61 protein-coding genes (2 of these 61 running past the window's edge) are annotated in these 57,671 nt (G+C 29.8%); 58 read left to right on the top strand and 3 right to left on the bottom strand.

The window, feature by feature from the left end; all coding sequences use genetic code 11:
* From CLHOM_RS18115 to CLHOM_RS02845, 48 genes are all read left to right on the top strand, one after another.
* Positions 1-173: the 3' portion of a hypothetical protein gene (locus CLHOM_RS18115; protein ID WP_161803193.1), read on the top strand. It extends 31 nt beyond the left edge of the window; only the last 173 of its 204 coding nucleotides appear in the window; its start codon lies beyond the left edge, outside the window; its stop codon occupies positions 171-173.
* Entirely contained in the window at positions 122-331 is a 210-nt protein-coding gene (locus tag CLHOM_RS03070) for a hypothetical protein (RefSeq protein WP_052220217.1), read from the top strand. Before CLHOM_RS18115 ends, CLHOM_RS03070 begins: the two co-directional genes overlap by 52 nt.
* A gap of 170 nt (positions 332-501) precedes the next feature.
* On the top strand, positions 502-894 hold the full coding sequence (locus tag CLHOM_RS03065; protein ID WP_052220216.1) for a hypothetical protein: 393 nt from the start codon (positions 502-504) through the stop codon (positions 892-894).
* Positions 895-935: 41 nt separating this feature from the next.
* Complete coding sequence (locus CLHOM_RS03060; protein ID WP_052220215.1) at positions 936-1,805, top strand: NAD-dependent epimerase/dehydratase family protein; 870 nt, start codon at positions 936-938, stop codon at positions 1,803-1,805.
* Between the two features lie 16 nt (positions 1,806-1,821).
* Positions 1,822-2,376 carry an acyltransferase gene (locus CLHOM_RS03055; protein ID WP_052220214.1) on the top strand — a complete coding sequence of 185 codons (555 nt, stop codon included), beginning with the start codon at positions 1,822-1,824 and terminating at the stop codon, positions 2,374-2,376.
* Between the two features lie 70 nt (positions 2,377-2,446).
* The gene (asnB, locus tag CLHOM_RS03050; RefSeq protein ID WP_052220213.1) at positions 2,447-4,324 is read left to right on the top strand and encodes an asparagine synthase (glutamine-hydrolyzing); all 1,878 of its coding nucleotides are present in this window, start codon (positions 2,447-2,449) and stop codon (positions 4,322-4,324) included.
* Positions 4,325-4,354: 30 nt separating this feature from the next.
* Entirely contained in the window at positions 4,355-5,080 is a 726-nt protein-coding gene (locus CLHOM_RS03045; protein ID WP_052220212.1) for a polysaccharide deacetylase WbmS family protein, read from the top strand.
* Between the two features lie 82 nt (positions 5,081-5,162).
* Complete coding sequence (locus CLHOM_RS03040; protein ID WP_052220211.1) at positions 5,163-6,323, top strand: sulfotransferase; 1,161 nt, start codon at positions 5,163-5,165, stop codon at positions 6,321-6,323.
* An 84-nt stretch (positions 6,324-6,407) separates the two neighbouring features.
* Positions 6,408-7,325, top strand: coding sequence for a radical SAM/SPASM domain-containing protein (locus CLHOM_RS03035; RefSeq protein ID WP_052220210.1), 918 nt, complete (start codon positions 6,408-6,410; stop codon positions 7,323-7,325).
* Positions 7,326-7,362: 37 nt separating this feature from the next.
* Positions 7,363-7,881, top strand: a complete 519-nt coding sequence (cysC, locus tag CLHOM_RS03030; protein ID WP_052220311.1) for an adenylyl-sulfate kinase — start codon at positions 7,363-7,365, stop codon at positions 7,879-7,881.
* A gap of 1 nt (position 7,882) precedes the next feature.
* Complete coding sequence (locus tag CLHOM_RS03025) at positions 7,883-8,650, top strand: class I SAM-dependent methyltransferase (RefSeq protein WP_052220209.1); 768 nt, start codon at positions 7,883-7,885, stop codon at positions 8,648-8,650.
* 12 nt (positions 8,651-8,662) lie between these two features.
* Complete coding sequence (locus CLHOM_RS03020) at positions 8,663-11,008, top strand: PEP/pyruvate-binding domain-containing protein (protein ID WP_052220208.1); 2,346 nt, start codon at positions 8,663-8,665, stop codon at positions 11,006-11,008.
* Positions 11,005-11,601 (top strand): gamma-glutamyl-gamma-aminobutyrate hydrolase family protein, encoded by a 597-nt coding sequence (locus CLHOM_RS03015; protein ID WP_052220207.1) that lies wholly within the window; start codon positions 11,005-11,007, stop codon positions 11,599-11,601. The genes CLHOM_RS03020 and CLHOM_RS03015 overlap by 4 nt, the downstream gene beginning before the upstream one ends.
* A gap of 29 nt (positions 11,602-11,630) precedes the next feature.
* Positions 11,631-12,359 carry a phosphocholine cytidylyltransferase family protein gene (locus CLHOM_RS03010; RefSeq protein ID WP_052220206.1) on the top strand — a complete coding sequence of 243 codons (729 nt, stop codon included), beginning with the start codon at positions 11,631-11,633 and terminating at the stop codon, positions 12,357-12,359.
* Between the two features lie 11 nt (positions 12,360-12,370).
* Positions 12,371-12,598 carry an LbetaH domain-containing protein gene (locus CLHOM_RS03005; RefSeq protein WP_052220205.1) on the top strand — a complete coding sequence of 76 codons (228 nt, stop codon included), beginning with the start codon at positions 12,371-12,373 and terminating at the stop codon, positions 12,596-12,598.
* A gap of 145 nt (positions 12,599-12,743) precedes the next feature.
* Positions 12,744-12,920: a hypothetical protein gene (locus tag CLHOM_RS18265; RefSeq protein ID WP_161803192.1), complete on the top strand. Its 177-nt coding sequence runs from the start codon at positions 12,744-12,746 to the stop codon at positions 12,918-12,920.
* Positions 12,921-13,151: 231 nt separating this feature from the next.
* On the top strand, positions 13,152-13,844 hold the full coding sequence (locus CLHOM_RS02995; protein WP_052220203.1) for a Fic family protein: 693 nt from the start codon (positions 13,152-13,154) through the stop codon (positions 13,842-13,844).
* A 135-nt stretch (positions 13,845-13,979) separates the two neighbouring features.
* Entirely contained in the window at positions 13,980-14,312 is a 333-nt protein-coding gene (locus tag CLHOM_RS02990) for a hypothetical protein (RefSeq protein ID WP_052220202.1), read from the top strand.
* Positions 14,313-14,382: 70 nt separating this feature from the next.
* A complete protein-coding gene (locus tag CLHOM_RS02985) occupies positions 14,383-15,258 on the top strand; it encodes a flagellin N-terminal helical domain-containing protein (protein WP_052220201.1) in 876 nt (291 codons plus the stop codon).
* Between the two features lie 434 nt (positions 15,259-15,692).
* Positions 15,693-16,097, top strand: a complete 405-nt coding sequence (gene flgB / locus CLHOM_RS02980; RefSeq protein WP_052220200.1) for a flagellar basal body rod protein FlgB — start codon at positions 15,693-15,695, stop codon at positions 16,095-16,097.
* A gap of 1 nt (position 16,098) precedes the next feature.
* Complete coding sequence (gene flgC, locus CLHOM_RS02975) at positions 16,099-16,524, top strand: flagellar basal body rod protein FlgC (RefSeq protein ID WP_052220199.1); 426 nt, start codon at positions 16,099-16,101, stop codon at positions 16,522-16,524.
* An 11-nt stretch (positions 16,525-16,535) separates the two neighbouring features.
* Positions 16,536-16,847: a flagellar hook-basal body complex protein FliE gene (gene fliE, locus CLHOM_RS02970; protein WP_052220198.1), complete on the top strand. Its 312-nt coding sequence runs from the start codon at positions 16,536-16,538 to the stop codon at positions 16,845-16,847.
* 17 nt (positions 16,848-16,864) lie between these two features.
* A complete protein-coding gene (fliF, locus tag CLHOM_RS02965) occupies positions 16,865-18,430 on the top strand; it encodes a flagellar basal-body MS-ring/collar protein FliF (protein ID WP_052220197.1) in 1,566 nt (521 codons plus the stop codon).
* Between the two features lie 5 nt (positions 18,431-18,435).
* Positions 18,436-19,449 carry a flagellar motor switch protein FliG gene (fliG, locus tag CLHOM_RS02960; protein ID WP_052220196.1) on the top strand — a complete coding sequence of 338 codons (1,014 nt, stop codon included), beginning with the start codon at positions 18,436-18,438 and terminating at the stop codon, positions 19,447-19,449.
* On the top strand, positions 19,433-20,203 hold the full coding sequence (locus CLHOM_RS02955; protein ID WP_052220195.1) for a FliH/SctL family protein: 771 nt from the start codon (positions 19,433-19,435) through the stop codon (positions 20,201-20,203). Before fliG ends, CLHOM_RS02955 begins: the two co-directional genes overlap by 17 nt.
* Before the next feature lie 40 nt (positions 20,204-20,243).
* Positions 20,244-21,554 carry a flagellar protein export ATPase FliI gene (fliI, locus tag CLHOM_RS02950; protein WP_052220194.1) on the top strand — a complete coding sequence of 437 codons (1,311 nt, stop codon included), beginning with the start codon at positions 20,244-20,246 and terminating at the stop codon, positions 21,552-21,554.
* A 16-nt stretch (positions 21,555-21,570) separates the two neighbouring features.
* Positions 21,571-22,008, top strand: a complete 438-nt coding sequence (fliJ, locus tag CLHOM_RS02945) for a flagellar export protein FliJ (RefSeq protein ID WP_052220193.1) — start codon at positions 21,571-21,573, stop codon at positions 22,006-22,008.
* An 18-nt stretch (positions 22,009-22,026) separates the two neighbouring features.
* Positions 22,027-23,454, top strand: coding sequence for a flagellar hook-length control protein FliK (locus CLHOM_RS18110; RefSeq protein WP_074782777.1), 1,428 nt, complete (start codon positions 22,027-22,029; stop codon positions 23,452-23,454).
* Between the two features lie 11 nt (positions 23,455-23,465).
* Positions 23,466-24,152, top strand: a complete 687-nt coding sequence (locus tag CLHOM_RS02940; RefSeq protein ID WP_242846727.1) for a flagellar hook assembly protein FlgD — start codon at positions 23,466-23,468, stop codon at positions 24,150-24,152.
* Between the two features lie 15 nt (positions 24,153-24,167).
* A complete protein-coding gene (locus CLHOM_RS02935; protein WP_052220192.1) occupies positions 24,168-24,554 on the top strand; it encodes a TIGR02530 family flagellar biosynthesis protein in 387 nt (128 codons plus the stop codon).
* Positions 24,555-24,735: 181 nt separating this feature from the next.
* Positions 24,736-26,226: a flagellar hook protein FlgE gene (locus tag CLHOM_RS02930; protein ID WP_052220191.1), complete on the top strand. Its 1,491-nt coding sequence runs from the start codon at positions 24,736-24,738 to the stop codon at positions 26,224-26,226.
* A 132-nt stretch (positions 26,227-26,358) separates the two neighbouring features.
* Complete coding sequence (locus CLHOM_RS02925; protein ID WP_052220190.1) at positions 26,359-26,550, top strand: flagellar FlbD family protein; 192 nt, start codon at positions 26,359-26,361, stop codon at positions 26,548-26,550.
* Positions 26,551-26,563: 13 nt separating this feature from the next.
* Positions 26,564-27,373: a motility protein A gene (locus tag CLHOM_RS02920; protein ID WP_052220189.1), complete on the top strand. Its 810-nt coding sequence runs from the start codon at positions 26,564-26,566 to the stop codon at positions 27,371-27,373.
* Positions 27,366-28,094 carry an OmpA family protein gene (locus CLHOM_RS02915; protein WP_052220188.1) on the top strand — a complete coding sequence of 243 codons (729 nt, stop codon included), beginning with the start codon at positions 27,366-27,368 and terminating at the stop codon, positions 28,092-28,094. The genes CLHOM_RS02920 and CLHOM_RS02915 overlap by 8 nt, the downstream gene beginning before the upstream one ends.
* Position 28,095: 1 nt before the next feature.
* Positions 28,096-28,593, top strand: coding sequence for a flagellar basal body-associated FliL family protein (locus CLHOM_RS02910; protein WP_052220187.1), 498 nt, complete (start codon positions 28,096-28,098; stop codon positions 28,591-28,593).
* Between the two features lie 12 nt (positions 28,594-28,605).
* Positions 28,606-28,953 carry a flagellar biosynthetic protein FliO gene (fliO, locus tag CLHOM_RS02905; protein ID WP_052220186.1) on the top strand — a complete coding sequence of 116 codons (348 nt, stop codon included), beginning with the start codon at positions 28,606-28,608 and terminating at the stop codon, positions 28,951-28,953.
* Positions 28,950-29,720: a flagellar type III secretion system pore protein FliP gene (gene fliP / locus CLHOM_RS02900; RefSeq protein WP_052220185.1), complete on the top strand. Its 771-nt coding sequence runs from the start codon at positions 28,950-28,952 to the stop codon at positions 29,718-29,720. Before fliO ends, fliP begins: the two co-directional genes overlap by 4 nt.
* 11 nt (positions 29,721-29,731) lie before the next feature.
* Complete coding sequence (gene fliQ, locus CLHOM_RS02895; protein WP_052220184.1) at positions 29,732-30,001, top strand: flagellar biosynthesis protein FliQ; 270 nt, start codon at positions 29,732-29,734, stop codon at positions 29,999-30,001.
* A 12-nt stretch (positions 30,002-30,013) separates the two neighbouring features.
* Positions 30,014-31,846, top strand: a complete 1,833-nt coding sequence (locus CLHOM_RS02890; protein WP_052220183.1) for a fused FliR family export protein/FlhB family type III secretion system protein — start codon at positions 30,014-30,016, stop codon at positions 31,844-31,846.
* Positions 31,847-31,859: 13 nt separating this feature from the next.
* Positions 31,860-33,932 (top strand): flagellar biosynthesis protein FlhA, encoded by a 2,073-nt coding sequence (flhA, locus tag CLHOM_RS02885; RefSeq protein WP_052220182.1) that lies wholly within the window; start codon positions 31,860-31,862, stop codon positions 33,930-33,932.
* Positions 33,929-35,068 carry a flagellar biosynthesis GTPase FlhF gene (gene flhF / locus CLHOM_RS02880; protein WP_052220181.1) on the top strand — a complete coding sequence of 380 codons (1,140 nt, stop codon included), beginning with the start codon at positions 33,929-33,931 and terminating at the stop codon, positions 35,066-35,068. The genes flhA and flhF overlap by 4 nt, the downstream gene beginning before the upstream one ends.
* A complete protein-coding gene (locus CLHOM_RS02875; protein WP_052220180.1) occupies positions 35,062-35,937 on the top strand; it encodes a MinD/ParA family protein in 876 nt (291 codons plus the stop codon). The genes flhF and CLHOM_RS02875 overlap by 7 nt, the downstream gene beginning before the upstream one ends.
* A 12-nt stretch (positions 35,938-35,949) precedes the next feature.
* Entirely contained in the window at positions 35,950-36,609 is a 660-nt protein-coding gene (locus tag CLHOM_RS02870) for a flagellar brake protein (protein WP_052220179.1), read from the top strand.
* A complete protein-coding gene (locus tag CLHOM_RS02865) occupies positions 36,609-37,340 on the top strand; it encodes a FliA/WhiG family RNA polymerase sigma factor (RefSeq protein WP_052220178.1) in 732 nt (243 codons plus the stop codon). The genes CLHOM_RS02870 and CLHOM_RS02865 overlap by 1 nt, the downstream gene beginning before the upstream one ends.
* A 29-nt stretch (positions 37,341-37,369) precedes the next feature.
* Positions 37,370-37,936 carry a hypothetical protein gene (locus CLHOM_RS02860; RefSeq protein ID WP_052220177.1) on the top strand — a complete coding sequence of 189 codons (567 nt, stop codon included), beginning with the start codon at positions 37,370-37,372 and terminating at the stop codon, positions 37,934-37,936.
* Entirely contained in the window at positions 37,936-38,157 is a 222-nt protein-coding gene (locus tag CLHOM_RS02855) for a hypothetical protein (protein ID WP_052220176.1), read from the top strand. Before CLHOM_RS02860 ends, CLHOM_RS02855 begins: the two co-directional genes overlap by 1 nt.
* Positions 38,154-38,942 carry a flagellar hook-basal body complex protein gene (locus tag CLHOM_RS02850; protein WP_052220175.1) on the top strand — a complete coding sequence of 263 codons (789 nt, stop codon included), beginning with the start codon at positions 38,154-38,156 and terminating at the stop codon, positions 38,940-38,942. The genes CLHOM_RS02855 and CLHOM_RS02850 overlap by 4 nt, the downstream gene beginning before the upstream one ends.
* A gap of 28 nt (positions 38,943-38,970) precedes the next feature.
* Positions 38,971-39,783 carry a flagellar hook-basal body complex protein gene (locus CLHOM_RS02845; protein WP_052220174.1) on the top strand — a complete coding sequence of 271 codons (813 nt, stop codon included), beginning with the start codon at positions 38,971-38,973 and terminating at the stop codon, positions 39,781-39,783.
* A 43-nt stretch (positions 39,784-39,826) separates the two neighbouring features.
* On the opposite strand, the gene CLHOM_RS02840 is transcribed toward CLHOM_RS02845, so the two are convergent.
* On the bottom strand, positions 39,827-41,470 hold the full coding sequence (locus CLHOM_RS02840; RefSeq protein ID WP_052220173.1) for a putative manganese-dependent inorganic diphosphatase: 1,644 nt from the start codon (positions 41,468-41,470) through the stop codon (positions 39,827-39,829).
* A 179-nt stretch (positions 41,471-41,649) separates the two neighbouring features.
* Between CLHOM_RS02840 and CLHOM_RS02835 the strand changes: the two genes are divergently transcribed.
* Positions 41,650-44,193 carry a calcium-translocating P-type ATPase, PMCA-type gene (locus CLHOM_RS02835; protein WP_052220172.1) on the top strand — a complete coding sequence of 848 codons (2,544 nt, stop codon included), beginning with the start codon at positions 41,650-41,652 and terminating at the stop codon, positions 44,191-44,193.
* Positions 44,194-44,216: 23 nt separating this feature from the next.
* Here the strand turns inward: CLHOM_RS02835 and CLHOM_RS02830 are convergent, their stop codons facing one another.
* A complete protein-coding gene (locus CLHOM_RS02830) occupies positions 44,217-44,630 on the bottom strand; it encodes a hypothetical protein (protein ID WP_052220171.1) in 414 nt (137 codons plus the stop codon).
* A 222-nt stretch (positions 44,631-44,852) separates the two neighbouring features.
* Between CLHOM_RS02830 and CLHOM_RS02825 the strand changes: the two genes are divergently transcribed.
* Entirely contained in the window at positions 44,853-47,135 is a 2,283-nt protein-coding gene (locus CLHOM_RS02825; protein ID WP_052220170.1) for an AAA family ATPase, read from the top strand.
* A gap of 87 nt (positions 47,136-47,222) precedes the next feature.
* Here CLHOM_RS02825 and ychF read toward each other — a convergent pair whose 3' ends face one another.
* On the bottom strand, positions 47,223-48,320 hold the full coding sequence (gene ychF, locus CLHOM_RS02820; RefSeq protein ID WP_052220169.1) for a redox-regulated ATPase YchF: 1,098 nt from the start codon (positions 48,318-48,320) through the stop codon (positions 47,223-47,225).
* 349 nt (positions 48,321-48,669) lie between these two features.
* On the opposite strand from ychF, the gene mraZ reads away from it, so the two are divergent.
* The 8 genes from mraZ to spoVE all read left to right on the top strand — a co-directional run.
* A complete protein-coding gene (gene mraZ / locus CLHOM_RS02815) occupies positions 48,670-49,098 on the top strand; it encodes a division/cell wall cluster transcriptional repressor MraZ (RefSeq protein ID WP_052220168.1) in 429 nt (142 codons plus the stop codon).
* Between the two features lie 12 nt (positions 49,099-49,110).
* Positions 49,111-50,040 (top strand): 16S rRNA (cytosine(1402)-N(4))-methyltransferase RsmH, encoded by a 930-nt coding sequence (gene rsmH / locus CLHOM_RS02810; RefSeq protein WP_052220167.1) that lies wholly within the window; start codon positions 49,111-49,113, stop codon positions 50,038-50,040.
* Between the two features lie 27 nt (positions 50,041-50,067).
* Positions 50,068-50,562 carry a hypothetical protein gene (locus tag CLHOM_RS02805; RefSeq protein ID WP_052220166.1) on the top strand — a complete coding sequence of 165 codons (495 nt, stop codon included), beginning with the start codon at positions 50,068-50,070 and terminating at the stop codon, positions 50,560-50,562.
* 15 nt (positions 50,563-50,577) lie between these two features.
* The gene (locus CLHOM_RS02800) at positions 50,578-52,767 is read left to right on the top strand and encodes a stage V sporulation protein D (protein ID WP_052220165.1); all 2,190 of its coding nucleotides are present in this window, start codon (positions 50,578-50,580) and stop codon (positions 52,765-52,767) included.
* Positions 52,768-52,830: 63 nt separating this feature from the next.
* The gene (locus tag CLHOM_RS02795) at positions 52,831-54,279 is read left to right on the top strand and encodes a UDP-N-acetylmuramoyl-L-alanyl-D-glutamate--2,6-diaminopimelate ligase (protein ID WP_052220164.1); all 1,449 of its coding nucleotides are present in this window, start codon (positions 52,831-52,833) and stop codon (positions 54,277-54,279) included.
* Positions 54,280-55,653, top strand: coding sequence for a UDP-N-acetylmuramoyl-tripeptide--D-alanyl-D-alanine ligase (locus tag CLHOM_RS02790; RefSeq protein ID WP_052220163.1), 1,374 nt, complete (start codon positions 54,280-54,282; stop codon positions 55,651-55,653). It abuts the gene before it with no gap.
* A 14-nt stretch (positions 55,654-55,667) separates the two neighbouring features.
* Positions 55,668-56,645 (top strand): phospho-N-acetylmuramoyl-pentapeptide-transferase, encoded by a 978-nt coding sequence (gene mraY, locus CLHOM_RS02785; RefSeq protein ID WP_052220162.1) that lies wholly within the window; start codon positions 55,668-55,670, stop codon positions 56,643-56,645.
* A gap of 24 nt (positions 56,646-56,669) precedes the next feature.
* On the top strand, positions 56,670-57,671 hold the 5' portion of the coding sequence (gene spoVE, locus CLHOM_RS02780) for a stage V sporulation protein E (protein WP_052220161.1). 108 nt of this gene lie beyond the right edge of the window; the window shows 1,002 of its 1,110 coding nt (coding positions 1-1,002); its start codon is at positions 56,670-56,672; the stop codon falls past the right edge of the window.

Below are 57,671 nucleotides of genomic sequence, written 5' to 3'. Positions count from 1 at the left end.
TTAATAAATTTTTAGCAACAATCAATAAAGATAAATATTCTGATGAAAATTTAAAGTATCTAGTTGAAGATATGTTACCTAAACAAATTATTATAGAAACTATAAGAGGATGCAATCTGAAATGCCCAATATGTCCACTGCAGTGGATAACAACTATAACAAAAGAGGCTTAATAAATGAAAATACTTTTGATAAGATAGTGAATGAACTTCCTAAAATGAATTCTATAGATTTATATATTATGTACGATGCAGGAGAACCTCTTTTAGATAAAAATCTCACTAATAGGATAAAAAACTTAGAAATAAAACCAATGCAACAATACTCATAGATTTAAATTTATTATTAGATATTGATCCATTTGCAATTGCAAAAAGTGGACTAAGTATTTTAGAAGCTGCTTTTGATGGATTTACAAATGAATCTTATTCTAAATATAGAATAAATGGTAATTTTGATAAAATAGTTTCTAATGTTTCAAGAATAGCAGCGGCAAAAAGAGTGATAAATTATAAGTATCCAATAATTAAAATAAAAACGATATTATTTAAGCATTTAATTAATGAAGTTGAAAATGCAATGAAGTTAGGAATAACTGCAGGCGGTGATGAAGCTGTATATCAACTTACTACAGCTTATAAAGAAAGCGGGGTTGACCCCAAAAAATGGATACCTAAAAAACAAGAATATAGTAGATATGATGTTAAGCAACTTTATAAAAATAATAAACTTGTTTTATATAAGAATAATTTTAAAAGGGAAACGAGGTGTGCAGGAATTTTGGGAACAATACCACCAGCTATAGATTTCGAAGGAAACATTTATCCATGTGGCCACTTGCCTAAAAGTGAAGAGTTTTGTAGTAAATGTTCTAGACCAACAAATGTATATTAAATTTGAAGAATATAATATTAAACCTTGGAGGATGAATTTATTTGAAAAGATATTTAATAACTGGGGCTACTGGTCTAATAGGAAGATATATTCTTAAATTAATTAATATAGATAGTGAAATTTATATTTTAAACAGAAATTCAAATGAAATAAATCAAAATATTAAAACAATACAAATTGATTTGGAAAAAGATTGGGATGAAAATCTCCTTCCTAAAAATATTGATACAGTTATTCATTTAGCTCAATCAGAGCATTATAGAGATTTTCCTGATTATTCTGAGAAAATTTTTAGTGTAAATACATTTAGTACATTAAAATTATTAGAATATTCTCGTAGAAATAATGTGAAAAATTTTATTTATGCATCTTCTGGTTCAGTTTATAATAATGTAAAAAGTGAACTAGAATCTATTTATTTTAATAAAGAGATGAGTTTCTATTCTGCTACAAAGATATGTTCTGAAATTCTTTGTGAAAACTATGAGAAGTATATGAATATAAAAACTTTAAGGTTTTTTTATGTATATGGATGTAATCAAAAAGAATCTATGCTTATTGCTAGACTGATATACAATATAAAAAATAGTATACCTATTTTTATTTCAGGTGATGAAGGTATACTAATTAACCCTATATATGCGGAGGATGCAGCAAAAGCTGTTTTATGTGCTGAACTCCTTAATAAAAGTGAAAAAATAAACGTTGGAGGAATGGAAATACTGAGCTTAAAATATGTTGCAGATAAAATTGGTGAAATATTAAATATAAAACCTAAGTATGTGTTTAATAAAGATTTACTAGCAGAAAATTTAACTGGGGATATAAGTAAGATGATTAAAATATTAGGAGAACCTCAAATACCATTTAATGATGGAATACGTTATGTATTGAAAGATGGAAATTTGTAAGCGAGGAGAACATTCTATGGACGAAAAAATAAAATTAGATGAGTATATTTGGAAAAAAAGAAATGAGATGTATAAGGAATGGAATAGAGTTTTACCTACGAACGAATTATTTTTTGATAGATGGGAAAAAGCAAAATGGCTTGATTTTGGTGAAGACACTACAATATATGACAGCAGTGTTGTTATGGGAGATGTTAGGGTAGGAAAGAAAGTATGGATTGGACCGTTTACTATGTTAGAAGCGGTAAGTGGTACGATTACAATAGGCGATTTTTGTAGTATATCAACAGGTGTTCAAATATATACTCATGATGCGGCAATGCACGCTGTAAGTGGAGGAAAAGTGGAATTTAAAAAAGGAGATGTATATATTGGACATAATACGTATATTGGAAGCATGACAATAATTAAGGAAAATGTTAGCGTTGGTAATCATTGTGTTATAGGAGCAAATAGTTTTGTAAATAGAAATATCGAAGATTATTCAATTGCAATTGGAACTCCAGCAAGAGTGGTTGGAAAAGTAGTAATTGAAAAAGATAATGTAAAATTTAAGTATTTTGATAAATAATTACAATAAAAATAAGCATTTATAAATCTTTAATTGGCTAATATAATGGATGCTTAGTTGGGAGGGAAAAATGTGTGGAATAGTTGGTATGTTAAATTTTGATAAAAAACCAATTTTAGAAAAAATGTTAAAAAAAATGACAAATTTATTAGCACATAGAGGACCAGATGATGAAAATATTTATATTAGCAAATATATTGGTTTGGGACATAGAAGATTATCAATTATAGATTTATCTTCATTAGGTAGACAACCAATGACAAGTGATGATGGCAGATATACAATTACATATAATGGGGAAATATATAATTTTAATGAATTAAGGCGTATACTAGAAAAAAAAGGACATAAGTTTAACACTAAAACTGATACAGAAGTTGTACTTAAATGCTATGAAATATGGGGTCACCAATGTGTACAATATTTTAATGGTATGTTTGCTTTTGCTATATGGGATAATTTAAATAAAGAACTTTTTTTAGCTAGGGATAGATATGGAATAAAACCTCTATATTATGCATTTATAAATAATACATTTGTATTTGCTTCAGAGCAAAAAGCTATAATAGGTTATGAAAGCTTTAAAAAAGATTTGGATTTAGAATGTTTATTGGAGTATTTTACTTTTCAAAATATTTTTACCGATAAGACTTTTTTTAAAGGAATTAAATTATTTCCACAGGGCAGTTGGTCTGTTATATCTGTAAATGACAAAATTGACAAATTAAACTTGGTAAAGTACTGGGATTTTAACTTTGTGGAAGAAAATACCAATGGAAAAGATGAAGAATATATTGAGGAATTAAACAGGTTGATTAAACAATCGGTAAAGCGACAATTAGTTGCAGATGTAGGTATAGGTTCATACTTAAGTGGAGGAATAGATTCGGGAGCTATTACATCTATAGCAGCTACCTTACTACCATATATAAAGACATTTACTTGTGGATTTGATTTAACTTCTGCATCTGGACTAGAATTGGGATTTGATGAAAGAGAAAAAGCTGAATATATGTCTTATTTATTTAAAACAGAACATTATGAAATGATTTTAAAAGCTGGTGATATGGAAAGAATTTTAAATAAGCTAGTTTATCATGTTGAGGAACCAAGAGTTGGTCAAAGTTATCCTAATTTTTATGCTGCACAACTGGCCTCTAAATTTGTAAAAGTAGTTCTCTCAGGAACAGGTGGTGATGAACTATTTGGTGGATATCCATGGAGATACTATAAGGCTGCTGTAAATGATAATTTTGAAGATTATATAGATAAATACTATTTATTTTGGCAGAGATTAATTCCAAATAAAGAAATTAGAAATGTATTTTCGCCAATTTGGAATAGTGTAAAACATGTATGGACTAGAGACATATTCAAGGATGTATTTCAAAACAATCAACCGTTATTAATGACACCTAAAGATTATATAAATAGTTCTATGTATTTTGAAGCAAAAACATTTTTGCATGGTCTTTTGGTAATTGAAGATAAAATAAGTATGGCTAATGGTTTAGAAACTAGAGTTCCACTATTAGATAATGATTTAGTAGACTTCGCAATGAAGCTACCAGTAGAACTAAAATTAAAAAACTTTTCAGAAACAATTCGTATTAATGAAAATGAAATTGGTTCTAAAACAGAAAAATATTTTAGTAATACAAAAGATGGAAAATTAATATTTAGAAAAACTATGGACAAGCTTATGCCTCAAGATATTCTAAATGGTAAAAAACAAGGCTTTTCAGCCCCGGATGCAAGTTGGTTTAGGGGTGAAAGCATAGAGTTTGTGAGAAAAAAAATATTAAATAAGTCTGCACGTATATATGAATATTTGGATTTTGGCGCAGTTAGTAAACTGATTTATGAACATTTAGAAGGAAAAAATAATAGGAGATTATTAATTTGGTCTTTGTTAAACTTTGAAATTTGGTGTGATAATTTTTTGTAATTTATAGCTAAAATAAGGAGGCATACACAGTTGGATAAATTCAAAAATACTATTTATATAACATTAGATGTGGATTGGGCATGTGATGAAGTTTTAAAAGAAACTATAAAGCTATTTAATAAAGAAGATGTTTCAGCAACTTTTTTTATTACACATCAAACGGATTTAATTACAGAGCTAAGAAAAAACTCAAAAATAGAATTAGGAATTCATCCTAATTTTAATCAAATAAGTGGAATTACTGATATGGAAAATTCCATAATTTATTTAAAGACAATCGTTCAAGAAGCTAAAAGTGTTAGAACACATTCTTTAATGCAAAGCTCAAACATTTTAGACTTATATCAAAAACAAGGATTAAAGTATGAAACAAATACATACATACCTTTAAGAAGTAATATTTTACTTAAGCCTTATTATCATTGGAATGGAATTTTACGAATCCCCTTTTTTTGGGAAGACGATGTTCATTGCTTAGATATTGAAAATGGAGATGAAAAAGATTGGGACGTTAATAGATTTATTGATTATGATGGAATAAAGGTATTTAATTTTCATCCCATACATTTATTTTTGAATACAGAAAATTTGCAGAGGTACAGAAAAGCTAAAGAATATTACCATGAGTCAGATAAACTAAAAGATTTTATAAATAAAGATTCTAATAATGGAGCAAGGGTATTTTTGGAAAATCTGATTCATGTTTCTAGAGAAAAAAGTATAAAATTTCAATGTATTTATAATATTAGTATGTAAATTGTTCAAGAAAAATAAAGTTAAATGCTAAAAGCTAAAAGCAATTTTAGTTGTTGATTTTAACATGGAAAGGAAATTATATATGAAAAAATCTATTTTTATTAATGCTATGTCTAGAAATGGTTCTAGTTTAATATTTCAACTGCTGGCTGGACATAAATCCATTTTTCTTTACCCACCAAGAGTTGAAGTGGCATGTTCAAAGCCAAGAGGGTGGCCATTTTTTGGATTTGAAAAAGTAAATGCATATGAATTTTGGGAAGTATTATCTAAAAAACATTTCACATTTGTTGGAGATAAATGGTACAATTTGCAACGAAAAAATATTTTAGATGATGAAAACATTGATTATTTTAAATTAAAGAATAATGTTTTAGATTTGTTTCAAAAAATAGGTACTAATGTTACAAAAGATAATCTTTATAAATTTTTCAATGCATATTGTGAAGGGTTTATTAATCTTTATTCTCAAAGCTGTAGCGAGCAATATTGTAATTCAAAATATATTGTTTATCAAGATGATCATCTTTATAATTTTGGACCGCAGAGTTTTTGTAACTGCAAAAATAACGCTTATTTTATTCAGGTTATTAGAAATTACATAGATGTTATTGCATCTAGAAAGAATATGTTGCTTCATCATTTAAAGTATATTGGTGATCCAAAGAATATGACTTTAAAAAAAGAAGTAATTGATGCTGAGTTAACAAGGTGTTTTTGGAATATTATTTGTGCTCATTTGAATTATGAATTTAATGATCAACATTATATTGTATTAAAATTTGAAAACTTACATAATGATAGACTGAATTCTATGTTACATGTATGTAATAAATTAAATATAGAATTTGATGATATACTACTAGAGGAAACGAAAACTAAATCAGACATATTGGTTATGAATGGATTGTTGCTTACCGAGTCATCATTAGCTAAGGTTTCTGATGGTAAATCTAATGATAGAATTAACTCATATAATAAAACTTTGAATGAAGATGAAATTAATAATATTAAGTACATAGAAAAAGGTTTTAATTATATAATGCCATTAGAAGTAGATGAATTAAATTTCTATAATGAAATTGAACGGTTTTATAAATTAAATGTACATGAAATAGAAAATAACCATATTTTATCAAGATGGGTAAGCTTATATAATGAAAATAGGTTTGATATTATAATGGAAGAATATAGTTCTTTAAATTATGGTAGTGCTAATGCTAAAGAGGCTTTTGTAATTTAAAGATTATTTAGAACTAATTAGAACTAAAATGTAAGAAATATTGGTTAGTAAATAATAATTTAAATTTGTAAGGGATGTGAGCAAATGTCAGCGTATTCAATTAATAAATTTCCAAATAGAATTACTATTGAATTGAATAATACATGTAATTTAGAATGTTCATTTTGTCCAAGAAATTTAGTGGATATGGAACTTGGATTTATGGAAGAAAAATTATTTTATAAAATTATAGATGAAGCAGCTAACAATTTACCAGTTGCCATAGTATTGTTTTTTAGGGGAGAATCTTTATTGCATCCTAAATTAGTAAAATTTATAAGTTATGCCAAGAAGAAGGGGATAGGCCCGATTCAATTGGCTTCGAATGGGTTGTTATTAGATAAAAAATTATCAGAAGAATTGATTGAATCAGGCATAGATTTCATTTCTTTTAGTTTAGATACTATAAAAGAGGAAATATATTCAAAAACTAGAAAAAATGGAAATTTAAATAAAAGCATAGAAAATATCGTATATTTTTGTGAAAAATGTAAAAACGCTAAAAAAAACAGTAGAGATATTCCAGAAATTCAGATTTCAACTGTAGATATTGAAGAATATAAAAAAGATCAAGAAGCATTCATTGAATTTTGGCTAAAACATGTAGATAAGGTAAGAGTATATGTAGAACATAGTAACAATGGAAATCTTGGAAGTATTTCAGAAGAAATATTAAAATATGATAAAAGAATGCCGTGCCGTAAAGTTTATCAAGACATGGTTGTTTATTGGAATGGTGATATAGCATTATGCAATCACGATTGGAATAATAAATTAGATTTGGGAAATGTAAAAGAAAATTCTATTGAGAATATATGGGATTCAATACAGTATAAAAAAGTAAGAAAAATGCACGAAGAAAATGATTATACTGGAGAGATAGTATGCAAAAATTGTGATCACTGGAAAATGTACTATATAGATGAAGGAATGATAGGCAAGATTTATTCAAGAGTAGAATAATCTTGATAAAATTATTATAGAGGATGAAATTTTTGTGATGAAAAACGGATTTGTTTATTGGATTACGGGGCTTTCAGGTGCGGGGAAAACCACTATTGGAAAGTTATTATATGAGAAACTAAAAGAAAACAAGAATAATATAGTTTTCCTGGATGGTGATATTTTAAGGGAAGTATTTGGATGTGATCTCGGATATTCAGCAAATGATAGAAAGAAAAGTGCTATGAGAAATTCAAGGCTTTGTAAGGCTCTTTCTGATCAAGGGATAGATGTGGTTTGTTCTACTATATCAATGTTTAATGAATGTAGAGAGTGGAACAAACAGAATATAAAAAATTATAAAGAGATTTATATTAAAGTACCTATGGATATATTAATTATGAGAGATCAAAAAGGGCTTTATAGCAGGGCAATAAAAGGTGAAATTAAAAATGTTATGGGTATAGATATAGAGTTTGAGGAACCGAAAAACTCAGACATTATAATATTAAATGATGGTAGTGTTGATCCAATAAAAATTGTAAGCAAAATTATAGAACTAGTTAAGGAGTGTTAATATGAAGCATGGAGATTTTACTGAGTTAGCAAAGTTTTATAGTGCAAGACCAGGATATTCGGAAAGAGTATTAAGAGTATTAGGAAGTTATATTGGTTGTTATAAAGAAAATTTTAAATTTGCAGATGTGGGTGCAGGAACAGGTAAGTTAAGCAAAAATCTTCTTGATATTGGATTAAAAGGTATTTGTGTAGAACCTAATGATGCTATGCGCGAAGAAGGAATTAAGGAATTAAGTAATTATGGTGATTCAATTAAATGGATGAGCGGAAGTGCAGAGAATACTAATGTAGAAGATACTTCAGTTGATTGGATATTTATGGCATCTTCATTTCACTGGACAGATCATAAGTTAGCATTAAAAGAATTTCATAGAGTATTAAAGCCAGGAGGCTTTTTTACTGCATTATGGAATCCAAGAGACATTGATAAGAGTACAATAAATAAAGAAGTTGAAGAAATAATATATAAAATTGTACCAAATTTAAAAAGAGTTTCTTCAGGTTCTAAAAAAAATATGGATGATATTGAAGAAAAATTGCTTTCTACCGAATATTTTGATGATTTAATATTTTGTGAAGCATCTCATATAGAAATTATGGATAAAGAAAGATATTTACAAGTTTGGCGTTCGGTTAATGATGTACAAGTTCAGGCTGGACCAGATAAATTTAAAATAATAATGAGTGAAATTGAAAAGCTAGTAGAGAAAATTGACAAAATAGAAATACCATACAAGACAAGAGCATGGACAGTACGAGCAAAGTAAGGTGATTATTATATGTATTTTGGTACTAAATCAGAAACGTTGGAAAATCTTTCAAAAATAATTAAATCAGCAAATGTTTTACCTCAAGTACGACTAAGTGTAAAAGAATGGATGGACAATTCAGGTGAAGTAATAAAAAGAATATTGAAAAACAATTGGAATGAAATTGATTTAATAGTTAGAAGTAGTGCCATAAATGAAGATTCTTCTAGTGAATCTTTAGCAGGACATTTTTTATCAATTACTGATGTTAAAGGTGTTGATAATTTAAAAGAATCAATAAATAAAGTTATTGCTTCTTTTAAAGATAATAATGGAGGCAACCAAGTTTTTGTACAGCCTATGCTTAAAAATGTAATAATAAGTGGTGTAGCATTCAGTAAAGATCCTAATACTGGGGGAAATTATATAGTTATAAATTACGATGATACTACAGGATCTACGTCTTCGGTAACTTCTGGTAGCTCAAATAATACGAAGGTTTGTTATCACTTTAAGGGATATAACAAGGTATACAACGAAAACCTAAGCAAGGTTATAAATATGATCTATGAGTTAGAGAATATTTTTAAAAGTGATAGCTTAGATATTGAATTTGCCATAACAAAAGATAGCAATGTTTATTTATTACAAGTTAGACCATTATGTATAAATAGCGTAAATGAAGAAATTGCTTGTACAGTAGATTGTATGGAAAATGTTACATTAAATAAAGTTTTAGAAAGTATAGAAAAGAAATTCAAAGTACTAAATACAAGGCATCCTTATTTATATGGTAAAAGGACAGTTTTGGGAGTAATGCCTGATTGGAATCCAGCTGAAATAATAGGAATAAGACCTAAAAATTTAGCACTTTCCTTATATAAAGAAGTTGTTACGGATAATATATGGGCATATCAAAGAAATAATTATGGATATAAAAACTTAAGAAGTTTTCCATTAATGATTAATTTTGGAGGATTGCCTTATATAGATGTAAGAGTTAGTTTTAATTCTTTTTTACCAGCAACATTAGAAGATGATTTGAGTGAAAAGCTTGTAAATTATTATATTGATAGATTAGTTGAAAATCCAAGCTTACATGATAAAGTAGAGTTTAGAATAATCTTTTCATGCTATACCTTAGATATTCAGGAACGAATAAAAGTTCTATTGGATTATGAGTTTAAAGAAGAAGAATGTGCGAAGATATGTGATAGCCTGAGATATCTGACTAATAAAATTATAGATGGTAAAGATGGATTATGGAAAAATGATATTGAAAAGATTAAAAGATTAGAAAAACGTAGAGAAGAAATAATAAGTAGTTCGCTAGATAAGGTATCAAAAATTTATTGGTTATTAGAAGATTGTAAAAGATATGGAACACTTCCTTTTGCAGGACTTGCAAGAGCTGGATTCGTAGCTGTTCAAATGTTAAAGTCATTAGTCAGTATTGGTATATTGTCAGAAAAAGACTATGAAAGGTTTATGGGTGACTTAGACACTGTAAGTTCAAATATGTCAAAGGATTTTGAAAACTTAAGTAAAAAAGCATTTATAGAAAAGTACGGACATTTAAGACCAGGAACATATGATATTTTATCCTCTAGATATGATGAAGCACCTAATAAATATTTTGATTGGAATTTTCAAGAAAAGAATAAAAGTGGTGATGATAAGAGATTTGTTTTGTCATTAAAACAATTAAATAAAATAAAAGAACTTTTGGAGAAGCATAATTTAGTACAAGATGTTTTAGGGCTTTTTGATTTCATTAAAATAGCTATAGAGGGCAGAGAGTATTCGAAGTTTATATTTACAAAGAGTTTAAGCGATGCTATTACTTTATTTAAACAACTAGGAGAAGAAAATGGATTTAGCGTTGAGGATTGTGCTTATTCAGATATAAATATTATAAAGACATTATATTCTTCATCAGAAAACGTAAAGAAAATTCTTTATAATAGTATAGCTTATGGAAAGAGTTCTTATGAAACAACAAAACAAATAGTTTTACCTCCTTTAATCATTAAAGAGAAAGATATATGGACTTTTAATCAACCGAGCCTTGAACCTAATTATATAACTTTGAAAAATGTTACAGCAAAAGTAACTTTTTCAGATAAGTCAAAAGATTTAAATGGAGGAATCTTATTTATACCAAGTGCTGATCCGGGATATGATTGGATATTTTCACATGAAATAGCTGGATTTGTAACTATGTATGGAGGAATGAATTCACATATGGCTATAAGAGCAGGTGAACTAGGTATACCAGCAGTAATAGGAGCAGGAGAAGTCCTTTACAATAAATGGAATAAAGCAAAACTGCTATATATAGATTGTGCCAATAAAAAGGTGGAGATTTTGAAATGAAGCTAATTGGTGTAACTCAAAGAGTAGACTTTATAAAAGAATATAATGAAAAAAGAGATTCCATTGATCAAAAGTGGATTGAATTTTTAAATCAGTGTAATTTAACGCCTATTTTACTACCAAATAACTTAGAAGTAGTAAAAAATATCATTTCTTCACTTAAACTTCAAGGAATGTTGTTTACTGGGGGAAATAGTCTTATAAAATATGAAGGAAATTCCCTAGAAAGAGATAATGTAGAAAAATTTTGCATGGATTTTTCTATAGAGAATAATATACCTTTATTAGGGGTTTGTAGAGGTATGCAATTTATACAAGACTATTTTGGTATATCCTTAGAAAAAGTAAATGGTCATATAAGTAATAGTCAGCAAATTATTCTTAATGGCAAGGTAGAAACGGTTAATAGTTTTCATAATTGGGGTAGTAAAAAGTCTAATAATGAATTACTTGTGACAGCTATGGCTACTGACGGTGTAATAAAAGCTATAAAACATGTAAAATACAATGTTTTAGGGATAATGTGGCACCCAGAGAGGATTTATCCATTTTCTAAACGAGATATTAATTTATTTAATGATTTTTATAAATAAACTATTTTTAAGATTGGAGAATTTATTTTATGAAAGCAATAATATTAGCAGCAGGAAGGGGTAGTCGTTTAGGGGATATAACTAATGATCATCCTAAATGTTTAACTGAATTGTTCGGCAAAACTTTATTAGATTGGCAGATAGAAGCACTGAATTGTGCAGGCATTAGCGAAATTGCCATAGTTCGAGGATATAAGAAAGAAAAAATTGATATTTCAAATGTAATTTATTTTGATAATAATAACTGGGATAAAACTAATATGGTTATGTCATTATATGAAGCGGATGAATGGCTGCAGAAATATGAATGTATTGTTAGTTATTCTGATATTATTTATAAATCAAAGGTAATTGATTTGTTAAAAAATAATGATTCAGATATTAGTATAACATATAATACTAATTGGCTTAAGCTTTGGAGAGTGAGATTTGATGATCCTTTATCAGATGCTGAAAGTTTTAAAATTAATTCTAAAGGAATTTTAGTAGAGATAGGTAAAAAGACAAGTGCAGTAAGTGAAATACAAGGTCAATATATGGGAATATTAAAAATTAAACCAGATGGATGGAAAAATATAAAAAAATATATAGATGGCTTATCTGAGCAGGACAAAAATAGTTTAGATATGACAACATTGCTCAATAGGCTTATTGAGAAAGGAATTAATATTTATGCAATACCAAGTGATGAACAATGGCTTGAGGTAGACAGCAAAGAAGATTTAAATTTATATAAAAGATTATTCAAAGTATTTTAGTAAAATCTTATATGAATTCTATGGACATACACATTACTCCAGAGGATGAAACTGTTAACCTACAAATAGGAAATTATTGTTCTATTGCTTATAATATATTAGTATTAATAAATAGAAACCACGATTATAAATCTATAGCAACCTCTTCAGTAGGAGTGTTAAACTTTAAAGATAAAAGAATAAAACAAAAAGGTCAAATAATAATAGGAAACGATGTTTGGATTGGTAATAAGGAATGATTTCAAAAAGATATAGATAAATTTATTAATAAGTTTTATGATAAAAAAACTCTACCTAAAGGTATTATTATAGAAAAGAAGAAAAAATCTATATTATTTATACCAGATTTTTATGAACCATACCCTATATGGAAAAAAGTTATTAGTGAATATGTTTAGTAAGTATACAAATAATGATGATATAACATTGATTTTAAGAATACCACAAGACATAAATTTTGAAAATAATATTAAATTGATAGAAAAATTAATTACAGGTATTAATGATTCACCAGATATATTAATTTTAAACGATATTTTGGATGATAATAGAAGAGAATGATAAAATACTATAATGAGCATCAATGGCTAAATTAGTAGCTGTTTGTGCTCATTTTTACTTTGGATTATAACTCTATTATTTATAAGTTTTAATATTTCTTTTCGTCTGTTTAAAAATAACTGCATATGTTAAAATATATAGTAAGAGGCACGATTAATAGTTTAAATAATATCCCGCAGGAATTACGATGAAGAATTGAATTAATAAAAGAATTTATGGAGAGTGAAGATTATGCTATTTAATAGGAGTAAATCTTATGAAGATATAAATCCAGCATTAAATGCTAAAAAATTAATAAAGCTTGTTAAGAACTTATTACCAGATGTTGTGTTTAATATGGCTAATCTAGAAGGGAATCCATTTACTTATCCTGAAGTACAAACCTTACTTGATGGAATTACTATAGGGGGACATAAGTTAAGTGATGAGCATCAGATTTTAAGGATTAGAAATGGTTGGAATTATTTATTTGAAGTAATAATTCAAGATAGTACATCTATTGATATTAATACATTCAATAAATTTAATGACATAGTTGCAAAAGATGAAGCTTTAATTAGTGGTACATTTAGAACTGGTCAAGTAAGAATAGCAGGTACAGAGTTTATACCACCACAGGCGGAAGAACTAGAAAACATTTTTAAAAGTGAATTACCAATATTAATAGAAAGATGTAAAAGTAAAACCGATTTAGCTTTTGAAATATTTCTATGGGGTGCTTTAAATCAATTTTACTATGATGGAAACAAAAGAACTGCTAGATTAGTGGCTAATATGATTTTAATATCTAATGGTCAAGGAGTATTTAATATAAAAGCAAAACATAAATTACAGTTTAATACATTGATGATTGATTTTTATAACACAAGAGAAGCTGATAATGTATTTGAATTTTTATGTAATAATTGTCTGGAAAGATATTAGTTGACGTATGTGCATATTAATAAATACGATGTGCCAAATATTGTCTTTATTATTTTACAATTTATTGATATACTTAAATTATAAATTAAGTATAAATTAATAGTAAATTAAATTTAAGTATTGGGAGGAATCCTCTTGAAAGACACTAAAATAGAAGTAAAATTAGAACAGATTAATAAAATAATTAATGAACTAACAAAAGTAAAATTTATTTGTTACGATGAAAATATTGTGAAAAGTATAGATAAGCTTATAAAGTATATAGATATGGATATTCTACATAATAGAGATTTAAAGGAAAAAATTCTTGATCAAATATATAGTGAGATGCAAGCAATGAAATCAGTAGATGAAGGATTGAACGCAAGCTTATATATACTATACCAGGAACTTAAAAATGATAGAATAAATATTACTGAGGCCGTAGAAAGATTTGATTTAATTTTAAAGACTATAGAATATATGTAATGTATAAAGTTAAGCAACAATTATTCGATAACTTATTGTATGAAATTATAATCGTGGAGTGAGTGATGAAATGAGATTAATGTATAATTTAGAATCTCTTAACATATATAGAGAACATAATAAAGTTCTTGCAAGACAGAGCAATGCCCTTGAAAGTATATCTTCTGGATATAAAATTAATAGGGCTAAGGATGATCCTAATGCTCTTGCCAGCAGTGAAAAAATGAGAATTCAATTAAGAGGACTTCAAATGGCACAAAGAAATTCACAAGATGGTGTTAGTATGTTGCAAACAGCAGAAGGCGCTTTGGATAGTGTTACTTCTATGTTACAGAGAATAAGGGAGCTAACAGTACAAGTAGGAGGAGCAACAAATCCAGATGATAGAAATATAATTCAACAAGAGATAAATCAGATGATTGAAGGTATTGATACTACTATTAATAATTCAGAATTTAATGGGGTAAAGCTTTTAAATGGCAGCTTAAATGAGAGTATATCAATGCCGGTAGGGGCGAATGTAGGCGAAAATGTTGAAATACCTGTTTATGATTTAACCAGTAGTAGCTTGCCAAGCAATATTGATCCAGAGTTAAGTTTAAGTAAATTATTTGATAAGGCCAGTGATGAGACTGATGGCCTTAATGTACTTGGTATCGATAAGGCATTATCTATTATTGATTTATCTATTGAAAAGATTAATAAAGTGAGAAGTAAATATGGTGCATTAGAAAATAGATTTGAAAGTACATATACAAAAATAGGAGAAATTCACGATTCTATTGTTGGTGCTGAAAGCAAGGTTAGAGATGCAGATATGGCAGAAGAAATGATGAATTACACAAGAGATAATATTTTAATTGAGGCTGGTAATGCAATGATGGTTCAATCAAATAAAATACCTCAAGATGTTTTAAGAATTTTAGAAAATGTTAAAGCAAGATAAAATAAAAAAGAATATAATTGGAACTGTAGAACGAAGGTTTTGCAGTTTTTTTATTTCCTGTAAGTATTGTCAGATTATTTTTTTACCATTTTAGCCATAATAAATCATTATTATCTAGAAAAGTTTTTTGTTCCAATATATAATTAGATTAATATATAATTGAGAAGGATTATAAGATAATATTAACAAAAATGTAATAATTGCTTATTTGGTTAGTAATATTTAATATTATTTTTAATTTAAAATTAAAAAAATATTAAAATTGTTTAAAATATCTAATAAATATAATATAATAATATAAAGGCTAATGGTTGGTAAATTACAAATTTATAGTCTATATACTAATTTTTAAGTAATTTATTGTTTATTTTTGACTTTTTATAGAAGGATTTTTAAGGTCTTATGAATAATATAATTAATTGGGAGAGGATATATTGAAAATTAACGATGTATCATTAAGTGCAAAAAATTATGATTTGTTGAAAAAATCTTTAGATGTATCTGTAGAAAGAGGCAGAGTTATTGCCAATAATATTGCTAATTTTAACACAAAAGGCTATAAAAGGTATTATGTAACCTTTGAAGATAGTTTAAAAGAAAGTCAAGAGGAGCTAGCTCTTGAGGTTACAGATGAAAAACATATTAAAAATTCTGTTGAATACGGGAAAAGTGAAATAAAAAAAGACGAATCTACAAGTATGAGAAAAGATGGGAATAATGTAGATGTAGATAATGAAATGACAAATTTAGCTGCAAATACTTTAAAATACAATGCTCTTATTACAGAATTAAATTCAAGAATTTCCATGAAAAGATACATAATATCAGGAGGAAAATAGAATGAGTGGTGCTTTTAATTCATTAAGAATAAGTTCTAGCGGACTTTCGGCAGAAAGACTTAGAATGGACACTATTGCGTCAAATATTGCAAATGCTACTACAACTAGAGGTGAAGATGGACAACCATATAGAAGAAAAATAGCTGTATTTGAAGAAAATTTAACAAATGAAATTAATAATTCTAAAGAAGTTAATCTAAATGGGGTTAAAGCTATAGGAATAGTAGATGATGACTCAGAACTTAGACGTGTGTACGATCCTACACATCCAGATGCTGATGCAGAAGGATATGTTTTAATGCCAAATGTAAATATTTTAAATGAAATGGCAGATATGATTGCAGCCACAAGAGCTTATGAAGCAAATGTTACTGCAATAAATTCAGAAAAAAGTATGTTTATGAAAGCACTAGAAATAGGTAGATAGGAGTAATTTTTATGAAAATAAATGAATTTATACCAAGTAATTATATATACTCAGGATTAGGAATAGTTAATAGTAAAGAAGAGGCACAAAATCAAAATAATTCTTTAGGCTTTGAAGAAACCCTAAAAACTAAGCTTGATGAAATTAATGATAAACAATTAGAAGCTGAAATGTCCACAGAAAGCTTTATAAAAGGAGAGGATATAGATATCCATGAAGTTATGTTAAAAACTGAAGAAGCTAAACTTTCTCTCGAACTTGCAGTACAAGTAAGGAATAAAATATTGGAGGCTTACCAAGAGATCAATCGAATGCAGGTATAGTTAGGAGTGCTAAATAAATGGACAAAATAAAAGAAACTTTTAGTAAATTGCTAGAAAAGATAAAAAATATGAGTAAGGGGAAAAAAATAGCATTCAGTGTACTTACAATTGGAATAATAATAAGTATTGTATTTACTATTATATTTTTTAATAAAACAAACTATGCTTTGCTTTATGGAAATGCAGATCCTAGCGATACACCAACAATTTTAGCAAAATTAAATGAGAAAAAAATAAAATATAAGATAGAAGATAATAATATAATGGTTCCAGAAGAAAGTGTTTCAGAATTAAGAATGGAACTTGCCCCACAACTTACAGGAGGATCACAGGGATATGAAATACTAGAACAGAGCAATACTTTTGGAATGACTGACAAAGAGAGAAATTTAAAATATAAAATTGCAATGGAAGGCGAGCTCGCAAGAAATATAATGATACTGCCAGAGGTGAAAAAAGCAGTAGTTTTATTAGTTATGCCTGAGGAAGGAAATTTTTTCAAGGAAGCTGAAAAAGCACAAGCTTCTGTTACTTTGGAAATTAACACTGGAAAAAGTATTACCAAGGATCAAGTAAAAGCAATAGTTTCCTTGATTACAGGAAGTGTTAAGAATTTACCAAAAGAAAATGTAAAAGTACTTGGTGTTGTAAATGGCAAAACTGTAGATTTAGCAGAAGGATTGTATAATGATGAAGAAGATAATGTTTCTTCTGCCATTGAAAAGCAACAGCAATATAAAAGTAGCTTAGAAAAGGCATATGAAAAGAAGATATTAAATTTACTATCTCCTAAGTATGGTGATGGGGTTAAGGTAGCAGTTGATCTTGACCTTGATTTTGATGCAAATGAAAAAACTACTATAACTGTAGATCCTAATCATGTAATTAAAAGTCAAGAGATATCTAAAAGTAGCTCAAATACAGCTCCAGGTACTACAAGCAGTGGACCAGTGGACAATAATATGACTAGTACATATAATACTTCAGGAACTAATACTCAATCTTCTGATGAAAAACAAATTACAAATTGGGACAATGGTACAACAAATGAGAAAACAGTTTCTGCACCTGGAAAGGTAAAAAGAATTTCAGCTTCAGTGGTAGTGAATAATGAAGAAATAACTGAAGAAGAAAGAGCAAGCATTAATAATTTAGTTGTGGCAGCAATAAGCTACAATCAAAGCAGAGGGGATATTATTAGCATAGAGGGTGCTAAATTTAATAACACTAGCGAAAGTGCTGCAGCAGAGGAAGCAGCAAAGCTTGCGGAAGAAGAGGCTGCTAATAAAAAGATGCTAATGTATAAATATATTGGAGCAGGAGTTGCAGGATTTATTCTATTACTCATTATTTTAATTTCAATGAGAAAGGCTAAGAAGACAAAAGAAGTGAAAGAAGAATTGGAAGGAATTGATGTATTGATAGATGAAAAAGTAGAACCAAAAGAAACACTTAAACCAATTGATTTTGAAGAAGAAAGTGAAAGTAGTCATATTGAAAAGGAAATTAAAAAATATGCTACTCAAAAACCAGATCAAGTTGCTGACATTATAAAATCATGGATGGCCGAAGATGAGAGGTGATGCGAATGGCAAAGGAAAATAAGTTAACTGGGGTTCAAAAAGCTGCCATTCTGTTCATAACCCTTGGACCAGAAGTAGCTTCAGGTATTATTAAGAGATTAGGTGATGCGGAAATACAAAAAATTACCTATGAAATAGCAAACATTACATCTGTAAAACAGAATCAAAGAGGAGAGATTCTGCAAGAATTCATAGAAATGAATAAGGCGAAGGACTATATTTTAGAGGGTGGCTTTGAATATGCAAGAAATCTTTTAGGAAAGGCACTGGGAAGTCAAAGAGCAAAAGAAATCTTAGAAAAGGTTTCAGAAGCAACCCAACAGTATAGACCTTTTGCCATTGCAAGAAAAGCTGATGCTCATCAACTATTAAATGTTATTTCCAATGAACATCCTCAAACTATAGCACTTATTTTATGCTATCTTCAAGCAGACAAGGCTGCTCAGATAATATCAGAATTATCAGAAGATGTACAAACAGAGGTTGCTTATAGAATAGCATCTATGGATAATACTTCTCCTATAGTTATAAAAGAAATAGAAAAAGTTTTAAATAGTAAGTTATCTTCTGTAGTAAGGACAGATATGACTATAATTGGTGGAGTTGAAACCCTTGTTGACATTCTGAACCAAGTTGATAGGACCACTGAAAAAAATATTACAGAAGGTTTGGAAAGAGAAGATCCAGAACTTGCAGAAAAAATCAAACAATCTATGTTTGTATTTGAAGATGTTATATCTCTTGATGATGTTTCTATTCAAAGAGTTCTTAGAGAGGTTGAAACAAAGGATCTTGCCCTTGCCCTTAAGGGTTGCTCTGAAGAAGTTGCTAATGCAATATTTAGAAATCAATCTAAGAGAGCAGCTGCTTCATTAAAGGAAGATATAGAATTCTTAGGACCTGTTAGACTTATGGATGTAGAAAAAGCTCAGCAGAAGATTGTTAGTATCATAAGAAGACTTGAAGATGCTGGAGAAATAATTGTTTCAAGAGGTGGAGAGGATGCTATCATCGTATAAAGTAATCAAAAGCAATAGTGTCATTGAGAATGGCAATGTGAAGATTAATACTGAGTACTCAATAAATAATAGTAATAATTCTACAAATAAAAAAGAACTTGGAGAAAAAAATGCTAAGGACTTTATAGAAAGCTATGAAGTCCTTGCTAGAACAATGCTTGAAAATGCAAGAAGAGAGAGCGATCAAGTTTTAGCAGTGGCCTATGAAGAAGCTAATAGACTTGAGCATCAGGCTTATGAAAAAGGAAGCTCAGAAGGCTATAAGACTGGATATGATAAGGGAGTCTCTGAAGGCAAAAAAATATTAGAAAAACAGATTAATGATGCAAAAATTAAAGAAAATAAGATTATTGCAAGTGCTGAAGAGATTTTATTGAAAGCAAATAAAGAGTATATAAAATATCTTGAGGAAAAGCAAGAAGAAATTAAAGGATTAATAATATCTATTGTTGAACATATATTAAAAAAAGAAATACAAGATAAAGAGGGCATAACTAATTTGGTACTTGATGCAATAGAATTGGCATATAAATCAAAGACAATAATTGTTAGATGTAATAATAAGTATACAGAAGATTTGAAAGATAAGATTGGAAACTGGAAAAATCAATCCATTTATAGAGGAGAAGCTTTTGTAGTAGGTGATGATACTATTGAAGAAGGTACAGCAATTATCCTAAGAGAAAATGGTAAAATAGTTGTAAGTGTAAATGATGCACTAGAAAAGGTTAGAGAAATATTTGCATTAGGTTAATAGTCATTTTTATATAAAGCAGTAGAAGGTTGGTGTAACATTGGCAATTTCACTAGACTTTAAGGGCATATGTAATAAAATTATAGAAATTGATTTTAAATATGTAGAGGGAATTGTAAAACAAGTAATTGGCTTAACTATAGAAGTAGAAGGAATAAAGGCCTTCGTTGGAGAAGTTTGTACTATATATAACGAAAAGGAACAGCCAATAACTTGTGAAGTTGTAGGTTTCAAAGAAGACAATGTAATTTTGATGCCTTTAGGTGAGATTATAGGTATATCTCCTGGATGTAAAGTGGTGCCAACTAAAAAACCTCTAAGTGTTAAGTGCTCAGAAGAATTGTTTGGAATGGTATTAGATGGACTAGGAAAACCCTTAAAGGGTCAAGAAATTAGAAGTTTTACTGAATATCCATTAGATACTTCACCACCAGATCCTCTTAAAAGAAGAAGAATTAAAGAGTGCTTACCAACTGGAGTGAGAGCCATTGATGGATTCTTAACCTGCGGGGAAGGTCAAAGAATAGGAATTTTCGCTGGTAGTGGAGTTGGTAAAAGTACTACTTTAGGTATGATAGCTAGAGAAGCTAAGGCTGATGTAAATGTAATAGCTCTTATTGGAGAAAGAGGAAGAGAAGTTCTTGACTTTATTGAAAAGGACTTAGGAGAAGAAGGACTAAAGAAATCAATAATAATATGCGCTACTTCTGATCAACCTGCTTTAGTAAGGCTCAAAGGGTCCTTTACTGCTACAGCAATTGCAGAATATTTTAGAGATAAAGGGAAAAAAGTTATATTAATGATGGATTCTGTAACCAGATTTGCCATGGCACAAAGAGAAGTAGGACTAGCTATTGGTGAACCACCAGCAACAAAAGGATATACTCCTTCAGTTTTTGCCATGCTACCAAGGCTAATGGAGAGGTCAGGTATGTCTGATAAGGGTTCAATAACTGCTTTTTACACAGTACTTGTAGATGGCGATGATTTTAATGAACCAATTGCAGATGCTGTAAGAGGTATATTAGATGGACATATTATTCTCTCAAGAAGCTTAGCTGCAAAAAATCATTATCCTGCTATTGATGTTCTTAATAGTGTAAGCAGATTAATGTCAGAAATAGCAGATGAAGATCATAAAAAATCCGCTTCAATTGGGAGAGATTTACTAGCTACCTATAATAATTCTGAAGACTTGATTAATATAGGAGCATATGTAAAAGGCAGCAATAAAAAAGTTGATTTAGCTATAAATTATATAGATGAAATAAATAATTATTTAAAACAAAAGGTTGATGAACACAGCAGCTTTAATGAGAGTATTTCTAGACTTAAAAATATGTTTAAGTAAATGAGGAATGTATAATATGTCAGGATTTAATTTTAGGCTCCAAAAAATTCTTGATATTCGATACCAAAAAGAAGAAGAAAGTAAAAGACATTTCAAAGAGGCTCAAGATAAAAAAAATAGAGTTCAGCAAAAATTAAATGAACTTAAAGAAAATTATAATAAATACTCTAAAGTTCAAACAGATGGAACTATGGTAGAAAGAAAAATAAGACAGAACTACTGTAATGTCCTGCACTTTAACATAAAAGAAACTACAGTAGAGCTAGATAAAAAAAATAAAGAATTAGAGTTAAGAAGAGAAGAGTTAAAAAAGAGTCAAATTGAAAGAAAGACTGTTGAAATTTTAAAAGATAACCAAAAACAAGCTTATCTTAAAGAGCAGCAATTGATAGAACAAAAATCTAATGATGAATTTGCTCTTTATGGATATATAAGAAATTTAAAAAATAAATAAGTGAAAGGAGGCAAGCAAATGAACAATTATTCTATGGATATGTCATTATACCTGAAAAACAACTTAGTAAAAAATACTGGTAGTAAGGTTGATGACAAAAATTATGGAGAAAATAATATTTCTATTGAAAAAAAGTATCCAAACGATAACAGCAAAAAAGACGATTTTAAAAAACTATTAGAAAAAAACTATGAAAGTCAAAATTCATACTCTAATGGAATTAAAAAAGACGATACTACAAACTCAAAAGATGATATAACAAATAATCAGATTTCTTTGAAGGAAGGAGATAATACCTCAAATAATATTGAAGATAATAATTCAATAATTAGCGAGGAAAATGTAAAAGCAGAAACCAATGCTAATAATGAAGAAGAATTAATACTGCTATTACTTCAAAATCTATTGAATGGGAAATTAGATCTTAAAGAGTTAAATGTAGAAAGTATTAAAAATTCTAATATTCTTGAAGGACTCTCAAAGGAACTTTCAGTTAAACTCATTGATATGCTTAAACAACAATTTTCCATACCTGAAAACAAAGCGAACAGTCTTTATGAATCTTTTAATAAGGAAATAATGTCAATACTAAATAACTCATTAAGTGAAGAAAATCTTAATAATTTATCAGTAAAAGATATATTAAGTGTTCTTTCTGAGAAAATATCAAAGGAAGTATATTCAAGTAATATTGGCATGGGTCTTATGAATGTTAGAAATGAACAAAGCTTAAAAGAAAAAGTTCAAGAAATTCTTGAAGCTAAATTGTCAAATAGTAACAGCATCCAAGAGGTAAAAACACAAATTGCAGCAAACACTACTAGCAGTTCTCAAAGTGAAGGTAATGACTTAAATAGTAGCTCTGGAAAAGAGGATAAATTTTTAAAGGAACTAGCTAACCTAGATAAAGGTGAAGTTGATACTAAAATGGACAAGGTGGCAAGCTTTATAAATGGACTTAATAGAACAATAACTACAACAAATACAGCTGAGGTTGCAAAAAATATTACTCTAAGCCGAGAGACTTTTGTTGAAGATGTCATAAAATCTATTAAATTTATGGATCAAAACAACATAAAAGAGATGACTGTAAAAATAGTTCCAAGAGAACTTGGCGAAGTGATAATAAAATTAACTTTAGAAAATGGAGCAATGAAGGCAAATATTACAGCAAACAACAAGGAAGCATATAACTTACTAAACTCTAATCTTCAAGAAATCAGCAGCAAGATTTCTAATACTGAAATAAAGATTCAAAACTTTTCAATGGATCTATATAACGGTGATACTACTTTTTTCAGCAATGAAAATAGTAAAGAGGATAGAAGACAGTATGAAAATAACAGCACTAAGTTAAAATCCAAAGGATCTTCAATTTCAGATGAAATAGAGACAGTTGATTCTACAAACAGATCTGAAAATAGTAGTTTACATGCTTTTGTATAGGAGGGATTAATGTGATAGATACAGTTGCAGCTTCTCAGACCGCTACTGAGAGAGGAACGAAAATTGTGAAGAAGGGTCAAGAAATGGACAAAAATGCCTTTCTTAGAATTCTAACTGCTGAGCTTACTAACCAGGATCCAATGAATGCTAAAGATTCTACAGCTTATGTTTCACAGTTAGCGCAGTTCTCTAGCTTAGAACAAATGGCAAATTTAAATAGCACAATGACTTTTACTTCTGCTAGCAATTTAGTGGGTAAGACAGTAGCTTTAGATGTTTACGATGACTATGGTAAGCAATATGGAGGTATAGTAAACAATGTTTCTAAAGTAGGAGATACTATAACAGTAACTGTAAATGTAGCAAAGTATAAGGGTGATGAAATAGTTGGATATGAAGATAAAGATTTTGACTTTAAAGAGGTTTCAGACATACTTGATGTACCAGATGATAAATCTCAAATCTTAACTTACTTAAGCCAAAACATTAGCTACCTAAATCAAAATATAAACTTTATGACAGCTTCATCTTTGATAAATAAGTCTGTTGATTTAAAATCTTCATCAGACAATGAGGAATATTCTGGTACAGTTAAAGAAGTGTATAAAGCTTCAGATGGTATTAAGATGAAAGTAATAATTGATGAAGAGGGTACAGAAAAAGAATTTAGCTACGGAGAGCTAATAAAAGTAAAATAAAGCTAGGTGATATATATGGGTTATAGAGTTATAAATGGACAAATGTATCCTATGAACGAGTTTTTGCATAGTAGTTCATCAGTACAAAAAAGTAATAAGATAGAATCGTGTTTTGATAAAATATTGGATAGCAAAATTAGTTGTAATTCAGATTTCACCATATCAAGTCATGCTGTTAAGAGGTTACAGGATAGAAATATTAAACTTGATAAAACAGATATGGATAACATAAATAAAGGTTTAAATTTAGCTAAAGAAAAAGGAGCAAAGGATTCTTTAATTCTTTACAAGGATCTTGCTTTAATTGCAAGTGTAAAGAATAGAACCATTATAACGGCCATGGATAAAAATAAAGATAGTGAAAATGTATTTACTAATATTGATAGTGTAGTACTATTATAGGCTGGACCGAAAGGAAGCCGAGCTTCGATGAACGACAGAGTCGAAGCAAATTATTAAGGTACTAGTTTACAGGTACTAGATTCTAGGAAAAGTAGTTTTGCTACAAGCAAAACTAAAAGTTTATTTTCGCCTAGTATCTAGGACCTAGTACCTAGAACCTAAAAAGTGTGGAGGTAATGAGATGTTAAGATCTATGTATTCAGGAATAAGTGGAATGAAAGTAAATCAAACAAAACTAGATGTTGCTGGTAATAATATTGCTAACGTTGGAACTACTGGATTTAAGAGTTCTAGAGTTAGATTTCAAGATATGTTAAGTCAGAATGTAACGGAAGCTCTTGGACCAGGAAGGAACCAAGGTGGTGTAAATCCTAGGCAAGTGGGCCTTGGAGTTCAATTAGCAGGAATAGATACAATTGTAACTCAAGGAATGATGCAGCCAACTAGCAGACCTTTAGATGTAGCTATGGATGGAGAGGGTTACTTTATAGTGGGTAAAGGAGAAATACCTAATTCAAATTATGCTGGAGTATTAGTAGATTCAAGGGAGCACAGTATTACAAATTCAAATGGAATGGAAATAAACTTCACTAGAGATGGTGCATTAACACTAGATTATCAAGGGAATCTGCTTACTTCAGATGGATATAGAGTTTTAGGTTATGATTTAAGTGAAAAGAAAGATCAGTATGGAAGAATAAGTGATATTAAAAGCATTGATTATTCAAGTAATGGAGTTGTAAACTTTGTTGATGTTGATGCAAAATATGGATTAAAGGCATCAGATACTTTAGTTCCTCTTAGAATTCCAGATGTTGTACATGTAGCAGCTTTTAAAAATGAAAAAGCTACAGATGGAACAGAGGTAGCTTCTAACTTTAATTATACAGGTACAGGTAAGATATTAAATGATGATGGAACTTCTGTAGTAGATCCTATTCCTAATATATTAATAACTACACCTTCACCAAATGGAGTATACACTGGGACAACAGATCTTCAAATACAGGTTAAATGGGTAGATAGTCCTAAAACTCAACCAGATGGTACAGACTGGGGTACTACTGCTGTTGAAGGTGGATATAGAGTATTCATCAATGGAAATGAATTTAAGGGCTTAGATGGTAATTTTACAATAAATGTTGATGCTAAAGGAAAAGTTGATTTACTAGATGAAGATTATGATGGAACAGCAGTCACAACTTTAACTCTAGATGGTGAACCAACTGGTATGGAGGACGTAGATAGGCCTAAATATAGTTGGGATTTTAATGTTACTGCAGAGAGAGAGAAGAAGGTTAGAAGCTTTTCAATAGAAAAAGATGGTGTTATCAAAGCAGTGTTAGACGACGGAAGTGTAAGTGCTCTTGGGCAAATAGCAGTGTCTTCTTTCAAAAATCCAGGTGGTCTTAGTAAATTAGGTAGAAACTTATATCAAAATACTGCAAATTCTGGAGAAGCTATAGTAAAAAGTGGGGCAGGAGCAGCTGCAGCTAATGATAATACTGATGGCTTTGGTGATATGCTTCAAGGAAATCTTGAAATGTCAAATGTTGATCTAGCTGAACAATTCACTGATATGATAGTAACCACAAGGGCTTTTCAAGCGGCTGGTAAAATGATTTCAACAGGAGATGAAATTTTACAGGATATTATTAATTTAAAGAGATAATTTTCAGTAACCAGTTTACCAGTAACTAGTTACCAGTAACCAGATATCAGTTTACCAGTAATCCTGGTTACTGAACACTGAACACTGAATACTGGTTACTGGACACTGGATACTAAAAAGGTGGTTTTAACAATGATAAGCTTAATTGGTTTAAATAACAAACAATTTTATTTAAATGCTGAGCACATTGAAAAAATGGAGGAAGTTCCGGAAACTTTAATTACATTAACTAATGGAAAGAAGTATATAGTTCTTGAAACTCCTAAAGAGGTAATAGATAGAATTATAGAGTATAAACGAAAGATTTTTACATTGGGTTTATAGGAGGCTATTTAGGATGAAAAGACAAGACATGCTTACCTTAATAGGATTTTTCTTAGGGTCAGGACTTATGGTTTATGGTATGCTAAGTGGAGGGGGTACTTTTAAAATGTTCTTCGACCCTGCTTCCATAGCAATAACCGTAGGTGGATCAATTAGTGCTTTATTAATAAACTATCCTATAACTGAGTTTAAGAGAATTTCTAAGGTAATAGTCCAATCCTTTAAGGAAACCAGCATGGCTGGCTTAGATATTATTAACGAATTTGGGGAATTATCAAAGAAAGCCAGGAGAGAAGGGTTACTCTCTTTAGAAGAGGATATAGATAAGGTAGAAGATGCTTTTTTAAAAAAGGGACTTCAAATGGTTGTTGATGGAATTGAACCAGAAACTATTAGAGAAATTCTTGAACTAGAAATTGGTGAAATGGAAAAAAGACATAAGGATGGTTCAGATATGCTTAGATCTTGGGCAGCCTATGCACCTGCCTTCGGTATGTTAGGAACATTAATTGGACTTATTCAAATGCTTGCTAATCTAAACGACCCTTCAAGTCTTGGACCTGGTATGGGTAAAGCGCTTATTACAACTTATTATGGTTCATTGATAGCTAGCTTAATTGCAAATCCAACAGCAGCTAACTTAGCCTATAAAAGTGGTCGAGAATCCACAATAAGAGAAATGATGCTAGAGGGAATTCTAGCTATACAGTCAGGAGTAAATCCAAGAATTGTTGAAGAAAAATTAGCGTCATATTTGAATCCTTCAGATAAGAAAAAGTACTTTGAACTCCAAGGGGCTAATGAGGAGGGAGCAGATGTCTAAAAGAAAGAAGGCACCAGAAGGTGAAATAAATACAGAAGCGTGGCTTGCTACTTATGCTGATACCATAACCCTTGTATTAACCTTTTTCGTGCTATTATACTCTTACTCTAGCATAGATTCTATAAAGTTTAAACAACTTACATCATCTCTTCAATCAGTACTTACTGGTAAAAACGATACCTCTATATTAGAGTATAATTTTGAAGGACAAGTACCGATTGTTGGACCACCTCAGGATATGGGACCTCAGCAAGGGGGACAGCAGGATGATTTGTATAATAAAGTAAAAAAATTTGTTGATTCAAACAACTTAAAGGATTCAGTTCAAATAAAAAAAGATACTAGAGGAATAATTATGGTTTTAAAGGACAATATTTTATTTGACATTGGAAAGGCAGATATTAAAACTCAAAGTAAGTCTATATTAGATAAAATAAGTTCTTTACTAAACTCCCTTCCAAATGAAGTAATTATTGAAGGACATACTGATAATGTTCCTATTAGCAATTATGAGTTTGCAAGCAACTGGGAATTATCCACCCAAAGAGCAGTAAATGTCTTGAAATATTTTGTTCAAAATAAAGGAATGAAGCCTGAAAGATTTCAAGCTGCCGGATATGGTGAATATAGGCCAGTTGCACCTAATGATACCTATGCTAATAGGGCACAAAATAGAAGAGTTAACATATTAGTTTCAGCAAGTGAAAAGGAGAAAAGTTAATATGGCAGAGAAAGTAAAAAAAGAAAAAGCAGAAGGATCAAAGGGAAATATTCTAAAAATAATTATAATAATTTTATTAATCGCAGTATTGATAGCTGGTGGAACAGCAGCTGGGTATATTTTTGCTACTAAGATGAAACCAAGTCAAACTACTACTGCCACTAATCAAGCAGCAGTAAATATTAAAACCTTCTCTTTAGATGAATTTTTAGTTAACTTAAAAGCTGACAATACCTCTGGCTATTTAAAAACTAAAATTTATATAGGATACGATGGTGACAACAAGGATTATAAAAATTTACCAACAGAATTAGAAGATAAGAAGCCAATATTAAGAGATGCTGTTAATTCAATTCTTAGAAATAAAAAAACTACTGATTTTAACGAAGCAGGGGTAGAACAAATAAAGAAAGAAATTAAGGATAGAATAAACCCATTATTAAAAGAAGGGCAAATTGAAAATGTATATTTCTATGATATAATCGTTCAAGCTCAGTAAGGAAGTTTTTATATGGATACAGTAATGACTATAGTTAAATTAATATTATTTTTACCCTTTATAATTTTTCTAATATATTTATTCTTTAGATATGGTGGGGGAAAGCTTCAAGAAATGCAGAATGGGAAATATATGAAAATACTAGATAGAATGCCTATTTCCAAGGACAATAGTTTGCTTATTGTAAAGATTGGAGAAGAAGCTCATGTGATATCTTCTTCCCAGAGAGAAATTAAAATTTTAATGACTCTTCCAAAGGATAAAATGGATGAATTAGAAAAATTAAATAATATACCTGAATACACTAATGTTAAAGATGTATTAAACAAACTTAAATTGAAAAAGGACGATAAAAAATGAGAAAATATAAAGGGTTTTTATTTTTCCTGATTTTAATAGGTGCATTTTTATTAATAAATATAACAGCATATGCAGCACCAGAAACCTTGCCAATTCCTAAAATTGATATTTCTATAGATAATGCAGGGACACCTAAAAATTATGTAGATAACATAAAGCTTCTTATTATGCTTACAGTGATTTCATTACTTCCTTCATTTTTAGTAATGATGACTAGCTTTACAAGAATAATAGTTGTATTAGGCTTTGTGAAAAATGCTTTAGGTACCCAACAAGCACCACCAAATCAAGTATTAATTGGACTAGCATTATTTTTAACTGTATTCATTATGGCACCTACTTTTAATTCTATAAACAAGGACGCTGTACAGCCATTTCTAGAAAATAAAATTAATCAACAACAGGCAATGGACAATGCAGCAAAGCCCATAAGGAAATTTATGTTGAAGGAAACAAATGATAAAGATTTGGAGTTGTTTTTAGATATTTCTAAAATTGATAAAACAAACATCAAGGTGGATAATGTTCCCCTTTATATTGTAATTCCAGCCTTTATTATTAGCGAGTTAAAGACCGCTTTTACAATAGGTTTTTTAATTTATATACCATTTATTATAATTGATATTGTTGTTGCTAGCGTATTAATGTCTATGGGTATGTTCATGCTGCCTCCAGTAATGATTTCATTACCTTTTAAACTTTTATTATTTGTTATGGTAGATGGATGGTATCTGTTAGTCAAATCTCTAGTTATGGGATTTTCGTGAGGTGATATTAAATGAGTGAGGATATGATAATAGGGATATTGAAAGATGCCATTTCAACAGGAATTAAAGTTTCAGCTCCAATTTTAATTGTTTCAATAGTAATAGGTTTAGTAATAAGTATATTTCAAGCTACTACACAAATTCAGGAACAAACCTTAACCTTTGTTCCAAAACTTATTGCAATTGCATTAGTAGGGCTTATTACTGCAAAATTTATGAACCAAACTATTGTAAGTTTTACTGAAAGAATATTTGAAATTATCGCTAGTATCTCAAAGTAGGTGGAATAATAATTGATTAACGTAACATATTTTACAGCAGTTATTCTTATTTCTTTAAGGCTATTTGCTTTTACTTTTGTAGTACCAGTTTTTTTCCCAAAGGGTACACCTGAGATACTAAAAGTAATTTTTACTCTGATTTTTGCTTTTATACTTATGCCAGGTATTGACTATAGTTTTGTAAGTGCAATTGATAATGATTATAAACTAATATATTTTTGTTTTAATGAAATTATAACTGGTTTAGTTTTGGGATTTATGGCTAGCATATGTTTTCATTGTATTAGATTTGCAGGATCTATTTTGGATATGCAAGTTGGGTTCGGTATGCTTTCAATGTTTGATCCTACATCTAACAGTAATATAACTTTAATTGAAAGAATACTTTACTGGTTTAGTATGATTATTTTTTTTATAGTAGATGGGCATCATCTACTTATTAAGACACTTGTTGAAAGCTTTAACATTGTACATATCGGAAAATTTATTTTATCCCAAAAGGGTGCAATGCAGGTTATTGAGGTATTTATTAAGTATTTTGAATTAGGTCTTAGAATAGCAATTCCAATAATTATAATAATAATTATTACGGATTTAACTATGGGGCTTGTAGCAAAGACAGTTCCACAGCTAAATGTTATGATCTTAGGCTTGCCTGTTAAGATATTATTAGGGTTAACAGTTGTATCTCTTTCTTTACCAATAATATACAATATACTTTCAATAGCTTTTGATGGCATTCCGTCCAGTATAAGAGAATTTTATAAATTTATTCCGTTGATAATAATTTTTGCTTCTGATGATAAAACAGAAGATGCAACACCACATAAATTAAGTGAAGCTAAGAAAAAAGGGCAAGTTCCAAAAAGTAAAGAGGTGAACTCAGCACTTACCCTATTAGCTTCGACGATTATTATTATAACTTTAGGAGAATATATAGCAAATTCACTAAAAAGTGACATTATTGAATTTTTAGGAAATGGTTTGAATTTACAACTTTCCATGGACACGCTGCAAGGTATCATAGTACAAGTTACAATAAGATGTGCATTAAGTATTTTGCCGGTGGTAGTTCCTATAATGATAATAGGAATTGCTGCTAACGTAATTCAAACAGGATATATTAATTCTACAGAAGCGCTTAAACCGAATTTTTCTAAAATAAATCCGATCAGTGGATTTAAAAAAATATTCAGCATGAGAAGCTTAGTAGACTTAGTCAAAAATCTAGCCGTAGTAATTGTAGTTGGTACAGTTGGGTATAATTTTTTAAAGAGCAATTTTAAAAAAATTTTATCTATAGGGAATTTAGTATTACCAGAAATAGCAAATACTTTTTTAAAATTAGCAATAGATATTTTTTTCAGAGTTACTATAATTATGATTGCTATTGCAATTATAGACTTTGTTTATCAAAGGTATCAATTTGGTAAAGATATGAGGATGACAAAGCAGGAAATTAAAGAAGAATTTAAGCAAATGGAAGGAGATCCTCAGATTAAAGGTAAAATAAGACAAAAGCAAAGGGAGATGGCTTCTAGAAGAATGATGCAGCAGGTTCCGGACGCATCAGTGGTAATTACTAACCCAACCCATATTGCTGTAGCTTTAAAGTATGAGTCTGGAAAAACTAATGCACCTATTTTAGTTGCTAAGGGTACTGGATATGTGGCAATTAAAATTAAACAAGTAGCAAAAGATAACGGTGTTACAATAATTGAGAATAAACCTTTAGCAAGACTTATATATGATAAGGTTGAATTAGATAGTGAAATACCACAAGAAATGTATCAAGCAGTTGCAGAAATTTTAGCTCTTGTTTTAAAACTGAAAAAACCAAAGTAAAGGGTGAATTTTTTTGGAAAGTAATAAAAGAATTAATATTAGTTTAAGAAACTATTTTGATATAATTGCTGCCTTTGGTGTTATGGGAATTGTATTGATGATTATAATCCCTATGCCAACAGGTTTGCTAGATGTTTTTCTAGCTTTAAACATAACAATTTCTTCAGTTATAATACTTCTTACTATGTTTACAACTGAAGTACTGCAATTTTCAGTTTTCCCAACTCTATTGTTAATCACTACCTTGTTTAGACTAGGATTAAATATTTCTTCAACAAGACTTATATTAAGGGATCATTATGCAGGTGAAATAATTGAAACCTTTGGTAACTTCGTTGCCGGGGACAATTTTGTAGTGGGAATTACTATATTTTTAATTATTACCATAATTCAATTTGTAGTAATAACTAATGGTGCTGGTAGAGTATCGGAAGTATCTGCTAGGTTTACATTAGATGCTATGCCAGGTAAGCAGATGAGTATAGATGCAGATTTAAATGCAGGACTTATTTCTGAAACAGAAGCAAGAGAAAGAAGAGCCAAGATTCAAGATGAGGCAAACTTTTATGGAGCAATGGATGGAGCATCTAAATTTGTTAAGGGAGATGCAATTGCCGGAATTTTAATTACAATTATAAATGTAATAGTAGGAATTATAATTGGAGTAGTTATGGAGGGAATGGCTGCTGGTGAAGCTGCAACAACCTATGTAAAGCTTACAATAGGAGATGGACTAGTTTCACAAGTACCAGCTCTACTTATATCAACAGCTTCAGGTATTCTAGTTACTCGTTCTGCCTCAAGTGAAAATCTTGGTAATATGTTATTTAAGCAATTAACAGGCTTTCCTAAGGTATTGGGAATTGCATCTGCTGTACTATTCTTTCTTGGTATCATACCAGGTTTTCCAAAGGTTGCTTTCTTCATATTATCTCTTGCAACTGGAGCTAGTGCTTATTTTCTTTATAAAGAAGAAAAAGATCAAGTTATCATGCAGTATGAAACTGAACAGCAGGAAATTATTGAAACAGAAAAAAGAGAGCCTGAAAATGTTACTAGCTTAATTTCCGTTGAGCCAATGGATATAGAAATAGGCTACGGGCTTATTCCACTCGCTGATGAAGCAGCGGGAGGAGATTTACTCCAAAGAATAGCTTCTGTAAGGCGGCAATGTGCAATTGAAATGGGTATTATAGTTCAACCTATAAGAATTAGGGACAATCTACAATTGAAGACAAATGAATATGTAATAAAGATAAGAGGAACTGTTATAGCTAAAGGTGAATTGATGCCAAATATGATTTTATGTATGGATCCAGGTGGAGATGATATTCCTCTTCAAGGAATTAGAACAATAGAACCAACCTTTGGACTTCCAGCTGTTTGGATTAATAATGATCAAAGGGAAGAAGCTGAGATAAAAGGATTAACAGTTGTTGATCCAACTACAGTTATGGTTACGCATTTAACTGAAACAATTAAAGCACATTCTTATGAATTATTAGGAAGACAGGAGACAAAGTTAATAATAGATACAGTAAAAGAAAAATACAGTACTGTTGTGGAAGAATTAATACCAGATCTTATGACTATCGGAGAAGTTCAAAAAGTTCTTCAGAATTTGTTAAAAGAAAAGGTATCTATAAAGGATATGGTAACTATACTAGAGTCACTAGCTGACAACTCTAGAACTACAAAGGATATAGAAGTATTGACGGAGTATGTAAGATTTTCTCTTGCAAGAACTATAAGCAATCCTTTAATAGATGAAAATAGGATAATGACAGTTGCTGTGCTTAGTCCTGAATTAGAAGAGATAGTTGCTAATAATATTCAAAAATCTATGCAGGGATCATTCCCAGCTGTGTCTCCAGAAGCTACAACTAAAATATTTGATTCTATAAAGAACATTCTAGATTCAGTGCATTTTTATGAAAATCAACCAGTTATTTTAGTTTCACCTAAAATAAGACCTGCTTTCAGGAGGCTTATTGAAATGGTGTTTTCTCAAATACATATACTTTCGTTAAATGAAATACCAAATGATGTTGAAATAAGGACTGAAGGAGTTGTTACTTATCAATGATAATAAAAAAATATATAGTTAACAACATGAATGAAGCTATGAATAGAATAAGATATGAACTTGGAGCAGATGCAGTAATTATTAGTCAAAGAAAGATTAAAAAACCAGGCTTTAAAGGTATTTTTATGCCTAAAGTAATTGAAGTTACAGCTGCAGTAGATAGGAACAAAAATGAATTTGAAAATGAAATGAAAAGCAGCATAGATGCTATAAAAAAAGTGATGGAAAAAAAGGTTCCAGTGAAAGAAAATAAAGCAAATATTGAAGTAGTTAAACCAAAAGAAGAAATAACTTCTTCAGAGTCTCAAATTTTAAAGCAGATGCAAGAGATGAAAGAGATGATTTCTAAACTTTCAGAAGGAAATAAGGATATTTCTAATACTAAAAGTGAATTACAAATAAAACTTGAGAATAATGATATAAGAGAAGAATTAGCAAGTAAAATTGTAACTAAAGCAAGTTTAATTGAAGAAGATGTAAGTGAAGAGGTAAAAATCAAGAAAATAATAGAAGGCATGATCAAAATATCTGATTCAGAAATGAAAGGCATAGTTGTTTTAGCAGGGCCTACAGGGGTGGGTAAAACTACCACCATTGCAAAATTAGCAGGAAGGCTTGCCTTAGTAGAAAAAAAGAAGGTTGGACTAATAACAATTGATACATATAGAATAGGTGCAATTGAACAGCTGAATACTTATGCTGATATTATGAACATACCTTTTAAAACAGTTTTCTCAGTAAAAGATATGGAAAATGCAATAGAGTCTATGAAGGATTTGGATGTAATATTAATAGATACTACAGGAAGAAGCAGTAAAAATCTAATGCAGATAGCTGAGCTTAAGTCTTTTATTCAAAAGGTTAGTCCAGACAATATTTATCTAGTAATAAGCAGTACCACAAAGGATAAAGACATTGACTCCATTGTAGAAGGTTATAAAGCTTTAAATTTTAATAATGTGATTATTACTAAGTTAGATGAAACTACAACTTATGGATCTATATTAAATATACTTGAATCTGCTGGAAAGCCACTAAGTTTTATTACAATTGGACAAAATGTTCCTGAAGATTTTAAAAAGGTAACAATTGATGAAGTTTGTAAGCTGATTTTAGGAGAGGATTTTATATGTTAGACCAGGCACAAAGACTTAGAGAGCTGGCAAGAAAGGAAAATAACTTTAATGCCTTTACTGAAGGAAGTGAAGCTGTGAAAATTATTACAGTTACTTCTGGAAAAGGCGGAGTAGGAAAGAGCAATTTTGTAGTTAATTTAGGTATAACTCTTCAAAAAATGGGTAAGTCAGTACTTATTTTTGATGCAGATGTAGGAATGGGAAATGACGATGTATTAATGGGATTCTTACCAAGATATAACGTATATGATATAATATTTAATAATAAAGAAATAGAAGAAGTGGTAATAGAAGGACCTTACGGCATCAAATTACTTGCCGGTGGTACAGGAATAAATAAAATTGATGAGATAGATCAAGATAAAAGAGATAATTTTTTAAATAAACTTTCAAACCTAAAAGGACTTGATTATATACTGATGGATACAGGAGCTGGAATAAACAGAACAGTACTAGGCTTTATAAGCTGTTGCGAAGAACTTGTAATAATTACTACTCCAGAACCAACTTCCCTAACTGATGCATATAGCCTTATTAAAGCGGTAAATCATTTTAACATAAAAACTTCTGCAAAAGTTATTATCAATAGGGTTTTAGATTCTGAAGAAGGAGTAAGAACCTTTAATAAATTTAAAAGCGCAGCTGACAGATTTTTAAATATTAAACTAGAGCATTTAGGAAGTATTTCTGAAGATAAAAAATTAATTCAATCAGTAAGAATGCAAAAACCATTGGTAATAAACTATCCAAATTCTGAGGCAGCAGAAGATATTAATAATGTTGCATTAAAGCTGATAGGATCAAATATTAATAAAAATAGAGAAGGAATTCAAGGATTATTTAAAAAGATTTTTAGCATCTTTTCGTAAGGAGGAACATCAATGTCTGAACTAAACTTTAAAATTAACAGCAGAGCAGAAATATTATATGAAGATACTTATTATAATTGTGATATTCAAGATGTTAAAAATAATCTCATAGCCATTAGTGTTCCTATTAAGGACAATCAGTATTTGCCTCTGAGGAAAGGGGAAAGAATTGATGTAATATATTATGATGAAAATTGCATTTACAAGTTCCCCTCTTCAGTTGTAGAAAGAACTAGGTCAAATATTCCGCTAATTTGGTTAAATCAGCCTAAAACCTATAAAAAAATACAAAGAAGAAAGTATGTCAGAGTACCAGTATTGATTGATGTTAGATTTGCTTTAGTAAGTAAGGACTTTAAATTTGATAAAAGTAAGCTAACTTCAATGAAATTTGAAAAGGGAACCTTATTAGATATTAGTGGAGGAGGAACAAAACTTAGAACCTCAATAGAAGTACAAAAGGGAGATTGTTTTGCAATAATTCTTCCTCTTCAAGAAGGAAGCATGCTTGTAAAAGGTGAAGTAATGAGAGTTACAAAAGATGAATTAGGCAATAAACTGTGTGGAGTAGGGTTCTATGACCTTAGAATTAGTGAAGAAGATAATATAGTAAAATTTGTTTTTGCAATTATGAGGGAACAAATGAAGAAGGGATTAAAGGAGGAATACTAATGTCCACAGCTAAAAATTTAGATGTGAAAGAACAGATAATAAAAAAATACATTCCTTTAGTTAAATATATTGCTTCAAGAGTTATAATTGGCAAAAGTAAATATATAGAGTATGAAGACTTAATAGGATATGGAATGTTAGGGCTTATGGATGCCTTTAACAAATTTGATGAAAGTAAAGGAATGAAATTTTCTACTTACGCTTCTATAAGAATAAGGGGTTCTATGATTGATGAGATAAGAAAAAACAGCCCAATTTCTAAAGGAGCAATGGATAAGCTAAACAAATATAATAATGCAATTGAAAAGCTTCAAAAGCAAAACCTTAAAGAACCAAGTAATAAGGAAATTGCAGATGAATTAAGAGTTTCCTTAGAAGAGGTAGGAGAAATTGAAAATTTTATAAACTATATATCTGTTGTTTCACTTGAAGATTTGATTTTTTCAGAAGAAGATGACATGATGTTAATAGGAACTATTGAGGATGAAAAAAGTCCTAATCCTGAAAAGTCAATAGAGGAAATAGAGCAGATAGAATATCTTACTAAGGCTTTAAATATGATAAACGAAAAAGATAAGACTGTACTATCTTTATACTATTATGAAGCTATGACATTAAAAGAAATAGGTAAAATCCTTGGAGTATCTGAATCTAGAGTATGTCAATTACATAGTAGAGCAATAATTCATTTAAGGAAAATGATGAACAAGCTTAAATATGAAGTATTCTAATTGGACAAGGTAATTAATTGAGGTGACAAATGGGAATAGCAATTGCTTTATTATTAATTTCTATATGTATTATTATTATAAGTATCAGATATATCAATAAAGAAAAACAAGAACAAAATAGAATTGAAGACTATAATTTTGCAGGAATTCTTAGTAGAAGTGAAGAAAATATAGATGATTATCAAATAGAGATTGGAAAGTTAAGAAAAGAATTTGCAGAGACATTAGTAGAAATTCAAGGTGAGATAGCGGAATTAGAGAATAAGATAGATAAGCTTTCTGGGAATATTTCCCATGAGAGTAATGATTCTAATAATACTGCTAATACTCTGAAAGAAGTTGATTTAGTAAGCTTTATTGAAGAAATAAAGGATACCGTTTTTATTAGCAAAAACAATGGAAAAATAGATGAAAAGGGCAATACCACTGAAGTTAGTGTGGATGAAAAACAAGATAGTAGCAATGAAAAAAATGGCGTTAAAATAAAAGAAGTTGAAAAGCTAATGGAAAGTGGCTTAACAATTGATGAAATTTCTGATGCCTTAAAAATTGGTAAGGGGGAAGTACTATTAATAAAAGAGTTATATCTAAAATAATGAGTATATTGTATTTATTAAAGGATAAACGGGTCTTCCTTGGCATAGGAATAGGTATGTTTATTGCTACTTTCATTATGATGAATGTGAAAATAAATGTGAATTTATCTAAGTCGGAAATTGAGAAAAAGGCAAGAGAATACGGCATGGAATATAAGGGAGAACATAAAGTAATAGAAAGCGAAGTTTCTAAAGAAACAGTAGAGGATGTGAAAAAATGATAAGAGGGATTTACACTGCAGTTTCAGGACTTATTACTCAGGAAGCAAAACAAGACAGTATAAGTAATAATCTAGCTAACGTAAATACTGTAGGCTATAAAAAAGATAGTATAATTAGTAAAAAATTCGAGGATGTATTACTTCAAAATTTTGATAAAGTTGTAGATGGCAAAAATACTAGAAATGTTTTAGGTGCATTGTCTTTAGGAAGCAGAATTGATGAAACCTATGTAGACTATGAACAGGGAGTCATAGAAGCTACCACTAAGGATACAGATTTTGCTATAAGGGGTAATGGATTTTTTGTTGTTTCTAAAGTAGATGGAGTAAACAATCAAAATTACTACACAAGAGATGGGCATTTTTATTTAGATAGAGAAGGATACTTAGTTAATGACAATGGATATAAGGTAATGGCAATAAGGAATAACGGCACCATAGAGCCTATTAATTTACTGGTAAACGGAAAAGTTGCAAAAATTAAATGTGATGAAAGCGGAAATATTTCCCTGAATGATATTCCTACATATAAACTGAATATAGCTGATTTTGAAAATTATTCTAAATTAAAGAAAATGGGTGATAACTTATATAGTGGTGAAAATCCTACTACAGCTACAAAGTGTAAAATAAGTCAAAATGCATTAGAAAAATCCAATGTTAACGTAATGAATGAAATGGCAGACATGATGATGACCATGAGAAGCTTTGAAAGTAATCAGAAGATAGTTCAATCCTTAGATGAAACTTTAGGTAAAACAGTAAACGAAGTTGGAAAAGTTTAAAATTATCTTAATGGGTGAGGTGAAATAATTGATAAGAAGTTTATGGAATTCTAGAAGCGGTATGTCTGCTGAAATGGAAAAAATGAATGCAATTTCAAATAATATTGCTAATATAAATACTGTTGGGTATAAGAGAATAGATGTGAGCTTTGACAACTTGGTTCAAGAATCCCTAAAAAGAAGGGGATATCCTGTAGAAAACAATGCTGGAGGAGAAAATAACTTGCCTTTTATTGGATCAGGAGTTAGAACCTCAGAATTCTATAAAGATTACAATCAAGGGAATCTTATAGAGACCGCAGTAAATACTGATCTTGCAATAGATGGTACTGGATTCTTTAAAGTAATAGATTCAAATGGAAATGATGCATACACTAGGGGAGGCTCTTTTGGAATTGACAGAGATGGAACTCTAGTTGATAGCAATGGTAATAGATTAGTAGTGCTAGATCAAAATGGAGAGAATGTAAATAAGGCAGGAATAGGATTTACTAAAGAAAATTTCAGGGTAGATTATAAAGGAAATCTTCAAGGTGATAAATATAATAATTTAAGAATTCCTCTATTTAATACCGTAGGCGATAGAGATATGAAAAGCGTAGGAGAAAACTTATATTCACCTGAAAGTTATATTAGTGAAGCGGGTACTGAAGAAATATCTGCAGTTGTAGAAAGTGCAGATTCTGAAATAATACAAGGTTTTGTTGAAAACTCTAATGTAGATATGGGAAAAGAAATGTCTGATATGATTATTACTCAAAGAGCTTTTCAATTGAATTCAACTGCCCTTAAAACTGCAGATGAAATGTGGCAAATGGCTAATAATTTAAAAGGAAGATAAAATAACAAAGAGGCTTGTATTCTTACAGGCCTCTTAATCATTTTTATTTTATTGACTCAATTACAGAAGTTAATGGTGGAATAACTTGTTTTTTCCTTGATAATAAGTCAGTGACATAAGCAGAATTGTCTTTTAATGTAACGTTAAATGCTAAATTAATAAATTCAGTCTTTTCACCAACAGCAATTACCTCTGAACCGTTTTGAATGATATCTGTTAGAAGCAGTGCTAATAAGTCGTATTTTTCTGCTTCACACTTGCAATTCATATAATCTAACATTTCATTCTTCATAGAAGAAAAGCCATCAAGATCCATTGTACTTACTTGAGCTACACCTATTTTATAAGTTGATAGATTAAATGTCTTAAAATCAGTGTTAAATATTTCTTCGACAGTTTTTCCTACAAGAGAAGTTCCAGCTTTAAACATTTCTTTTGCATATTCTTCAGGATTGATATCAGCTATTTTTGCTAGTTTTCCTAAAATAATTCTATCAAAATTTGTTGAAGTCGGAGACTTAAATAATAGTGTATCTGATATTATTGCACTACATAAAAGACCAGCGATTTGCTTTGATGGAGTAATACCATTTTCAAAGAACATAGAACCAACAATTGAAGCAGTACAGCCTACAGGCTCATTTCTAAAGTAAATAGGGCTTCCTGTTTGAATATCTGCTATTCTATGATGGTCAATAACCTCAATAATTTCTGCATCTTCAAGACCATCAACAGATTGAGCTAATTCGTTATGATCAACAAGAATCACCTTTTTATTCACCTTAGAAATTAGATGATATCTAGAAATTGTACCTATAACTTTATTATTATCATCAAGAACTGGGTAACTGCTGTATCTGGTTTTTCCCATTGTAAGCTTAACATCATCAAGATAATCATTAATTTTGAAGCTGACTATATTATCCTTTGCCATTACATATTTTACAGGAATACTTTGAATAATCATTCTTGCTGAAGTAAAGGAATCATATGGAGTAGTAATAATAGAGCAGCCAACAGCTGAGGCTTTACTGATAATATCAGAATCTACTTCATGATTCCCTGTAACTATCATCAATGAGGCTTTATTATCTATAATAGCTTCTTGTGTATCTAGTCTGTTTCCACAGATTATAATATCACCTGGTTCCATGATTTTAATCATGCTATCAGGTTCCATTGCTGCAACTAATATTTTACCGCCAAACTTCTTTGTTGCAGTATGTTCATATATTGCTTTACCGGATAAAGTATCTACTATATTTTCAAAAGGAGTATTACTTTTTCCTATTATATAATTATCCCATATATCCATATATGTAGAAGTTAAATTGGATAAGCTAACTACACCTAATAATTTTTCATTATTATCAGCAACTGCAATAGTTTTTATATTATTCTTCTTCATTATTGTCCAAGCAGTCTTAAGTGACGTCTCAGGGTGGATAGGAGTAATTTTATCCATTTCTAAATCTTTAACCTTAGCTTTTAATGTATCTATATACTGTGGTTTTTCAATTCCAAAGTAATTCAATGCAAATTCAGTTTCACGACTAATTTCTCCAAGCCTAATTGGGATAGCGTTTAAATTTGCAGATTTATTTTTAAATTCTGCATAGGCTAAGGCAGAACATATAGAATCGGTATCTGGATTCTTATGTCCAGTAACGTATATCATATCTTTCATCTAATAGTACCTCCTACTTAAAATATAAATTTATCTTTACTATTTTACCATAAAAACAAGAATTTTTATTATTTTTATAAAAAAATATAATTTTTTCATAAGTAGCTATAGCATGGACATATATTATCTTGAAGGTATAATTTTAAATTTGAATGCTTGCTTATAGTAGGGGGGAAAACATGGGTAAGGAGAAGGATGATTACAGAGGTTTAACAAATGCAGAAGTAGAGAAATCACTGAAGGAAAATGGACCCAATGTACTTAAAAATAAGAAGAAGGTTTCATATATTAAAATTTTTCTTGAACAATTTAATGATTTTATTATATGGGTACTGATTGCTGCTACAGTGTTATCTGCATTTATTGGTGAAAAGGCTGATGCTATAACAATTATAATCATTGTAGTTATGAATGCCATTTTAGGATTTATACAAGAATATAGAACAGAAAAATCCCTTGAGGCATTAAAGAACTTAGCTGCTCCAACAGCGAAGGTTATTAGAAATGATGAAATAAAAGTAATAAATGCAGAATTTTTAGTTCCCAAAGACCTTATTATATTAGAGAGCGGAGATAGAATTCCCGCAGATTGTGAACTTATTGAAGGTAATAATTTATTAGTGGATGAGTCTTTGCTTACTGGGGAGTCTGTTGGAGTAGAAAAAGGCGTAAACGGAAATAAGTCTGTGTTTATGGGAACCATCGTCCTTAGAGGTAAGGGAACTGCTAAAGTTGTGAAAACAGGCATGAAAACCGAAATGGGTAAAATTGCAAACATGCTAGACAGCATAGAAAGTGAAAAGTCTCCTTTAAAACAAAAACTGGCTGCATTAGGGAAAGTTATGGTTTTTGTTTGCATAGTAATTTGCATATTAGTAACCCTAATGGGCATTTTAAGAGGCCAAAATAAATATGAGATGTTTTTATTAGGAGTTAGTTTAGCAGTAGCAGCAATTCCAGAGGGAATGGCTGCAATTGTAACGGTTGCATTGGCATTAGGAGTTTCAAGAATGCTAAAGAGAAATGCTTTAATTAGGAAGCTTCCTGCAGTAGAAACATTAGGTTGTACATCAATTATTTGCAGTGATAAAACCGGAACTTTAACTCAAAATAACATGACTGTAGAGAAAATATATTTTAATGATTGTATTGTAAATATTGAAGAATTTGAAGCTAAAAACTTAGAACTAATTAAAAAAGCATTAGTATATTGTAATGATTGCGCATACGACTTTAAACAGAATAACATTGAGAAAGCTCTGATGGGGGATCCTACAGAAACGGCACTAATAAAAGCATTTTTTAAGGATACTAAAAGTTTAAAGGAATTTTTAAATAAAGGTAAAAGGATCTTTGACATTCCTTTTGATTCAAATAGAAAAATGATGTCTGTGGTTTTTCAAGAAGGGAATAAAAAAACTTCTTATGTAAAAGGTGCACCTGAAAGGATAATTGAGAGATGTAAATATATTTTAATGGGCAAAGAGATACTACCTTTCGATTATGAAATAAAAAGAAGAGTAATAAAACAAGTAGAGAATATGTCATATAATGCTTTAAGATGTATTGCTGCTGCTTACACAGAAAATACTACAACCATGGGAGAAAATATAGAACAAAATTTAATATTCATTGGTATAGCTGGAATGAAGGATCCTCCAAGGCCTGAAGCAAAGGATGCAGTAATAAAATGTAAAATGGCTGGCATAAGACCAGTAATGATTACTGGAGACCATAAAAATACAGCCTTTGCTATAGCTAAGGAATTAGGAATATGCAAAAGTGAAGAAGAAGTAATGGTTGGGGAAGACATTGACAGCCTTTCTGAAAAAGAATTACTAAGCGAAATAAATAAGCTTTCTGTATTCGCTAGAGTAAGTCCAAAACATAAATTAAGGATTGTTAAAGCTTTTAAGAAGAAAAATAACATAGTTGCAATGACTGGGGATGGAGTTAATGATGCTCCTGCTGTAAAAGAAGCAGACATTGGAGTATCAATGGGTATCTCAGGAACGGATGTAACAAAGGAAGCATCCTCAATGATATTGTTAGATGATAATTTTGCAACAATTGTATCTGCTGTAGAAGAAGGCAGAACTATTTATGATAATATAAGAAAGTTTATTAGGTATTTATTATCCTGTAATCTTGGTGAAGTATTAACTATGTTTCTAGCATCTATTTTCTATTTAGATACTCCACTTTTGCCTATTCAGATTTTGTTTGTAAATTTAGCTACGGATGGGTTGCCCGCTATTGCATTAGGGGTTGATCCACCTGATAAAGATATTATGCAGATAAAGCCAAGAAGTAAAGGAGAAAGCGTATTTGCTAGAGGACTTAGAGAAAAAATATTATTAAGAGGCAGCTTAATAGGTATATGTACAGTATTAGCTTTTCTATCTGGTAAATATTATGGTATGAGTTTAGAGACTTGTAGAACAATTGCATTATGTACTCTCGTAATGTCACAGCTAATGCATGTATTTGAATGTAGATCAGAGAAACATTCAATTTTTGAAATTAACATTCTAACAAATCCTTATTTAGTTGGAGCTGTATTAGTATCTGTTTCAATGTTATTGACTATTATTTATTTTCCTTTTATGCAAACCGTATTTCATACAGTTCCTTTAGATTTAGGTCAATGGATACTAGTATTATTTTTCTCAGGAACCATTTCATTTATAAACAGCATATATTTATTTCTAAGAAAAAGATAAAAACGTTGACCTAGTCAACGTTTTTATCTATATTTAATCTTTTGGCCTTGTTGAATTTTCTTAATAACATCATCCTCAAGAGGGACTAACTGTTTTCTATTAGTCATATTAATAACATTCATAACATCAATACTTTCACCATGTCCTTTGGTCTTTAAGCCTTTCAGACCTTGAACAACTATAGAATGGCCTTGAGCAACAGGAATAAACTCTGGTTTTTTAAACCATTTATTTTTTCTGTACACGCATTTTATAATATTTTTACTTCTTTCAGGTTTTATTAATATCGTAACAGTTAGCTTATGAAAAATCCATAATATAGGTTTTTCTTCGATTTTAACTGAAATTACTTTTCCTTGAGCTTGAGTAATTCTATCCCCATATTTTTTCATATAAGAATTTGTGTAATAATTTGTTATTTTTGCTTTTAAGCCCATATGTATATAACTCCTTTACATTTATTATAATCACAAAATGATAACTAAAGCTAATTATATCATAGTATCTTTTTTTTTAAAACCTCTAATTATAGTTTAGCCCATTATATATAAATAATGTAGAATAAAATTTAAATGGAAATTATTATAATAAAATTTGTTCCTAAAATGCTTGTGGAAGAATATTAATATAATAAGTGTAAGGAAAAGGAGGGATAGATTATGGAACTATTGTCCCAAGATATTATATATAATTTTGACATGAAGGAAATAGAAAATAATGTTGATAGATTTAGTATGCCAGAATATGTAGATGAGGTATATGAGAAGATAAGGATTTCTTTAGGAATTAATGAAGAGGGATATAATGTTTATTTAATAGATGATTTTTCTAAATTTAAGCTTGAAAATATTGTGGATTATGTAAAAGAAATTTTAATGAAAAAAGATAAGCCAAAGGATATATGTTATTTAATTAAAGAGGATCAATATAGGCCTTTCCCGATTTGCTTATCAGGAGGGAAGGGAATAAAATTAAAAGAAGCTATGGAAGGTATTCAAGATAAATATTTTAGAGTAGCATATGATTTTTATAATGGAGATATTAATAAAGAAAAGGAAGATATTATAGATAAAATTCAAAAGAAACGGGCTGATTTAGTTAATGAACTGATGAGCAATGCCAATGAACTTGGCTTTGAAATTAAATCTTCAAATAAAGGTTTCACCTTTATACCTTTAAAAAGTGGAGAAATAATGACAGAGAAAGAGTATGATTCTCTAGAAACAGAAAAAAAACAAAAAATACTTTCTAAAGTTACAGAATTAAAAAATAAATCTATAAAAATATTAGAGAGTTTAAAAGAAATTGAAGTTGTTGAAGTAAATAAACTAAAAGAAATTATGCTAGAATATCTTAAAAAAGAGACAAAGGAAATAAAAAGTAAATTTAGTGAGGAATTTTTAGAAGATGAAGAAGCACTTAAATTTATTTATGAAATGTACGAAGAAATGGAGGAAGACATATCCGCTAATTATTCCATGAGTTACGAAGAAGATGAAGAAAAAATAAATGAAATAATAAATAGATATGATATAAATATTTTAGTAGATAACAGTGAAAATTCTTTTCCACAGGTTTTATATGAAGAAGATCCAAATGTAATAAATTTAATGGGGAGTATTGAATATAAAAGTCAAAGCGGCACTTATGTTACGGATCTTTCTTTAATAAAAGCCGGTTCTATTCTAAGGGCTAATGAAGGATGTTTAATAATTAGAGCAAATAATCTATTAGCCAATCCAACAGCATACCATAATTTGAAAAAGGTACTATTAAATAGAAAAGTAGATTTAAATTATAATAAAGGCTACATTGATCTTTTATCTTTAAGTGGAATAGATCCAGAGCCCATAAAAGTTAAAGAAAAGATAATATTAATTGGTGATTATGAGACCTATGATATTTTATATAACTATGATGAAGATTTTAAAAAAATATTTAAAATTAAGGCTCAGTATAATCCAATGGTAACAATAGATGATAATTCAAAAAAATCGTTAATTAGAAATATTAAAGACATTTGTACAAAGTATGATGTAAAAATATTAGAAGACAGTGCCATTAAAGAAATTGCTAAGTATTTATCACGGAAAGCAGAGAATAGAAAAAAGTTTTTAATGGATAATGAAGAAATTAGTAAATTAATTGCATTTTCAAACAATAAAGTAGAAAATGAAAATGGCAATAGTATTACTGATAAAGATATTATTGAGGTAGCCTATAGGGAAGACTTGGTTGAGAGAGAAATTAGAGAGTACTACGAGGATAATAAAATACTTATAGATGTAAATGATAATAAAGTTGGTCAAGTGAATGGACTTTCGGTTATAGACGCTGGACATTTTAGTCTTGGAAAGCCGATAAGGATAACCTGCTCCTGTTATAAAGGTGAAGGGGAAATATTAGATGTTCAAAAGCTAAGCAATCTAAGTGGCAATATTCATAGTAAAGCAGTAAATATTTTAAAAGGCTTGATTGGGGAGCTTTTTGGAAAGTACAACAAAATGCCAGTTAACTTCCATCTTAGCTTTGAACAGACCTATGGAAAAATTGAAGGAGATAGTGCTTCGGTTGCTGAATTTATCGCAATTGTTTCATCTTTAAGTAATATGCCTGTAAAGCAGAATATAGCAGTTACTGGTTCTCTAAATCAATTTGGAGAAGTTCAGCCTATTGGTGGAGTAAATGAAAAGATAGAGGGATTTTTTAAAGTTTGCAGATGTTTGGGAAGTGCAAAAGATAAGGGAGTATTAATACCTGTATCAAATAAAAATAACCTTGTTTTATCAAGAGAAGTAGAAGAAGCAATACTAAATGGAGAGTTCCATATTTATACTATGAAAAATGCAAAGGAAGCTATAGAAATATTAATAGGAAATTACGAAGAAGTAATAGATGCTTCTAAAAGAGAAATAAAGAAATACGGTAAAAAGAACCTTTAGTACCCTAAGGCTATTTTAAAGATTGGTGAGTTCATTGTAATTTATAATTATAATGAACTCACCAATCTCTTAAAACATAGCCTAATTTTAAACATTGAATCTAAAGTTTACAATATCTCCATCTTGCATTACATATTCTTTTCCTTCAAGCCTATAATATCCTTTTTCTTTTGCAGCAGCTTCAGAACCACATTCAACTAATTTATCATAAGATACTATTTCTGCTCTAATAAAGCCCCGTTCAATATCAGTATGTATTTTACCAGCGGCTTTAGGAGCTTTAGTACCAATTTTTATAGTCCAAGCTCTAACTTCTTCTTTACCTGCAGTTAAGAAACTCATTAACCCTAGTAAAGAATAACTTGAACGAATAAGCTTACTTAGGCCTGGTTCAGTTAAGCCGTATTCTGAGAGAAGTTCTTCTCTTTCAGCATCATCAAGTGAAGAAAGTTCTTCTTCAATTTTTGCACATATAGTAATTACTTCTGAATTCTCCTCTTCAGCGTATTCTTTTACTTTTTTTACAAAAGAATTTTCAGAGTTTCCGGATATAAGGTCTTCTTCAGAAATATTTGTTACATATAATATAGGTTTTGAAGTTATTAAAAATAGATTTTTAACTATTGATTCCTCATCCTCTGTAAATTCCATAGTTCTTACTGGCTTGTTAGACTCTAGATGAACTTTGATTTTTTCCATTACTTCTAGTTCAGCTTTAGCCTCTTTAACTCCTCCGCGAGCAGATTTAATGCCTTTTTCGATTCTTCTCTCTAAAACTTCAAGATCTGCGAAAATTAATTCTAAGTTTATTGTTTCAATATCACGTATAGGATCAATAGAGCCTTCTACATGAACTATATTATCATCTTGAAAGCATCTAACCACATGAACAATAGCTTCTACTTCTCTAATGTGAGACAAGAATTTATTTCCAAGGCCTTCACCCTTGCTAGCTCCCTTTACTAAGCCAGCAATGTCATAAAATTCTACTGAAGCATGAACTTTTTTCTTAGAATTATATAATTTTTCAAGAGTATCTAATCTATCGTCTGGAACACTAACTACACCAATGTTAGGTTCAATAGTACAAAAGGGATAGTTTGCAGATTCCGCTCCTGCCTTTGTAATTGCATTAAAAAGGGTGCTTTTGCCAACATTTGGCAAACCAACAATTCCTAATTTCATCTATGTACATTCCTTTCTTTCTGTTTTGTTTAATATACTAATTGATTATACCTTAGTTTATATTTGATTTCAACAAAGATGGGGATTTTGGATTAAATAGTAATATAAGAAAAACGCCACGCATTTTTCTATAGTAACCAGTAACCAGTTGATAGTAGAGATAATAAAACTGGTTACTGGGAATTGGCTACTGGTTACTAAGAATTTTTTAAATCACAACTTTAATAAGTATTAAAAAATATATTAAAAAACATAAAAAATAAGAAGGATTTTTAAAATATACATAGAATAAATAAAGTAAGTGGTTAAATGTGGAGTGAAGTGGAGCAAAGTGATAGGGGTGTAAGAAGTGTTTATTGGAGAATATAAACATTCATTAGATACAAAAAACAGAATGATATTACCCTCTAAATTTAGAGAAGAACTTGGAGAAAAGTTTGTATTGACTAAAGGTTTAGATGGATGTCTGTATGTTTACCCTATGAATGAATGGAAGATATTGGAGGAAAAATTGAAAACACTGCCACTTACCAGTAAGGATGCAAGAGCATTTGTTAGATTTTTCTTTTCAGGAGCAAACGAAATTACTATCGATAAGCAAGGAAGAGCGCTTATTCCACAAAATTTATTAGAATATGGACAAATTTTTAAGGATATAGTAAGTATTGGAGTAATGACTAGAATAGAAATATGGAGCAAAGAAAGATGGGATGAATATAATTCATCTGATATTGATTTAAATGAAATAGCCGAAAAAATGACTGAATTAGGTATATAAAAGGAGAATAAAATGGATTTTAAGCATATACCCGTATTGTTAGAAGAAGTAATAGATTCATTAAATATAAAAAGTGATGGTATTTATGTAGATTGTACCTTAGGAGGAGCAGGACATTCTAGTGAAATAATAAAAAAATTGTCTCCTAAAGGACTACTGGTAGGTATTGATCAAGACATGAATGCAATAAATGCAGCTAATGAAAGATTAAAAAAATACGAAAATGTAATGTTTGTACATAATAATTTTTATAATATTGACAGCATTTTAGAAGAAAAAGGCATAGATAAAGTGGACGGAATTCTTATGGATTTGGGAGTATCCTCTCACCAGTTAGACACTGCTGAAAGAGGCTTTAGTTATATGAAGGATGCACCTTTAGATATGAGAATGAACAGGGAAGAAAGCTTTTCTGCATATAACGTTGTTAACGATTATAGTGAAGAGGAACTATATAAAATAATAAAAGAATATGGTGAAGAAAAATTTGCAAAAAAAATTACAAGTTTAATAGTGAAAGAAAGAAGTGTAAAACCTATTAATTCAACCTTTGAATTAGTAGAAATTATACGAAAAGCAATACCTATTAAATTTCAGCAAAATGGACATCCAGCAAAAAAAACCTTTCAAGCAATTAGAATAGAAGTAAATAGAGAGCTTTTTATTTTGAATAAAGCCTTAGAAGATAGTATAAACCGATTAAAAATAGGGGGAAGGCTTTCAGTAATAACTTTTCATTCCTTAGAAGATAGGATAGTTAAAGTAAAGTTTAAGAGCTTAGAAAACCCGTGCACCTGTCCTAGTGAATTCCCTGTTTGCATCTGCAATAAAAAACCTATTATAAATATCGTAAATAAAAAACCAATTGAAGCAAGTGAAGAAGAATTAAAATTAAATTCTAGAAGTAAAAGTGCTAAACTAAGAATCGTAGAAAAGTTATAGTTCTAAAATTAGAATGGAGGGAATAAAGTGATAGTATCAAATAAAAATAATATAGTTAATGGAAATAATGCATTAATACCAGAATATTCACCTAATCCTCAAATAGAAAAACAAAGGCATAGAGATTTAGAAAAATTAAGAAAAGAACATTTAAAACATAACAAAGAAAAAGCAATAATTAAAAAAGTAAAAACTCTAAGAAATATTGTAATTCTATTTGCTTTAGGAATCATTCTAATTTATAGATATTGTCTAATATATAATACAGAAAAAGAAATAATTGATGTTAAAAAAAGTATTTCATCAATTAATGCAGAAAATGAAAGTTTAAAAATAAGTTTATTAAAATATAATAACATAGGTTCCCTTGAAGAAGCTGCAGTAAGTAAGTTAAATATGATTCCTAAAAGCACAACCAGTGCCATATACATAGACTTGGATAAAAATAATTTTAAAGAGACAAGTGGAGAAGAAAATAAGAATAGTGGATTCATAGATAAGTTAAAGAAGATTCTGTATTAGCGGAGGTAAAATAGTGTGGCTAAAAGGGAATATAGAGACAAGGTTATAATAAAGCGAAGGATGCTGGTAGTTTTCTGCATGCTTTTGCTTTTGTTTTTTGGTCTAATTGGTAGATTATCATACCTAATGATAGTAACTTCACAAAAATATAAGAGTATTGCAACGGATCAATGGACAAGTGATGTAAAAATTGAAGCTAGAAGAGGGAAAATATTAGATAGAAATGGAAATGAGCTTGCTGTAAGTGCTAATGTTTATAGGGTAGATTTAGATATGAATACTCTAAGAAAAACTAAAGACGACCTTAAAATTACTGATGATGAACTGGCTTCAAAGCTTTCAGAGGCTGTTGGAATCGAAAAAGAAGAAGTATTAAAGATACTATCTAAGACCTTGCCTGGTGGACTTCCAATGGGCTCTGCTACCCTAGCTAGAAGAATAGAAAAAGAACAAGCTGACAAAGTTATTAATTTACAAATAAACGGTAAAAAACTTAGAGGAGTTATTGTATCACCAGATACAAAGAGATATTATCCAAATAACAATTTTCTAGCTCATGTTTTAGGACATACTAGAGCAGATGGAGAAGGTCTTACCGGGGTAGAACTTAGTTATAACAAATATTTAGCTGGGGTGCCAGGGGTGAAAATTGCTGAAACAGATAATAAAAGCCAAGAGCTGCCATATACAATTTCTGAATATACAAAACCTGTTCCAGGAAAAGATGTTGTTCTTAGTGTGGATCAAATGATACAGCATTTTGCTGAAAAAGCAGCACAACAAGCATTAAATGATAATAAGGCTAAAGCTGTCAGTATTATTGTAATGAACCCGCAAAATGGAGAGATTTTAGCAATGGCAAATAAGCCTGATTACAATCCAAATGATCCTTGGGAAGAAGGAAAAAGTTTTGAGGAACTGCAAAAAAATTGGAGAAATAGAGCAGTAAGTGATACTTTTGAGCCAGGATCAATATTTAAAGTAGTAACTGCAGTTGCAGCTATGGAAGAAAAAGTAGTTGATGAGGATACCTATAAAATTACTTGTAATGGTAGTGTTACAATAGGTAATAGGACAATTAGATGCTGGAAAAGAACTGGACATGGAACAGAAACTTTTTTAGATATTCTTAAAAATTCATGTAACGTTGGATTCATGGATTTAGGTAAAAAGCTCGGTGCAGAAAAATTAAATAAATATATAGATAAGTTTGGATTAGGTAAAAAAACAGGAATCGATTTACCTGGGGAAGCAAGTGGTATAATTAAAAAAACACAAGATATAAGTGAAACTGACCTAGCTACTATTTCTTTTGGTCAAACTAATACTTTAACAGGGATACAATACATTACAGCACTAAACGCAGTAGCAAATGGTGGATATTTAATTAAACCTCATGTTGTACGCCAAGTACAGCATTATGATGAAAATAATGAAAAAATTATAGACTTAAGTAATGAAAATTTAGAGAAAAAACAAATTTTGGATAAAGATGTAATGGCTAGATTAAGGGGATATCTTGAAAAGGTCGTTTCAGAGGGCGGTGGACAAAACGCTTTTGTAGAAGGATATAAAATAGCTGGAAAAACTGGTACAGCTCAGAAGGTTGTTGATGGAAGATATGCTGAAGGAAAGTATATTGCTTCCTTTGGAGGAATGGCTCCTGCTGACAATCCTAAGGTTACTGTGTTTATATCAATAGATGAACCAGATCCTTCAAAGTATTATGCTGGACAAATTGCTGCGCCAGTTGCTAAACAAGTATTTACTGATATATTTAACTATTTAGCTTACAGTAGTAACGAGACGGATAAAATGTTATTGAAAAACATAGTAATTCCTGAAGTTAGAGGTTTGAAAAAAGATGAAGCTGTTAAAATATTAAAAGAGAATAAATTAAATTATGAAATAGATAAAGATGGGGAGTATATAGTAGATATGACTCCAAAACCAGGATATTCAGTAAATGAAGGAGGTAAAATACTTCTTTACACTGGAGATTCTCAAAATTATAATAAGGAAGTGGTAGTTCCTAACCTAAAAGGATATGATAAAGATAAGGCAATTCAATTGCTCAGTAGTTTAGGTATTCAAGCTAAAGTAATAGGTGAAGGAATAGTTTCAGAACAGAGCATAAGTTCTGGTCAAAAGGTAAATAGAGATTCGGCAGTTATTACTTTAACATTAAAAGAGGTAGGAGATTAGTTTCTTAATAATATGTGATTAGCTTTCTGCTAATCACATTACTTTATTAAAAGAGGTGTCTTTATGAGATTATCAGTATTATTAAAGAAAATAAATTATCAATTAATTAAAGGTGATTTAGAATTAGAAGTTAATTCTATTCAGTATGATTCAAGAAAGGTTAGAGAAGGAGACCTTTTTGTATGTATTGAAGGATTTAATTCTGATGGACATAAATATGCATATAAAGCAGTAGAAAATGGAGCAAAAGTAGTAATTTGTACTAAAGAATTAGATAAAAGCTTAATGGCAACAATTATAAAAGTAGATGATTCTAGAAAAGCTTTAGCATCAATAGCATCAGAATTTTATGGAAATCCCGCCGATACTTTAAAGTTAATAGGTATCACAGGTACTAATGGGAAAACTACTTCTAGCTATATGATTAGGTCTATTCTAGAAAGTGTCGGTTATAAAACAGGATTAATTGGGACCATTGCAAATTATATTGGAAATGAAAAATTGAAAGCTGAGAGAACTACGCCTGAATCTTTAGAATTGCATGAATTATTTAGCCAAATGGTAAAACAAAATGTGAATTATGCAATAATGGAAGTGTCTTCACATTCATTAAGTTTAAATAGAGTATATGGTATAGAGTTTTCTGAAAGTATTTTTACAAATTTAACTCAAGATCATTTGGATTTTCATAAAACCTTTGAAAATTATTTTCAGGCAAAATTAATTCTTTTTAAAAATTCTAAAAACTCTATAATTAATATAGATGACATTTATGGACAAAGAATAACAAATGAGCTTAATAATAAGAATATATTATCTTATTCAACAGAAGCTTCAGGAGATTTGATGGCTAAAAATATAATAAATCATTCAAGAGGAGCTGAATTTGATTTATTTTATAAGGGAGAAAGCGTTCATATAAAGCTAAGCATACCTGGCAAATACAATGTATATAATGCATTAGGCAGTGCTGGCGTTTGCATAAATGAAGGCATTTCACTAGATAAAATAAAAGAAGGACTTGAAAATGTAGTAGTACCAGGAAGATGTGAAATTGTTTCTAGAGCATATGATGTTGATTTTGATATAATAATTGATTATGCCCACACACCAGATGGACTTGAAAACATATTAAATACTGCTAGAGAATTCACACGAAAGAAATTAATATGTGTCTTTGGATGTGGTGGTGATAGAGATAAAACTAAGAGACCTTTAATGGGGGAAATTGCTTCAAGGCTTAGTGATTTTTCAATAGTAACCTCTGATAATCCAAGAACAGAGGAACCTTTGAAGATAATTGATGATATTTTAGCTGGAATTCATAATAGCAATTATTCAGTAATTGAAAATAGAAAAGATGCTATTAAAGAAGCAATAAAAATTGCAAAACCAGGAGATGTGATTGTAATTGCAGGTAAAGGGCATGAGGATTATCAAATATTAAAGAATGAAGTAATTCACTTTGATGAAAGAGAAGTTGTAGCTGAAATTATGAAGGAGTTGTTTTAATTGGAAACACTAAGTTTTAGTGAAATTGTAGAAGCTGTAGAAGGAAAAGTAATCATAAATGGAAATTGTCATAAATATAATATTTTGAGCACAGATACTAGGAAAATATGTAAAGATAGTATATTTGTAGCTCTAAGAGGGCAAAACTTTAATGGAAACAATTATGTTGTAGAAGCAAGCAGTAAAGGTGCTAATTTATGTATAGTTGATGAAATTAATTTTGATTCTTCGGAAGTATTAAATAATACTTCGATTATATTAGTAAAAGATTCTAAAAAAGCCCTTTTAGATTTAGCAGAATACTACAGAAGTAAGTTAAAGGTAAAGGTCGTTGCTATTACTGGATCTACCGGTAAGACTTCAACTAAAGATTTAACTGCTGCCGCATTAAGTGGGAAATTTAAGGTGTTCAAAACAAAAGGAAACTTAAATAATGAAATAGGTCTTCCGCTAATGGTTTTTGAATTAGATAATTCTTATGATGTGGCAGTATTAGAAATGGGTATGAGCAATTTTGGTGAAATAGAAAAACTAGCTAAGGTGGCTAGACCTGATTTAGCATTGATTACTAACATTGGAGTTTCTCATATTGAAAATTTAAAAACAAAAGAGAACATTCTTAAAGCTAAAATGGAAATCACTAAGTATTTCTCAAAAGACAATATACTTATAATAAATAATGAAAATGATTTACTTTCTACATTAGATGAGAAAGATTATAAAATATTCAGAGTAGGATTTGGATCAAATGTAGATTTAAAAGCTAAAGATATAGTAATTGAAGAAGATATGATAGAATTTTCTATTGAAGATAAAGGCTTAAATAATAGATTCAGTATACCGATTCCTGGAAAACATAATGTGTTAAATTCCTTGTTAGCAATTGCCGCAGGAAAGCTGCTAGGCGTAGAATATAGTTTAATGAAGGAAAGTATTAAGTCAATTAATTTTACTTCTATGAGACTTGATATTGTAAAAGGAGAAAAATATACTATTATTGATGATTCATATAATGCAAGTCCTGATTCTATGAAAGCTGCTTTAGATGTATTAAAAAACATAAGCGGTAATAGAAAGATAGCTGTACTTGGTACTATGAGAGAATTAGGAGATGAATCCTTTAAATTTCATAAAGAAGTGGGAAACTATGCTAGAAAAAAAGATACAGATTTACTTATTACAGTTGGAGAATATACCAGTGCTTATAGAGAAGGATTTGCTGAAGACAGTAAGTTTATTAGTTTCCAAAATCTAAAGGAAGCAACAGAATATTTACTTAATAATCTTAAGGTTTCTGATGTAGTCCTTGTGAAAGCTTCAAGAAGTATGAGGTTTGAAACTATAGTTAAAGAGCTAAAAGCTAAAAATTGCTAAAGGGGTAAGGGAAAATGAGTTTAATGATTTATTCGGTATTAGTTGCTTTTTTTATTTCAATCTTGCAAGGACCAGTTTTAATACCATTACTTCATAAATTAAAGTTTGGTCAGAACATCAGAGAGGAAGGACCAGAAAGTCATAAGAAAAAATCAGGGACTCCTACTATGGGGGGTATTATATTTATAATATCTACTATCATCACAGTATTTATTATTCTTAAAAAACCAGGATCAGAAACCATTCTTGCTCTATTTGCTTTTATAAGTTTTGGGTCAATAGGATTGTTGGATGATTTATTAAAAATTATTAATAAAAAGAATGAAGGACTTAAAGCTTATCAGAAGATGCTTCTATTGCTTATTGTTTCTTCAATAATCGCTTTTTATGCATATTTTAGTCCTAAAATTGGAAGCAGCATAATAATTCCATTTACACACATAACCTTTGATTTAGGAATTGTCTATGTTCCATTTGTAATTTTTTATTTTGCATCAGCAACAAATGCAGTTAATTTAACTGATGGATTAGATGGTCTTGCGACAAGTATAACTTTATTAGTAATGACTTTTTTAGCAGTAATTAGTTATTCTACCGGGCATTACACACTTGCAATCTTCTCTTCAATAGTTGCGGGAGCTTTACTAGGATTTTTAAGGTATAATGCTCATCCAGCACAAATATTTATGGGCGATACGGGTTCTTTAGCCTTAGGAGGAGCAGTAGCAGTTGTAGCAATGATACTTAAACTAGAACTAATATTTATTATTGTTGGTGGAGTTTATGTTGCAGAGACAATTTCTGTAGTATTACAAGTTACTTCTTTTAAGTTGTATAAGAAGAGAATTTTTAAAATGGCCCCGCTGCATCACCATTTTGAATTAAGTGGGTGGCATGAAACTAAGATTGTTACAGTTTTTTCTATAATTACTGTTATACTATGTTTGATAGGATTTTTATCATTAATGCAGGTAAGAGGATTGTCCTTATAAGTAATTTAAATAGGAGGATAAGTTATGAATAAACCCAAAGTAAAGATGGGTCAAGTTGATTTTATATTATTTTCAACTATTATGCTGTTAGTAGCCATAGGAATAATAATGGTTTACAGCGCAAGTTCATACACGGCTCTACATAGTAAAAGTTATAATTATGATGATATGTTCTTTCTAAAAAAGCAAGTTTTGTGGGGAATAATAGGAATAACCTTTATGATTATTGCTATTAAAATAGATTATCATGTATATAAAAAATATACTGGAATATTTATTATTATTACAGTAATACTTCTTTGTGTAGTATTTGCTTTCCCAGATAATCATGGAGCAAGAAGGTGGATTTACCTTCCAGGAGGAACATCAATTCAGCCCTCGGAAATAGCTAAGTACGTAGTGGTACTGTACCTAGCTAAAAGTATTGAACAAAAGGGAGAAAAGATAAATTCCTTTAGATATGGTGTACTTCCATATTTAATTGTATCAGGTTTTTTTGCCGGACTTATTCTTTTAGAGAAAAACCTAAGTATTGCATCAGTAATAATGATAGTAACTATTATTGTCTTGTTTTCTTCAGGTTGTAAAAAGAAACATATAGGAATTTTAATGTCTCTGGTTGGCGCTGCAGGAATAGCATTTACTGTGCTTGAACCATATAGAATGAATAGATTATTAAGCTTTCTAAATCCTTGGGAAGATCCTAAAGGAGCAGGATATCAGCTAATACAGTCTTTACTTGCTCTAGGCTCTGGAGGGATAATGGGAATGGGATTAGGTCAGTCAAGACAAAAGTGCTACTACATTCCTGAACCACATAATGACTTTATATTTGCAATAATTGGAGAAGAATTAGGGCTTATTGGTTGTTTAATGATTATTCTCTTATTCTCTATATTTATATGGAGAGGTATAAAAAATGCTATAAGAGCTAAAGATGTCTTTGGAACTGTATTTGCTATTGGAATAACTAGTGTCGTTGCTATACAATGTATTATAAATATTGCTGTAGTAACTGGTTCAATG

It is taken from the genome of Clostridium homopropionicum DSM 5847 (assembly GCF_001263795.1).
GTDB lineage: Bacteria > Bacillota > Clostridia > Clostridiales > Clostridiaceae > Clostridium_H > Clostridium_H homopropionicum.
This window is presented reverse-complemented; position numbering and strand designations above follow the sequence as displayed.

Excerpts from the sequence above, each read along its gene's own strand:
- CLHOM_RS02830 (WP_052220171.1), bottom strand. The coding sequence starts at position 44,630 with ATGGGCTTAAAAGCAAAAATAACAAATTATTACACAAATTCTTATATG.
- CLHOM_RS02865 (WP_052220178.1), top strand. The coding sequence starts at position 36,609 with ATGTCCACAGCTAAAAATTTAGATGTGAAAGAACAGATAATAAAAAAA.
- fliP (WP_052220185.1), top strand. The coding sequence starts at position 28,950 with ATGAGAAAATATAAAGGGTTTTTATTTTTCCTGATTTTAATAGGTGCA.
- CLHOM_RS03035 (WP_052220210.1), top strand. The coding sequence starts at position 6,408 with ATGTCAGCGTATTCAATTAATAAATTTCCAAATAGAATTACTATTGAA.
- rsmH (WP_052220167.1), top strand. The coding sequence starts at position 49,111 with ATGGATTTTAAGCATATACCCGTATTGTTAGAAGAAGTAATAGATTCA.
- CLHOM_RS02840 (WP_052220173.1), bottom strand. The coding sequence starts at position 41,470 with ATGAAAGATATGATATACGTTACTGGACATAAGAATCCAGATACCGAT.
- fliQ (WP_052220184.1), top strand. The coding sequence starts at position 29,732 with ATGAGTGAGGATATGATAATAGGGATATTGAAAGATGCCATTTCAACA.
- CLHOM_RS02835 (WP_052220172.1), top strand. The coding sequence starts at position 41,650 with ATGGGTAAGGAGAAGGATGATTACAGAGGTTTAACAAATGCAGAAGTA.
- CLHOM_RS03070 (WP_052220217.1), top strand. The coding sequence starts at position 122 with ATGCCCAATATGTCCACTGCAGTGGATAACAACTATAACAAAAGAGGC.
- CLHOM_RS02935 (WP_052220192.1), top strand. The coding sequence starts at position 24,168 with ATGGGTTATAGAGTTATAAATGGACAAATGTATCCTATGAACGAGTTT.
- CLHOM_RS02825 (WP_052220170.1), top strand. The coding sequence starts at position 44,853 with ATGGAACTATTGTCCCAAGATATTATATATAATTTTGACATGAAGGAA.
- CLHOM_RS02925 (WP_052220190.1), top strand. The coding sequence starts at position 26,359 with ATGATAAGCTTAATTGGTTTAAATAACAAACAATTTTATTTAAATGCT.
- fliO (WP_052220186.1), top strand. The coding sequence starts at position 28,606 with ATGGATACAGTAATGACTATAGTTAAATTAATATTATTTTTACCCTTT.
- CLHOM_RS03005 (WP_052220205.1), top strand. The coding sequence starts at position 12,371 with ATGAATTCTATGGACATACACATTACTCCAGAGGATGAAACTGTTAAC.
- CLHOM_RS03025 (WP_052220209.1), top strand. The coding sequence starts at position 7,883 with ATGAAGCATGGAGATTTTACTGAGTTAGCAAAGTTTTATAGTGCAAGA.
- flgC (WP_052220199.1), top strand. The coding sequence starts at position 16,099 with ATGAGTGGTGCTTTTAATTCATTAAGAATAAGTTCTAGCGGACTTTCG.
- ychF (WP_052220169.1), bottom strand. The coding sequence starts at position 48,320 with ATGAAATTAGGAATTGTTGGTTTGCCAAATGTTGGCAAAAGCACCCTT.
- CLHOM_RS02985 (WP_052220201.1), top strand. The coding sequence starts at position 14,383 with ATGAGATTAATGTATAATTTAGAATCTCTTAACATATATAGAGAACAT.
- CLHOM_RS02795 (WP_052220164.1), top strand. The coding sequence starts at position 52,831 with ATGAGATTATCAGTATTATTAAAGAAAATAAATTATCAATTAATTAAA.
- CLHOM_RS02920 (WP_052220189.1), top strand. The coding sequence starts at position 26,564 with ATGAAAAGACAAGACATGCTTACCTTAATAGGATTTTTCTTAGGGTCA.
- CLHOM_RS02955 (WP_052220195.1), top strand. The coding sequence starts at position 19,433 with ATGCTATCATCGTATAAAGTAATCAAAAGCAATAGTGTCATTGAGAAT.
- flhF (WP_052220181.1), top strand. The coding sequence starts at position 33,929 with ATGATAATAAAAAAATATATAGTTAACAACATGAATGAAGCTATGAAT.
- CLHOM_RS02875 (WP_052220180.1), top strand. The coding sequence starts at position 35,062 with ATGTTAGACCAGGCACAAAGACTTAGAGAGCTGGCAAGAAAGGAAAAT.
- CLHOM_RS02850 (WP_052220175.1), top strand. The coding sequence starts at position 38,154 with ATGATAAGAGGGATTTACACTGCAGTTTCAGGACTTATTACTCAGGAA.
- CLHOM_RS03040 (WP_052220211.1), top strand. The coding sequence starts at position 5,163 with ATGAAAAAATCTATTTTTATTAATGCTATGTCTAGAAATGGTTCTAGT.
- CLHOM_RS02930 (WP_052220191.1), top strand. The coding sequence starts at position 24,736 with ATGTTAAGATCTATGTATTCAGGAATAAGTGGAATGAAAGTAAATCAA.
- fliF (WP_052220197.1), top strand. The coding sequence starts at position 16,865 with ATGGACAAAATAAAAGAAACTTTTAGTAAATTGCTAGAAAAGATAAAA.
- cysC (WP_052220311.1), top strand. The coding sequence starts at position 7,363 with ATGAAAAACGGATTTGTTTATTGGATTACGGGGCTTTCAGGTGCGGGG.
- CLHOM_RS02860 (WP_052220177.1), top strand. The coding sequence starts at position 37,370 with ATGGGAATAGCAATTGCTTTATTATTAATTTCTATATGTATTATTATT.
- CLHOM_RS02915 (WP_052220188.1), top strand. The coding sequence starts at position 27,366 with ATGTCTAAAAGAAAGAAGGCACCAGAAGGTGAAATAAATACAGAAGCG.
- mraY (WP_052220162.1), top strand. The coding sequence starts at position 55,668 with ATGAGTTTAATGATTTATTCGGTATTAGTTGCTTTTTTTATTTCAATC.
- fliJ (WP_052220193.1), top strand. The coding sequence starts at position 21,571 with ATGTCAGGATTTAATTTTAGGCTCCAAAAAATTCTTGATATTCGATAC.
- CLHOM_RS02855 (WP_052220176.1), top strand. The coding sequence starts at position 37,936 with ATGAGTATATTGTATTTATTAAAGGATAAACGGGTCTTCCTTGGCATA.
- asnB (WP_052220213.1), top strand. The coding sequence starts at position 2,447 with ATGTGTGGAATAGTTGGTATGTTAAATTTTGATAAAAAACCAATTTTA.
- CLHOM_RS02995 (WP_052220203.1), top strand. The coding sequence starts at position 13,152 with ATGCTATTTAATAGGAGTAAATCTTATGAAGATATAAATCCAGCATTA.
- CLHOM_RS03015 (WP_052220207.1), top strand. The coding sequence starts at position 11,005 with ATGAAGCTAATTGGTGTAACTCAAAGAGTAGACTTTATAAAAGAATAT.
- CLHOM_RS02870 (WP_052220179.1), top strand. The coding sequence starts at position 35,950 with ATGTCTGAACTAAACTTTAAAATTAACAGCAGAGCAGAAATATTATAT.
- fliE (WP_052220198.1), top strand. The coding sequence starts at position 16,536 with ATGAAAATAAATGAATTTATACCAAGTAATTATATATACTCAGGATTA.
- CLHOM_RS03020 (WP_052220208.1), top strand. The coding sequence starts at position 8,663 with ATGTATTTTGGTACTAAATCAGAAACGTTGGAAAATCTTTCAAAAATA.
- CLHOM_RS03010 (WP_052220206.1), top strand. The coding sequence starts at position 11,631 with ATGAAAGCAATAATATTAGCAGCAGGAAGGGGTAGTCGTTTAGGGGAT.
- CLHOM_RS03055 (WP_052220214.1), top strand. The coding sequence starts at position 1,822 with ATGGACGAAAAAATAAAATTAGATGAGTATATTTGGAAAAAAAGAAAT.
- CLHOM_RS18110 (WP_074782777.1), top strand. The coding sequence starts at position 22,027 with ATGAACAATTATTCTATGGATATGTCATTATACCTGAAAAACAACTTA.
- fliG (WP_052220196.1), top strand. The coding sequence starts at position 18,436 with ATGGCAAAGGAAAATAAGTTAACTGGGGTTCAAAAAGCTGCCATTCTG.
- CLHOM_RS02910 (WP_052220187.1), top strand. The coding sequence starts at position 28,096 with ATGGCAGAGAAAGTAAAAAAAGAAAAAGCAGAAGGATCAAAGGGAAAT.